Raw genomic sequence first — 56,539 nt, 5'->3', positions numbered from 1 at the left:
GCTGTCTTTATTGCCTTTACTCGATTGTGCTTTTAAGTCGAACGCTTCATAAGCCTCAACGATGCGTGCCACAACGGGGTGACGTACCACATCTTTTGCTTGGAAGAAGTTAAAACTGATCTCTTCCACTTCGCCTAGCACTTCGATTGAATGGCGTAGTCCAGACTTTTGATGCTTAGGTAAGTCTATCTGAGTGATGTCGCCTGTGATCACCGCGCGTGAATTAAAACCAATACGGGTCAGAAACATCTTCATCTGCTCTACCGTGGTATTTTGGCTTTCATCGAGGATAATAAAGGCGTCATTTAACGTGCGGCCACGCATATAAGCCAGTGGCGCGACTTCGATAACGTTACGCTCAATCAGGCGCTCTACCTTTTCGAAGCCCATCATCTCAAATAGCGCATCATAAAGCGGACGCAGATAAGGGTCGACCTTCTGGCTTAAATCGCCAGGTAGGAAGCCCAGTTTCTCACCGGCTTCAACTGCTGGGCGGGTCAGCAAAATACGGCGCACTTCTTGGCGCTCTAGTGCGTCGACAGCAGCGGCTACCGCTAAGTAAGTTTTGCCCGTACCAGCAGGACCAATACCGAAGGTAATATCGTGGGTTACGATATTACGCACATAGTCACTCTGGTTCGGGTTGCGAGGCTTGATGACACCACGCTTAGTCTTTATATATAGCTCTTTCTCGTCACGAGGCGCTTCCATATCGAGGGAAATTGCCTCTTGAATCGCGATATGCACTGCATCAGGCTCAAGATCTGGCGTGCTGCCTTTTACTGGCTGCGTTTCGATATAGAGATCTTTAAGCAAGTTGTTTGCAGTTAAGCAGTTTCGTGGCGCACCAACAATTTGAAAGTGGTTATTACGGTAGCTGATCTCAACGCCAATTCGGCGCTCTAGCTGCTTGATATTGTCATCAAACGGGCCACAAAGCGAAGCCAGTCTACGAGTGTCTGCAGGCTCTAAATACAGGTTGAGCGTTGTTAACTTGTTTGACAAAAAAACACTCCATTTATGGACGTAGGGTTATACGTTAATAGTGCTAGTTTACGAGCCATACTTAATAATTGCGAATGGTATTTTTTCGCGATGATCGAGAAGAAAAAAGCGGCATCTCAGGATGCCGCCTTTAGCGTGTTCAATCTTATAACCGTTTAAGCAGGCGTATACTGAGTCACACCTAAGTCATCACTTTGCTTATATTTAGCAGTGATGTCTGATGGGCGCAGGTCGCGACGTAAGTCCATCTCATCTTCACCACGGATAAATACACCGCGCAGCGAGTTGGTATAAACGTCAACAATCTCAACATCAACAAAACCGCCGATATGCTCAGGCGTGCCTTCAAAGTTCACTACACGGTTGTTTTCCGTGCGGCCGCGTAGTTCCATTGGGTTTTTAACCGATGGACCTTCAACTAAGATGCGTTGAACCGTACCTAACATTTGACGGCTATAACGCATAGCTTGCTGGGTAATACGGTCTTGTAGAATCGCTAGGCGCTCTTTCTTTTCATCTAAGCTCACATCGTCTGGTAGATCTGCCGCTGGCGTACCTGGGCGTGCGCTATAGATAAAGCTAAAGCTATGGTCAAACTGTACATCTTCAATCAACTTCATGGTGTCGGCAAAATCTTGCTTAGACTCACCAGGGAAGCCGATGATGAAATCTGAACTGATCTGAATGTCTGGGCGAGCCTTACGTAGACGACGGATAATCGACTTATACTCGATTGCCATGTGGCCACGTTTCATCTGAGTGAGGATTAAGTCTGAACCAGATTGTACAGGTAGGTGTAGGAAACTCACCAATTCAGGTGTGTCTTCGTACACATCAATAATGTCTTGTGTAAACTCAATTGGGTGGCTGGTGGTAAAGCGTAGACGGTCGATACCATCGATTGCCGCCACGTAACGTAAAAGCTCTGCAAAGGTACAGATCTCGTCATCGTGGGTTGCACCGCGGTAAGCGTTTACGTTTTGTCCAAGCAAGTTAACTTCACGCACGCCTTGCTCTGCCAGTTGTGCGATCTCAAGAATGATATCGTCAAGTGGACGACTCACTTCTTCACCACGGGTATAAGGCACCACACAAAAAGAGCAGTATTTACTGCAGCCTTCCATAATTGATACGAATGCACTTGGGCCTTCGGCGCGAGGCTCTGGTAAGCGGTCAAACTTTTCCACTTCAGGGAAGCTGACATCGATAACGGCTTTCTTACCTGCTCGGATCTGATCGATCATATCAGGTAGGCGGTGTAAGGTTTGTGGTCCAAAAATAAGATCCACACATTGAGCACGCTCTTTGATTGCCTTACCTTCTTGTGAGGCCACGCAACCACCAACGCCAATAATCAGCCCTGGTTTCTTATCTTTTAATGTTTTCCAACGCCCTAGCTGATGAAAAACCTTTTCCTGTGCTTTCTCACGGATAGAACAGGTGTTAAGTAGCAGTACGTCAGCTTCTTCGGCTTCGTCTGTTAGTGTGTAACCTTCGTATTCGTCAAGAAGATCAGCCATCTTTGAAGAGTCATACTCATTCATTTGACAGCCCCAAGTTTTAATATGGAGTTTTTTACTCATCAGTCTGTATCACTCTAGAAGCACCGAAAAAATAGCGCGACATTTTAACGCCTAAGTTAGCCTGTGGCTAGCATTTAGCCGTTATTAAAGTGAAATTATTCAGCCGATTTTAATGTCTTTGAACTTATTAAGGTTTTGTTTGGCTCGCTCGCCTTGGATAGTTCGTTAGTCATCACGCCATGTTCCTTAGCCATTTGCATGCTGCTTAACCGAGCTTGTATTTGAATATCCATTAGAACCTGCTGGTTAAAGGCCTGTAAAGTCTCGGTTGTATATTGATATAGTGCATACTCAAAAGGCGTTCTGAAGGTCACGGTGATGCGTTCCATTTGACTGTCAGCGTCAGCGGTATGGCCAATACTTGGTAGCATCGATGCTATTAATAGCGTGGCACAGGTAAGTGTTTTCATAATTTTCTCACTCATTCCAATAAGGATGTATCCATTTGACAGTTTGAGTGTATGGCATGGTTTGGATCTTGCCTTTGCTGTTTGTAAGCAGGTGTGAGGATATTCGAGTTCAGACACATTTATATACGTTAGAGTCGAATATGACATCAAACGACATACTTTAGCGGAGCTTGGTTTACATATTCTTAGAATAAATCCGGCTTGCTTCAAAATAGTACAAACTTTCTTATATAAAGCCTCAATATCGATACCTTTTAAGTGTAAACTCTGAGCCGAAAAGTGAGCTTAGTTGTCAGGAGACAGGTAACAGTGGAACAGACGAATAGTAAAGACAGTCTATATGATGCGGTTGTTGTTGGCGGTGGTATGGTCGGCGCGGCAACCGCAATAGGTCTTGGCCAACTTGGATTAAAGGTGGCAATTGTTGAAGCGTTTGCTCCAAACCCCTATGACAGTGAACAACCTTTGGATCTGCGTGTTTCCGCCATCAGCGCTGCATCGGAATCTTTGCTTGATCGCCTTGGCGCTTTGGCTGGGCTCGATTCGATGCGTAAAGTTGCCTATAAAGGCCTAGAAACTTGGGAAATGGATGGCTGTATTACCCGTTTTCACAGCGAGCAAATCGGTGCCACGCACTTAGGTCATATTGTTGAAAACCGCCTGATCCAACTCTCTCTTTGGCAGCGGATGGAGCAGTTAGAGAACATTAGGTTGTTTTGCCCGGTAAAAATTGCAGAGATGTCACGCAAACCATTTCAAGACTCAATAGAGGTTACGCTTGATAATGGTGAGGCATTGCAGGCTCGTCTACTTATCGGCGCCGATGGTGCTAACTCTATGGTTCGCCAATGGGCAAACATTGGCATTACAGCGTGGGATTATGCTCAGTCAGCTATGTTGATTAATATCGAAACCGCATGTGGTGAGCAAGATGTCACTTGGCAACAGTTTACACCCAGTGGTCCCCGCTCTTTACTGCCACTACCGGGCAATAATGCTTCATTAGTTTGGTATGATGATGCCAATAGAATTGCGCAACTTAGCCAACTCAATAATTCAGCATTAAAAGCGCAAATTGATCAATATTTCCCGCAGCGATTAGAGCGTGACTTTAGTGTTATCAATAAGGCGAGTTTTAAACTGACTCGCCGCCATGCACAGACTTATTACCAGAATAACTTAGTGATCCTTGGTGATGCTGCCCATACCATCAACCCGTTAGCAGGGCAGGGAGTTAACTTAGGCTTTAAAGATGTCGATGCCTTGATTAGCACGATTGCAGGTCATCTCGAAGATAAAACTGGCTGGTGGCAAAAGCCTGTCTTAGCCGAGTATCAAAAGAGTCGTTACCGAGATAACCTGTTGATGATGTCGACCATGGATCTGTTTTATGCAGGCTTTAGTAATGACATATTGCCGCTAAAACTACTACGTAATGGCGCTCTCAAGCTGGCGAATATCGACACACCAATAAAGAAACAGGTACTGAAGTACGCAATGGGCTTTTAAGTTAGAGTCGTTTCTTAAAGAGAATAACCGAATGCTGAGCATTCGGTTTTTTTTGGGGTATTGATCGACTTGCTGTTTTGCATTGGGGGATGGGAGTAAAGCTAGGGGCGAAAATGGGCTGGTTCAGTACAGTGAAAAGTGTAAATTTGCGTATAATTTGTTGGCAGGCTATTTGAGTGCTAAAATGTCGCGTTTTTAATTTTGCTGCTGGCTGATTGGCTCGGCGACAAAACCTAAGTTAGGTAATAACAGACTGGTACTATGAGCAATATAAAACTGATAGTTGGGCTTGCAAACCCCGGCGCACAGTATGAACGGACTCGCCATAATGCAGGTGCGTGGTACGTTGAGGAACTCGCTAGAGTCTGTGGTGCCACGTTAACATTAGACAGCAAATACTTTGGCATGACGGCAAGAGTGACGCTGCATGGTAAAGATGTTCGTCTATTAATTCCGACGACCTTTATGAATTTAAGTGGTAAGTCGGTTGGTGCGTTAGCGAATTTTTTCCGCATCGCACCAGAAGAGATATTAGTTGCACACGATGAGCTAGATATGCCACCGGGTGTTGCAAAGTTTAAGTTGGGCGGTGGTCATGGTGGTCATAACGGTCTTAAAGATATCATTGCAAAATTAGCTAATGATAAAGGCTTTTATCGACTGCGGATCGGCATAGGCCATCCTGGCGATAAGAGTCAGGTGAGCAATTATGTGCTGAGTAAAGCCTCTCCAACGGATCAAGAGCTGATGGACGCCGCAGTTGATGAAGCGGTACGTTCGACAGAGGTCTTGTTCAACCAAGATATGGCAAAGGCGATGCATAGACTGCATTCTTTTAAAGCTTAAACAAGTGCTTGGAGCGAAGCTCCAAGTCATTCATTGATATAAAGGTAACAATATGGGTTTCAAATGTGGCATCGTAGGCCTGCCAAACGTTGGTAAATCAACACTCTTCAACGCACTAACGAAAGCTGGTATCGAAGCGTCAAACTTCCCGTTCTGTACAATTGAACCTAATACTGGCGTTGTTCCTGTACCGGATCCACGTTTAGACGCATTGGCTGAAATTGTGAAGCCTGAGCGTGTATTGGCTACAACGATGGAGTTTGTGGATATCGCTGGTCTAGTTGCTGGCGCATCTAAAGGTGAAGGTCTAGGTAACAAGTTCCTAGCTAACATCCGTGAAACCGATGCGATTGGCCATGTTGTTCGTTGTTTTGAAGACGATAACATTGTTCACGTAGCGAACAAGGTGTCACCTGCAAGTGATATCGAAGTAATTAACACCGAGCTTGCACTAGCCGACCTAGATTCATGTGAGCGTGCAATTACACGTCAGGCAAAGCGTGCTAAAGGCGGTGACGCTGATGCTAAGTTTGAAGTGAGCGTGCTTGAAAAAATGCGTCCAGTGTTAGACGAAGGCAAAATGCTACGTTCAATGGAGCTAACTAAAGAAGAGCTGGCGGCAGTTGGTTACTTAAACTTCCTAACGTTAAAGCCAACCATGTACATCGCTAACGTATCTGAAGATGGTTTTGAAAATAACCCTCATCTAGATACCGTAAAGGCTATTGCTGCTGAAGAAAACGCAGTAGTTGTTGCAGTATGTGCGGCAATTGAGTCTGAGCTTGCCGAGATGGACGCAGAAGACCGTGAAGAGTTCATGGCCGATCTAGGTTTAGAAGAGCCTGGTCTTGATCGCGTTATTCGTGCTGGTTACGATCTACTAAGCCTACAAACTTACTTTACCGCTGGTGTTAAAGAAGTACGTGCTTGGACTGTTCGTGTTGGAGCGAGTGCCCCACAGGCTGCTGGTGTTATTCATACTGACTTCGAGCGTGGCTTTATCCGTGCACAGGTTATGTCTTATGAAGATTTCATTACTTATAAAGGTGAAGCCGGCGCGAAAGAAGCAGGTAAGCTTCGCGTAGAAGGTAAGACTTATACCGTAAAAGATGGCGATGTAATGCATTTCCTATTTAACGTATAAGCTTGACGCTACCTTGATAATAAACGGCGACTTATTATAGTCGCCGTTTTTGTATCTAGGCCTTGAACAAACACCGGCCTATGACATTGCCTGATAGTGATTGGTATAAGTTGCTTGGTTTTCGTAAGTTAGGCGGATCCAAAGCGGGGGATTTTGACAGAATAAGACGTGGTCTAGGTGTGTAAGGCCACTGTTGCAGGTCAGTTTGTGAGTAAAAACTGCTAAAATTCTCTGACAAAAGGCGCTTTTTTGAATGTCTGTTGCTCAGTTTGGTGAAGTTATCGCCTAACAATGCTTTTTCGGTAAATTTGCGAAAAAAAGCAGTTGACCTGATTACCCCGAATAAGCATAATACGCCCCGTTCCCCAGACTGGGGGGCGAAAAAGAAAGATGGCAATGTAGCTCAGCTGGTTAGAGCACAGCACTCATAATGCTGGGGTCGCAGGTTCAAGTCCCGCCATTGCTACCATCTTCTTTAGTCAACTTAGTTGGCACCATCTTAATCGAGATGTAAAAACAGATGTTGTGCGGGAGTGGTGGAATTGGTAGACACGCCAGATTTAGGTTCTGGTGCCGCAAGGTGTGAGAGTTCAAGTCTCTCTTCCCGTACCATTTAATTTAAGTGATGAGCTTAGGCTTGTTACTGAAAGCAAGATTTTTGGGGTATCGCCAAGCGGTAAGGCACCGGGTTTTGATCTCGGCATTCCCAGGTTCAAATCCTGGTACCCCAGCCATCTTTGGCAATGTAGCTCAGCTGGTTAGAGCACAGCACTCATAATGCTGGGGTCGCAGGTTCAAGTCCCGCCATTGCTACCATCTTTCTAGATGTAAACTAGAGTCATCTTAATCAGGATGTAAAACTTGATCTTGTGTGAGAGTGGTGGCTGTTGAGGTTAGACATGTCACGTTTGAACACCATCTTAATCAAGATGTAAAAAAGGTTTAGTTTGAGAGTGGTGGATGTTGAGGTTAGACATACTACATTTTTGAACGCCATCTTAATCAAGATGTAAAAACAGATGCAGTGCGGGAGTGGTGGAATTGGTAGACACGCCAGATTTAGGTTCTGGTGCCGCAAGGTGTGAGAGTTCAAGTCTCTCTTCCCGTACCATTATTCAACATGACGAGCTAAGGCTTGTTATGTATAAAAAGATCGATTGGGGTATCGCCAAGCGGTAAGGCACCGGGTTTTGATCTCGGCATTCCCAGGTTCAAATCCTGGTACCCCAGCCATCTTTGGCAATGTAGCTCAGCTGGTTAGAGCACAGCACTCATAATGCTGGGGTCGCAGGTTCAAGTCCCGCCATTGCTACCATCTTTTTCTAGATGTAAACTAGAAGCATCTTAATCTAGATGTAAAAATCGATTTTGTGTGAGAGTGGTGGCTGTTGAGGTTAGACTCGCCATGCTAGAACACCATCTTAATCGAGATGTAAAACTAGATGCAGTGCGGGAGTGGTGGAATTGGTAGACACGCCAGATTTAGGTTCTGGTGCCGCAAGGTGTGAGAGTTCAAGTCTCTCTTCCCGTACCATTATTTAGCATGGCTAGCTTAGGCTGGTTATGCGCAAGAAAGATTGATTGGGGTATCGCCAAGCGGTAAGGCACCGGGTTTTGATCTCGGCATTCCCAGGTTCAAATCCTGGTACCCCAGCCATTTTTTAAGGTTGAGTTATTGACCTACCTTGATAGACGATAGACTAATGTCTTAAACTAACAAGGTGAAGCGAGGCGACTTGCAGTAAAATTCGATGCGGGAGTGGTGGAATTGGTAGACACGCCAGATTTAGGTTCTGGTGCCGCAAGGTGTGAGAGTTCAAGTCTCTCCTCCCGTACCATCGAATTAAACAAGATTTATTGGGGTATCGCCAAGCGGTAAGGCACCGGGTTTTGATCTCGGCATTCCCAGGTTCAAATCCTGGTACCCCAGCCATTTTTTGTATCATCTTTTTCTAGATGTAAACTAGAAGCATCTTAATCTAGATGTAAAACTAGATGCAGTGCGGGAGTGGTGGAATTGGTAGACACGCCAGATTTAGGTTCTGGTGCCGCAAGGTGTGAGAGTTCAAGTCTCTCTTCCCGTACCATTTATTTACATGATGAGCCAAGGCTTGTTATGAGTTAGAAAGTTTGATTGGGGTATCGCCAAGCGGTAAGGCACCGGGTTTTGATCTCGGCATTCCCAGGTTCGAATCCTGGTACCCCAGCCATATACCAAAAAGCCCATCTTCGGATGGGCTTTTTGTTTTCTGCATTTCTATTCTTAGCTTCGATGCTGATCTTCTCCTATTTTTCTTTGCACTCTTATAATACCAATCCGCATAAAGATTTGGTCACCATTCTGGAGCGTTTTTGACTGCCTACTTCTGCGTTGAAAAGCTTCACAAGGGAACAAGTATACTTTCAGTTATTCGCCTTGAATGAGTTTGCCAAAAAATGTTATGAGTTGATCAACTTCTTATATTGATTGGTATAAGTTCATCACTGCTGGTTAAAATCTGTGCTAGGATTCTGCTTTATCATTTCAAGGAGTGAATACTATGAGGCCTTTAGTCGCCTTATCTCTAGGGTGTTTGTTGTCAGCGAGTTGTGCCGTTCAAGCCGCACCAACGACACTTGAAATCAACGACAAGATCAAGCCTAAGTCTTCTGATCGTTACATTAGGGCGGTTCATAAAGAAATTGAAACCGGAACTAATGATCTTGATAAAATCCGTTATGGGATCTTAGAGGGGATGTTGACCACCAAAGGTTTCGCTTGGGTTTATCAAGGCGAGGGAGATGGTTACATCTTGGCGCGGTTCGACTACCGTGGCGATACCAATGTGATGCGAATAGAGTATGACCAGTCTTTGGTACAACTTAAATATCATGATGCGCTTGGCGATTATGTGTGTAAGAAGCTGGTAGACGATATCTGCTATAAGAACAGCCGAGGTTATTACAACTACATTAAAAACCTTAGAAATAGCATCAGCAAGCAACTGTCACGGTTTTAAACACGTTAAGGATATCTAGATGAGAAAAATCATAGCAGGTCTGCTAGTAAGCTGTATTGGAGTCATGACTGTTACGGCTAGTGAGCTGAAACTTTATCAAGACCCGATCCCTTACGGTACCTATATAACAGACTTAGATAGTATGCTGACTGATGCGGTTAAACGTAATCATTGGGTATTTAGCAAAGATGAATCTGGTATTAGATACGCAAATTTAGATTATAAGACCTATAAGATAACAACGGAGCTGATGGTAAAGGATAACAGCGTTGCCGTTAAGTTTATCAGTGCAGAGCGTCCAGATTGTGGCAAGAAGAGCTGTAAAGTCGATATGGGCAAGGTTGATGGCTGGCTGGTTAAACTACGCCGTAGTATTGCCTATGACATTACACTAGCGGTAAGAGACGATGCCCTGAAGCGTAGGTTTGTTGAGTAGTAATGACTGAAAACGGTAATTTGTTGGCATAAAAAAAACGCACTCAAAGGAGTGCGTTTTTCATCTCTATCTTGCCGGACTAGCTCTTAGCATTGGCTATGAATTAGTGCTTGAACATTGCAGAGATTGACTCTTCGTTGCTTACACGGCGAATCGCTTCAGCCATAACTGTAGACATAGTCAATTGAGATACTTTGTCTAGAGCCGCAATTTCAGGGCTTAGTGGGATAGTGTCGGTTACGATAACTTCATCGATTACAGACTCAGCGATGTTCTTAGCTGCATTGCCAGAGAAAACTGGGTGAGTTGCGTAAGCGAATACGCGGTTTGCACCGTGCTCTTTCAGTGCTTCAGCTGCTTTACATAGCGTGCCACCAGTATCGATCATGTCATCAACGATGATGCAATCACGCCCTTGAACGTCACCAATGATATGCATTACTTGAGCAACGTTCGCCTGTGGGCGACGCTTATCAATAATTGCTAAGTCTGAATCATCGAGTAACTTAGCGACTGCACGAGCGCGTACAACACCACCGATGTCAGGAGAAACAACTACAGGGTTTTCTAGGTTCTTCGCTAACATGTCTTCTAGCAGTACTGGGCTACCGAATACGTTATCAACTGGAACGTCGAAGAAACCTTGGATTTGCTCAGCGTGTAGATCACATGTCAATACGCGGTCAACACCAACGCTTGATAAGAAATCTGCAACAACTTTAGCAGTGATAGGTACACGAGCACTACGAACACGACGGTCCTGACGCGCGTAACCAAAGTAAGGAATAACTGCTGTAATACGACCAGCTGATGCACGACGAAGCGCGTCAACCATAACGATAAGTTCCATTAGGTTATCGTTAGTAGGAGCGCAAGTAGATTGAATGATGAACACATCCGCACCACGTACATTTTCATTAATTTGGACACTGATTTCGCCGTCACTGAAAACGCCTACTTCCGCGTCTCCAAGTTTACAAAATAGACGATCGGCTATCTTCTTAGCGAGACTAGGTGTAGCGTTACCGGCAAAAAGTTTAATGTCAGGCACTGTAGGAACCTCAGGCGTATGCTTCATGATTGTGGCTGGGATTAATCGTATCCCAGAGAGTGGTTAACACTGAGTTAATCTCAGCATTAACGGCGATTTATTTGCCCCTTTCGCGACAAAGCCTTGTATTGATGCAGGCAATTTCGCCAATACATCTTTAGCTTGTTGCTCCTGTTCGAATTGACCAAAAACACATGCTCCTGTTCCGGTCATTCTGGACGGCGCATATTCTAGCAGCCAGTCTAAGGTTTTGGCAACTTGAGGGTAGCGTTTTGCGACTAATCTTTGACAGTCATTTTGCCAAGGGCTGTTCATTAATGACTCTAGACTTAACTTTGGTGTGCTTCGAGGTAGATCGGGGTCTTGAAATACTTCCGCTGTAGAAACATGCACCTGAGGCACTAACACCAGATACCAAGGCTGGGCTGGCTCAACGTTTTGTAGTTTTTCACCCACACCTTCGGCAAAGGCCGCAAAACCATTAATAAAAACAGGAACATCCGCACCTAGCTTTAATCCTAGTTCGCAAAGTTCCGTTGTGGATAGCCCTGTTTGCCAAAGTTGATTAAGGGCGACCAATGTTGTTGCCGCATCGGAGGAGCCGCCGCCGAGACCGCCGCCCATTGGTAGGCGTTTATCGAGCCAAATTTCAGCGCCAAGTTGACAATTTGTTCGTTGTTGCAGTGATTTTGCGGCTCTGAGAATTAAGTTATCGCTGTCAGCAACAACTGCCGACATATTCGAATGTAATTTCAGGGTTGGCTTATCTAACACTTTAAAATCTAGGTAGTCACAATGCTCAACGAATTGAAACAGAGTTTGCAGCTCGTGATAGCCATCGCTGCGTCGAGCATTGATATGCAGAAACAGGTTGAGTTTAGCCGGTGCGGGCCAGCCTAAAGAAAGTGGCGCTGTCATAAAGAATTCTCGGTTTGTGACGCCAGCTTAATAAGCGTCGTATCTTGTGGAGCTAAAGCCTGCCACTGGTTGAGTTGTAGTTTTAAGCGTACGTCTCCACGTCGTAGATTAAGTAAACGTGGGACTTCGGCACCGCTTTGCACCTGCCAGCTCTTAAAGTCCACTTCCCAGGGAGGGAGTTGCTCAGAGTTAACCAGCTTCGCGGGACGACCTTGGGCGTCTTTAGCCATCAATTTGTCGCCCACTGTTAATTGGCCTGTGATCCAAAGTGGTAGTGAGTCAATCGGTATTGACCAACCCGAGACTCGGGTAAGAAGACGTTGAGGGTCGCTATCTGTGTAGGTCCGGCCATCGACTTCCAGCGTGGCTTCGCCGGCTCGACTCTGTAGCGATAAAACTGTCGTACCCAGCATAGTCGTCAGCTTTAGCTCATCATGCGTAGGGCTATGGAGCCAATATAGATTAGTGCTGAACTTGTCTTGGGGGGTTCTCACCGCAAGCTTACCCTGCATCTCCCATGCGCCAGCCTGCTGCACTTTGTTAACAGAGACGGGAACGAGGTTGTCTGGTATGGTTGTTGAGCAACCACTAACTAAAAGAGTGCCCAGCATCACCCAAAGATAAGTGTTTTTTGTGATACGTCTCAAATTATTCATCTATTACTGATATAAAAGAGCCCTTATGATACGAGGGGTTGGATGATTTACCAATGCCCATATGCAAAAATATAAATTTATACAATGCTCAATGTCGTTAATGCGTGACATAACTATATATGAATAGTTAAAAAAGTGATGCTAATTGAAAAAATGGGTAAGAACAGAGATTATTATTCGGTTTTGTTAAGCGTATTCTGTTTTTAACAATACCAATTCAGTAGAATGGCACCAATAAATGAGATGCCCAAGAGTCCAGAACGAGTCAAATGAGCCTTGTAGCAATCGGAATTAACCATAAAACGGCCACGGTCGATCTGCGAGAAAAAGTCGCATTCGGTCCAGATAAAATTCATGATGCCATGAAGAGTCTAGCTGCTAGTACTCAATCAGGCGAAGCCGTCATCATCTCCACCTGTAATCGTACAGAACTTTACTGTAACAACAGTGAAGCTGCTGACGTTGTTGCCTGGTTGGAGGATTACCATCAACTTTCCCACGAAGACGTTGAGCCTTGTCTATACCAATATAAAGGTCAGGAAGCGGTCAAACATTTGATGCGCGTCTCTGCTGGACTCGATTCACTCATTTTGGGCGAACCGCAAATTCTCGGTCAAGTGAAGCAATCTTTTGTGAAAGCGAAAGAGGCGGGCACCGTTGCGACCACAATGGACAGGTTGTTTCAAAATACCTTTTCTGTGGCTAAAAAGATCCGTACCGAAACCGAGATTGGCGCCGCCGCCGTCTCTGTGGCATTTGCCGCCGTCAGCATGGCTAAGCATATTTTCTCATCACTCAGTACGACTCAGGTATTATTAGTCGGTGCGGGTGAGACTATTGAGCTTGTTGCGCGCCACCTAAAAGACAATGGTGTTAAAACCATGGTGGTTGCAAACCGTACCGTTTCACGTGCGGAAGCTATGTGTGATGAGTTCGGTGCGACAGCAATTACACTAGAACAGATCCCAGATTTTCTCCCTAAGGCCGATATCGTGATATCCTCTACGGCTAGCCCATTACCAATTCTTGGTAAAGGCATGGTAGAAAAAGCGCTTAAGCAGCGTCGTCATCAACCTATGTTATTGGTTGATATAGCAGTTCCTCGAGATATCGAGGCCGAAGTCGCGGATTTAGATGATGCATTCCTCTATACCGTGGATGACCTACAAAGCATTATTGAACAGAATATGGCGTCTCGAAGAGAGGCCGCCGAGCAAGCAGAATTAATTGCAGAAGATCAAGCTTATCAATTTATGGAATGGATCCGCTCCCTAGAGTCGGTAGACAGCATCCGTGAATATCGCACTCAAAGTATGGCGATTAAAGATGAGCTGGTAGAGCGAGCGGTCAACAAGTTGGCCCAAGGCGGTAATAGTGAGCAGGTCTTGCTAGAGCTAGCCAATAAGCTTACCAACAAACTGATCCATGCGCCGACACAAGCGCTTACCGCTGCGAGTCGACAAGGGGACCTGAATTCTCTTGGACAATTAAGAGCTGTGCTTGGACTAGATAAAGACTAAGGTTAGCGTTTTAATGAAGGACAGTGTGATTCGTAAGCTTGAAGGCTTACTTGAACGTAATGAAGAAGTGTTGGCGTTACTGAGCGATGCAAGCATTATTGCCGATCAGGAGCGTTTCCGCGCCTTGTCTAAAGAGTATTCTCAACTTGAAGATGTGGTAAAGGCTTTTAAGTCTTACCAACAAGCCGAAGAAGACTTTGAGTCGGCTAAAGAGATGATGGAAGAGGATGATCCAGATCTAAAAGAGATGGCTCAGGAAGAATATAAAGCGGCTAAAGAAGCTATTGTAACTCTTGAAGCCGAATTGCAGATCTTACTACTTCCGAAAGATCCTAACGATGATAATAACTGCTTTATCGAGATCCGCGCGGGTGCGGGTGGCGATGAGGCAGCGATTTTTGCCGGTGATCTGTTCCGCATGTACAGTAAATATGCTGAAAGTAAGCGCTGGCAAATTGAAGTTATGAACACCAACGAAGGTGAGCATGGCGGCTTTAAAGAAGTGATTGCGAAGATCAGTGGTGACGGTGTTTACGGTAAGTTGAAATTCGAGTCAGGCGGACACCGTGTACAGCGCGTACCTGAAACAGAATCACAAGGCCGCGTGCATACTTCAGCCTGTACTGTGATTGTACTGCCTGAGATCCCAGAAGCCGAAGCGATTGAAATTAACAAAGCCGATCTTAAGGTTGATACTTTCCGCGCATCAGGTGCGGGTGGTCAGCACGTGAACAAAACCGACTCTGCGATTCGTATTACCCATATTCCAACGGGTATCGTTGTTGAGTGTCAGGATCAGCGTTCACAGCATAAGAACCGTGCTCAGGCGATGAGTGTTCTGTCTGCGCGTATTCAAGCGGTAGAAGACGAGAAGCGTCGTAGTGCAGAAGAAAGCACTCGCCGTAACTTAGTTACCAGTGGTGATCGTTCGGAGCGTATTCGTACCTATAACTTCCCACAAGGACGAGTGAGTGAGCACCGAATCAACTTAACTCTGTACCGCTTAGGCGAATTTATGGAAGGTGACATCGATTGCGTTATCGAGCCGCTTATCCAAGAAAACCAGGCGGATATGCTTGCAGCACTAGGTGAAGGTTAAGCCTTCTCTTAAACTATCATTGTGCTACAGATGAATAAGGATATTCCTTGCAATTAACTATCTCAGGGGCGCTTAAGTGGGCCTCTTCTCAGCTTGAAAGCATTTCAGACTCGGCATCACTCGATGCTGAGGTGATGTTGCTTCATGTGATTAACAAGCCGCGCAGCTATTTGTACACTTGGCCAGACAGAAGCTTAGAACCCGAGCAAGTGTTTGAGTTTAAACAGATGTTAGCTAAGCGTTTGCGGGGTAACCCGATTGCGCATATTGTGGGCGAGAGGGAGTTTTGGTCGTTACCATTTAGGGTAAACCCGACCACGCTTATTCCACGTCCCGATACTGAAATTCTGGTTGAAACTGCGCTAAACCTGCCTTTGGCTGAAAATGCCAAGGTGCTCGACTTGGGGACTGGTACTGGAGCTATCGCTCTGTCACTGGCCCATGAGCGTAGTGAGTGGCAAGTGTGTGCGATTGATAAAGTTGAAGATGCGGTGGCGTTAGCCAAAGAAAACCGTACCAATTTAAAGCTTGATCAAGTTGATGTGTTTCAAAGTGACTGGTTTGACGCTGTCGAGTGCTATGATTTTAACTTGATCGTGTCTAATCCACCCTATATCGATGAGGAAGATGAACACCTTTCTCAAGGTGATGTGAGATTTGAACCCGCCAGCGCATTAACCGCACCTCAGAGAGGTTTTGCCGATCTGTTTTACATTGCAGAGTCGGCGCGTGATTATTTAGCTCCTGGTGGTTACTTATTACTTGAGCACGGTTATCAGCAAGCTATCGAGTTAAGAGAGAAGTTAATTGAGCTAGGCTATGAAAATGTGGCCACGGTTCGTGACTTTGGCAGTAATGACCGCTGTACATTAGGTCGCTGGCCTAGGTAGTACTCTGATGCAGGTTTAAAAAGGCACTATTGTTAGTGCCTTTTTTCATTTTAGCCCAAAAGGGGACTCTGTCGTTGGGGACACATTATTAGGCCGAGTTTGTTAGGTGAGTTGTTTTACCATAAAATATTTACAGCCTGTTTTAGGGTAGGCCTGTTGGGTCCACTTTAATTGATAACCTCTCGCTTCATAAAATGGTTTAGCCTGAAAGTTTAGCGTATCCAAGATTGCAGATTGGCAACCGCGGGCCTTGGCGATGGTTTCAGCCTCGGTAAGCAGTTGGTGACCGATTTTTTGTCCTCGTAGACTTTCAGTGACCCATAGATTGTCTATCATAAGCCAGTTGCCAAAGGTTCTACCGGCAAGTCCCGCAACAAGTTGGCCATTATCGTCTTCAAGCTTAAGTCCTAGAGGCAGTCTTTTTGACACTTCCCAATGTTGCCAGTTAAACTCTGCAATTTTCTGCTTAATGGTATCGGCAAACTCATCGCTATCGTCTTGGGTAAACAGCGTATCTCGGCTCATTATTTGTATCTCTTTTTTATTATCAGGCTCAAGCAATGGCATAACACCATAAGGCAAAAGCTGTCAGGGCAGCAAGTTTGCAATTAATCTCTGGAACACCGGCTTTGGTTAAACTTTGTGCGCTTCTTCCTGTTGCCGTGGCGGGATATTGGTTATGGATTAATGTATGGGGTACACTAGCCGCCTTTATCGGCTAATAGATTTTTATCATGGAAACTTTTTACGGTTTATACCCAGCGTTTAAGCACATGCATATGACGCTTATCGCAGCTAGCGTATTGTTTTTCTTAGTGCGTTTTGTACTGCATCTACGCAAGTCGCCAGTTATGGAAAAGAAAGTCATTAAGATTGCCCCACATGTTATCGATACTTTCTTGCTGATCTCAGGATTAATCCTGTGCTTCTCTATTAAGCAGTATCCATTTGTCGATCCTTGGATGACTGAAAAGCTTGGTGCGGTTGTGGCTTATATTCTATTGGCAACTATAGCGCTGAAAGCAAACCGTAATACGCTATTTAAGGTATTTGCTGCTTTTGGCGCAATTGGTTGGGTTGTTTATGCAGCTAAACTTGCGATCCTTAAGCAAGGGGTGTTACTCGGTTAATGGCTGACTTAACACAAAAAGACTCGATCCGACTACCCGAGACAGCCTTTGAAATTGCTGAACACTTAGGCTTTTCTAAGCAGAAAAATGCCAACTGGGCTTGGCTCGAGTTAGCTGGTTCAGTGTTAAGCTTTTATGTGGTTGATAGGCACGAACGTCTAAATGGATTACTTAGGTGGTTCTATAACGATTTAGGCTTTTGTCCGCGAGAGGCGTATTACAGTGCAGAAGCTGCTGACTTAGGTAAATGCTTAACATCTAAACAAGGTAATAGCACCACGTTAGCGACCGTATTGATGCTGCTTGCTAAGCAGTTGGATCTAAAGCTAGAGCTGTTACTGTTGCCCGGCCATACCGTACTTTGTAGTCGAATTGATGATGAAGTTCGCTACATAGACCCACTAACAGGTGCGGAGTTGACTAAGCACCAGTTGCATGTGTTTGTGCGTGGAGAGCTGGGTAATGGGGCTAAGTTTAAGCCTAGTTACTTAAAGCCTGCGAGCATCAAACGCATTATTTCTCGCATGCTACATGAGATGAAAGCGGGCTGTATTGTTGGCCATAGCTTCGAGCCTGCAATGGAGTGTTGCAACTTATTGCTTCAATGGCATAGCGATGATTTAAACCTCAATCGAGAACGTGCGTTTATTGCCCAACAGCTTGGCTGCATTAGCGTCGCCACAGCAGATTTAACCCACTTTGTGGAAAATAGCCCGCATGATCCGGTGATAGAACTGGTGAAAATGCAATTAAAAGAACTTAAAGAGGAAGTTGAAACTTTCCACTAAGTAAAGCAATAGGGCCTTAGCGGCCCTTTTGTGTTGATATAGCCGCGAGTATATAGGGCTAGTTTAAAATAGAGCGCCACTTTCAAAATGAAGTGACAGACGCGCCAAAATAAAACAAAAAATAAGATCTAAAAGTAACACCAACAAATTGAAGTAAAAAAATAATAAGTAGGCAAATGATTGCCAATACCAAGGGGATAGAGTTCATGAGTAGTACGGATTCAGTGACTAGTGCATTGGTGACAAATGACGCCACCGCATTAGGTATTCTAGCTGTAGTGCTAGGTTTTGTGTTTTACACCAGTAATAGTAGCCATCCATTTTGGAAGAAGTTTTACACTTTCGTTCCGGCCTTGTTGATGTGCTATTTCTTACCGTCACTGTTAAACACATTTGATATTATTGATGGTAATGCATCGCAACTTTATTTTGTCGCATCGCGTTACCTGTTACCCGCATGTTTAGTGTTACTGATTTTGAGTGTCGACCTGAAGGCCATTCTATCGCTAGGCCCCAAGGCGATTGTGATGTTTCTGACGGGAACGGTGGGGATTGTGATCGGTGGGCCGATTGCATTGCTTATTGTGTCAGCGGTGAATCCCGAGGTACTCGGTGTTGCAGGTCCCGATGCTGTATGGCGCGGTATGACTACTCTTGCCGGTAGTTGGATTGGTGGCGGTGCAAACCAGGCTGCCATGAAAGAGATTTATGATGTAGGCGGTGATATTTTCTCAATCATGGTAACGGTGGATGTTATCGTGGCGAATATCTGGATGGCAGTGCTGCTGTTTATGGCATCAAAGGCGAAGCAAATAGACGCTAAAACCGGGGCTGACACGACTGCACTTGAGGCGCTAAAAGATAAAGTAGAGAAGTATCACGCCGAAAATGCGCGTATTCCGAGCTTGAGCGACTTGATGATGATTGTTGCCATAGGCTTTGGTGTGACTGGCTTTGCTCATATCGTCGCCGACTTATTAGGGCCGTTTTTTGAAACTAACTACCCATGGACTCGAGACTACAGCCTAACCTCTAAGTTCTTCTGGTTAATCGTCACGGTCACGACAATAGGCTTACTCTTATCCTTTACACGAGTACGACACATTGAAGCGGCGGGGGCATCGAAAGTTGCATCGGCATTTTTATATATCCTAGTGGCAACGATTGGTTTGCACATGGATGTCTCGAAGTTAGCCGATCCCGACAACCTTTGGTACTTTGCCATTGGTATGATCTGGATGCTAGTGCACGCAAGCTTTATGCTGATCGTTGCTAAAATAATTAAGGCGCCACTATTCTATATGGCTGTGGGCAGTCAAGCCAACGTCGGTGGTGCCGCATCTGCGCCAGTGGTCGCTGCAGCATTCCACCCAGCATTAGCACCAGTGGGTGTGTTACTCGCGGTATTAGGCTATGCTTTAGGCACCTATATGGCGTGGATTTGTGGCCAAATTTTACAAGCTGTAGCCAGTTAAGGCTGCAGCGCAAGCCTATTTGATAAATGCCAAGACATAGGTCTTGGCTCACGAAGAGAGAAGAGATTGATGAGCAATAAAATCATTAGTTTAGGTTCGATTGAGATCGCAAACGATAAGCCTTTTGTGTTGTTTGGCGGTATGAACGTACTTGAGTCACGTGACTTAGCAATGAAAATTGCAGAAACCTATGCTGAAGTGACCCAAAAGCTAGGGATCCCTTATGTGTTTAAGGCCTCTTTTGATAAGGCAAACCGCTCATCAGTTAATTCGTACCGTGGTCCGGGTATGGAAGAAGGCTTGAAGATCTTCGAAGAGATCAAGTCGACTTTTAACCTGCCTTTGATCACCGATGTACACGAGGTTCACCAGTGTGCTCCCGTTGCCGAGGTGGTTGATGTGATTCAATTACCTGCATTCTTGGCGCGTCAAACTGACCTAGTTGTCGCTATGGCAAAAACTGGCGCCATCATTAACGTGAAGAAGCCGCAGTTCCTTGCACCACATGAAATGCGTCATATCATCACTAAGTTTAACGAAGCAGGTAACGATGAAATTATGCTATGTGAGCGTGGTTCAAGCTTCGGTTACAACAATTTAGTTGTTGATATGCTAGGCATGGATGAGATGAAGCAAACGGGTTACCCAGTGATCTTCGATGCCACCCACGCTCTACAACGTCCTGGTGGACGTGCGGATAGTGCAGGTGGTCGCCGTGCTCAAGCAACTGAACTTGCTCGTAGCGGTATGGCACTCGGCTTGGCAGGCTTGTTTATTGAGGCTCATCCAGATCCTGATAACGCTAAGTGTGACGGCCCATGTGCGTTACCTCTACACCAGTTAGAGAACTACTTAACACAGATGAAGGCGATTGACGATTTGGTCAAATCTTTTGAACCAATCGACACTAGTAAGTAGTCTTTTTAGAGCAGGCATCACGATTTTGTGATGAAGCTAGATAAAGCCCTGTATTTTTACAGGGCTTTTTTATTACATTGCTTAGCTTAGTGCATATTTTAAGTTTAAATACAGGCTTGAGCGATATGCTACTTTGCTATAAAAATGTTCGGTGTGAATTAGCCCCTATCGACTTATCCGAGTTGCTAGGGGGTAATTAATCAGGATTATCAAAAATAATAGGTTGAATGATGAAGGAAGATAAACAGGTGTTGGGCGATGAGCGCGCACAAGGCTTTTTAGGCAAGGCGCTCGATGGCATCGAGCGAGTGGGTAATAAGTTACCCGATCCTGCGATGCTGTTTTTAATTTTGATGTTTGCAGTGTGGGCGCTATCGGCATTGCTATCTGGTGTCAGCTTCGACTCTATCGATCCTCGAACCAATACGCCGATTGTCGTTAATAACCTATTGAGTGCGGAGGCGCTTACTCACTTTCTCACCTCTATGGTTACCACCTTTACTGCTTTCGCTCCGCTTGGTGTCGTGCTTGTAGCCATGTTAGGTGTCGGGGTTGCCGAGCACTCAGGCTTTATTAATACCGCGCTTAAGCAGATGCTTAAAGTCACGCCAATGAAGTTTTTAACGCCTGCGGTAGTACTCGTTGGTATTATTTCTCATACCGCAACTGACGCTGGTTACGTGGTGGTGATTCCACTGGCCGGTGTGATTTTCTTTACCGTTGGACGCCATCCGTTAGCGGGGATCGCAGCAGCATTTGCTGGCGTGTCTGGCGGCTTCTGTGCCAACTTTATTCCATCGGGTATCGACCCTCTACTGCAGAGCTTTACCCAAGCTGCTGCACAAATTGTTGATCCTAATATTGAAGTTAACCCGTTAAATAACTGGTTCTTTGCGGCTTCATCTTGTATCCCTATCACATTGATTATCTGGTACCTCACCGATAAAGTGTTAGAGCCGCGTTTAAACCGCACCCATAAGGTTAATCATGAGGAAGTGGATCTGCCTGCTATGGAAGAGGTGAGCGCTACTGAGCTTAAAGCTTTCCGTGTCGCATCGGCGATAATGCTAGCGGCAATTGTGGGTTTCTTCTCACTAACCATTCCAGAGACCTCAACCTTGCGAGATGGGAACGGTTCTCTCACTAGCTTTAATGCTCCTTTGATGCAGTCAATCGTGCCGCTGATTTTCATCTTCTTTTTGTTGCCTGGTCTTGTCTATGGTTATATGACTGGCGCCTTTAAAACATCGGGTGATGTGGTGCAGGCGATGTCGAAGTCGATGACCGGCATGTCTCATTACATCGTGATGGCATTTTTCTGTGCTCAGTTTGTTGCCGCATTCTCAGCTTCAAACCTTGGTGCACTCATTGCTGTTGAAGGTGCTGGTGGTCTTAAAGCACTTAATCTTCCTGCCGAGATTACCGTTATTGGTATGATTATTCTGGTGGGTTTTGTGAACCTGTTTGTCGGTTCATCTTCGGCTAAGTGGGCTTTGATTGGGCCGGTATTGGTACCTATGTTGATGCAGCTTAATATCAGCCCCGATCTATCGCAGGCGGCTTATCGTGTAGGCGATTCAAGCTCTAACATTATTACGCCTTTGATGCCGTACTTCCCATTAGTGGTGGTTTACTGTCAGCGTTATGTGAAGAACATCGGTATCGGTACGCTGATCTCAATGATGTTGCCATTTAGCTTAGCACTACTGTCGATATGGAGTGTTTGGTTGCTGGCCTATTGGGCACTAGGCTTCCCGCTTGGCTTAGGCGCTAGCTACACCTACGGGCTATAGAGCTATAGCGTTTAACGAGTTAAGTTACCGTGATAAATAAGGGCAACGTATCGACGTTGCCCTTTTTTTAGCTTGTTGTCTTAGCTCGGAATGTGTTTCTAGCGCTTTTATTAGATTATCACCAAGAGTTATTTTCAGTATCTAATACTAATCCCCCTTTGGCTTGCATCTACAGGCATAATAGCGTTTTTGATTTTAGGCGCTCACGCTATATGGCTTGGATTTTATTTACTCTTTTAGCAGCCTCGATGCAGGCATGGCGCAATGCCTTTCAGAGCCAGCTTAGTAGAGAGGTGAATATTGCAGGCGTCACCTTGGCGCGGTTTATCTGGGCAACGCCAATCGCGATTATCTACGTGTTAGGCCTCTATGCATGGCAACCCGTAGGCCTGCCGTATATCACTCTTCAATTTAGCGCTTATGTGCTCGGCGCGGCGGCGATGCAGATCTTGGCAACCGCTCTGATGGTGAAGCTTTTTAAGATGAAAAACTTTGCGGTCGGTGCGGGGCTTGCCAAGAGCGAAGCCTTGGTTGCCGCGATTTTAGGTGTCGTGTTTTTTGGTACTCACTTGTCGCTGCTTGGCTGGATAGGTGTGCTCATTGGCGGTATTGCGGTGTTTATGATGAGCAGCAAGCAAGGTTTTAAACAGCTCTCTTTATCAACCGTTTTACTTGGGCTCGCTTGTGGCACCGCCTTTGCCTTGACGTCGCTTTGGGTTAGGGAGGCAAGCCTTAACCTAGATCTGCCTTTTCCCCATCGCGCCGCTTGGGTACTGCTGTTGGTGATTTCGATACAGACAACGATGCTGTTGATTTACGCTTATGCCATAGACAAGAACACCATAGAGGGATTACTGCAAAGGCCAAAGTTGACACTGCTTACCAGTAGCGCGAGTTGTCTAGGGTCAATCGGTTGGTTTAGTGCCATGTCGTTGCAAGCCGTGCCCTATGTTAAGACCCTTGGTCAGGTGGAGGTGTTCTTCACCTTGCTTATCGCCACGTTTTGGCTCAAAGACAAGGTGAAAATCAAAGATATGTTGGGACTGGTTCTGATTGCTGTTGCCGCTATCTTGGTGATGTGGAGCTAGCCTAAGGTGTTAATGCTGCCTTTTAGAGCCTCAGCATGAAGGCATCCATTTTAGGGCGTTGCCATAGCGAACTTGTTACTAAAGCAGATCGCTATCTGAGCGCATAAGACGCCTAAGATTGCTCCGGCGAGTAGGTCGCCAAGGAAGTGATAGTTCTGACCTAATTGGCCGGCAATAGCTCCGAGCATCGCCAGTAGCCACACAGGATAAAGTTTGGGAAAGCGCCACCAGAAAACACTAATCAGGGCGAAAGTGAATAGGGCGTGCCCAGAGGGAAAGGAGTTATAAGCCGCGCCAATTGCGAAAGGATGGAACCCCTCTACGCCGTTGTGGATCCAGGATAGATTGCTGCCCGTCTCGGTGTGGATCCAGGTTTCAGGCCAGGTGCGGCCAAATACAAATTTGGCGCCGACTCTGGCGATGCTGGCAATAATCAGGGTTAATACCAGTGTTAGCGCCATGGAGCCAAGTTTGTTACGCCAGGCGGGATAAAAGCAAGCAAGAATAATGATGGCTGCGAGACTCTCGAATAGCAAAGGCATCTGGCTGAGGGGCTTAAAGATGACACTCACATCAACATTGTGATGCAGCCAAGTTGATATCGGCCGGTCTAAAAACAGCACGCTAAAAATTGTGCAGCTAATTGCGGTTAGGTATAACCATACACAACTGCGCAGCGAATATACCTGGCGTTGGCTTGAGGCTGGGCTGTGTGTCGATGCCGATTGATTATCTGCTTGATTCATTGAAATGGTGACTCTAATAGGATTGCTTGAAGTGTATTGCCACCTCGGCTTAACTACAAGTTTATCAAAAACAGCATATTAAAACTGATTAGTCATCTGGCTAATACCGATAAAGGAGCCCTTAGGCTCCCTTATCGCTTTCATCAACGGTTCACTCAAGTGAGTCAGCCTCTTCTTGATGCCTTCATCGCTATGGAGATGCAGACTGCTGCGCCTCCCCAGGTGATGAGTAAAGCGAATATCATCATAATAATGGCTCCGGTACTCATGCTTTGGGCTCCTGTGAGTTATTGCTAGAGATGACACTGATAAAGATGGCGACAAATAGCATGCTAGCCACTAATCCCCAGCCGAGAAATAGCTGATCGACTATGGGGTAATCACCGTAGCCATGGGTCAGTGTATTGATAAGGTTCTTAACGAGAATGATTGCCAGCATGATGGGACCGATAAAACGCAAGCAGATCTCAGCCCACTTGCCGATACTAAACTCACTACAACGGTTGGCGTAGTCGCGGATATCGGCAATCTTAAATAGCCAGGCAAGGATAATCAGCTCGACAAGACAACTAGAGAGTAGGGCGATGTTATTAATAAAGTAGTCGACTAGGTCGAGTAATAACAATCCACCGTTGCTCGAAAAAGCCATGGAGAGCATAAACCCCGTTCCGCAAACCAGCAGTGCGGCTTTTTTTCGTGATATAGACAGTTTATCTATGACTGCTGAGACCACTGCCTCGATAATTGAGATATGTGAGCTAATACCTGCCACGACCAAGGCTAAGAAGAATAGCGGGCCCAATATATAGGGAGCGGGTAATAAATTGATCGCGGCAGGTATGGTGACAAAGGCCAGCCCCACACCTGAGGAGACCACATCTGTGATCGGTTTTGCTTGCTCTTCGGACATATAGCCGAGAACAGAGAAGATCATGATACCGCCTAGAATAGAGAAGCCGCAGTTGATCAGTACCGTCATGAAGGCATTGTTATTAATGTCTGACTTCTCAGGCAGGTAGCTAGAGTACGCCAGCATAATGGCGAAGCCGACACTTAAAGTGAAAAATATTTGGCCATAGGCTGCGGACCAAACTCTAGCATCTAAAATCATGCTGAAATCTGGGCGAAATAGGTAGTTAAGCCCCTCTAAAGCCCCAGGCAGAAAAATAATCCGCGCAATAAAGAGCAGCACCATAATGAACAGCAGTGGCATCATTATCTTGCTGGCACGTTCAATCCCGCCTTTTACACCGCTATAAACTGCCAAAGTGGTAATGCTCCAGGCAATCGCCATCGGAATGGCAATGTGGAACTGTATTGAGCCTAGTTTTGTCGGGGAGTTATCGCCTAATTGCAAGTATTCGTTAAAGAAGAAGGCATTGGTATCGGTTCCCCAGCTTTGGGATATAGAGAAAGTCAAGTAGGAGATAGCCCAGCCAATAACGGCTATGTAATAGATAGCGATTACCGCAGCGATAAACACTTGAAACCAGCCTAACCACTCGAGCCTAAAGCCAAGTGATTTACCGAGCTGGGCAAAGATCTTTGGCGCCGCGCCGCGATACTTATGGCCAAGGCTAAACTCCATTATCATAAAGGGGATGCCTGCCGTGAGCATGGCAAACAGGTAGGGAATAAAGAAGGCGCCGCCGCCATTTTCGTAGGCCATATAGGGGAAGCGCCATATATTGCCAAGGCCGATTGCCGAGCCTACAGCCGCTAGAATAAAGCCAGTCCTGGAGTTCCATTGCTCTCTTTGCATTGAATGCGCCTGTCTTTTCTCCTATTACACCATTGTAAATAGGGCCAACAGGATTAATTTTAGTCACAATTAAAGAACTTGCTTGAGGTTTTTACTTTATGAAATGCTTAATTTTTTAATGATAAATACCAGAGGTTCACTCGGCATGGACTGTAATGCTATCCATGCCATGAGGCTAAGCAGTGTATTTAGCTTCTAGCTGCTTTATCTGCTGGGCTAGCGCCCGATTAACAGGCGTTGGGATGTGGTGGGCTTTGGCTCGTTTGAGAACGAAACCATTAATCGCATCTATCTCTGTTTGCCTTTGATGATAGACATCTTGATGCATAGAGGAGAAGTTCTGTGCGGTTAGTCCTATGACCTGATATACACGTTCCATTAAAACGGTTTTGTCGAGCGTGAGACCATCGGCGCTGGCGACCTCGACTAGCTCACTGACGGCTCTGTTTATCGTATCGCGATACTCGCTCTTGGCGAGTTCACCATTAGGGCAATCATGAATAGCCGTTAAGGGGTTTATTGCTACATTGATTGCCAGTTTTTGCCAAAGCAGCGGTAAGATATCGGTATGCCAGGTACTTTGGTCAATATTGCTCAGCAATAATGCTTTCAGCTCCTCATTTAGCTCGGCGCCAATAAATGGCCCAAGTTGCGTCAGACCCGCTCCCGTCTGTTTAACATGGTACCTGTCTACTCTTAGCGCGCCTTGTGAGGTCGTACCTAGACTTAAGCTACGATTTACAATGTCTGCCTGAACATCTAGATGCGGCCCCATACCATTATGCAGCAGCAGAATGTGAGTATCGGCGGACAGGTAAGGCAATACCGAGTTAAGTGCCGCTTTGACTTGATACGCTTTAACGCAGACGAGCAGGAGCTCGGTATGGGCAAGCTGCAAGGCATAATCTTCAAGGCCTATAAACTTGGCGTGACGAATGAATTGTTTACCATCAAGCGCGCTGAATGTAAGCGGGATAACGGCGGAATGAGCCTCTTTGCCGATAAAGTTAAGTCGCTCCCCAGTTTGCTGGTAAGCTTTAGCAAGCTGGTGGTAGATGAGCTGACCAATGGCTCCTGCGCCTAATATGGTTATCTGTCTAGGGGTTGTCTGTGGCGATGATATTGAAGGCATGTTTGGTTACTGAGGGTCGGGTTCGGTGAGCTTAGCCGTTTTAAAGTAGCGGCAATAAAGCCAATGGGTAAAGTAGAACAGTGAAATACCGACCATGTCGGCAATAAAGTCGGCGAAAGAGGCGCTGCGATAAGAGAGCTGGGATTGTACTACTTCGATAAATACTGCGTAGCCTGCCAAAATAACAGCCAGAATGTACCACTTAGGCTTAAAGGCTAAGTAGGTCAGGTAGGACAAAATGAAGAAGCTGCCAACGTGACCAATTTTATCAAAGTTAGGGATCCCTGTGGGGTAGCTAGGTTTTGAAAAAACCAAGTAACTCACCAGAATAAGCATTATCGCCAGTGCCCATTTAAAAATTGTTTGTCTGTTTATCACGTCGTATTCATCTGGGTTATTTGTTTCAATCATAAGAAAACCCGTTAGCAAAGTCATCAATAACCCACAATTTCCTTTGCTTTAATGGTTTATTTGCTTCAAGTTCACAGGCTCTGTGCGTAAAATACAGCTACAGCAAATTTTTAAGGACCAAACTTATGCCTTCAATGGATATTGTTTCAGAAGTAAATGAAGTTGAACTGCGTAATGCGGTTGATAATTCAGTTCGTGAATTGAAAGGTCGCTTTGACTTTCGCGGCAAAGAAGCCAGCATCGAGTATAAAGACCATGTCGTAACCTTAACGGCCGAGGATGACTTTCAATGTCGTCAGTTAGTCGATATTTTGCGTATGCAGATGAGTAAGCGCGATGTCGATCCTAAGTCTATGGATGTCGATGAGAAAGCAGTTCACAGCGGCAAGACCTTCTCTTTAAAAGTGAAGTTTAAAGAGGGTATTGAAACCCTAGTCGCTAAGAAATTGGTTAAGATCATTAAAGACAGCAAGCTTAAGGTGCAGTCTTCGATTCAAGGTGATTCGGTTCGTGTTACGGGTAAGAAACGTGATGACCTGCAAGCCGTGATGGCATTGGCTCGTGAATCTGAGCTTGGACAGCCATTTCAGTTTAATAACTTCCGTGATTAGCTTGCACACTTAAGTTTTCGATGAAGAAATTATTAAAGACGCTTAAAAACTAAATTTTAAGCGTCTTTTTTTATCCTGTTGTTTTTAATCTTAAACCATCAATTGGAGGGCAAAGGTTCTTTCCGGTTCGATAGTTAGCCATTAGGGCGTGCTCATAACTGTGTAACTTAACTGAGTACAAGGTTAACGCATGCTTCTTAGGCGCTGGTCTCTTTGCTTACATCACTGGGCTCACTTTCGCTTTGTTCATTGAGGCTTGGATTGGGCGCATATTTCTGCACCAGCATAACGAGCCCAAGTACAGGAAAACCAATCAAGCTGGCAGCGATAAAGAAGCTGACATAATCATAGGCATCGATATAGGCACCGGAGAAGCCCGCAACAAACTTAGGGAAAAGCAGCATAATCGATGACAACAGGGCATATTGCGTCGCACTGTAACCACTACTAGTTAAGCTCGATAGGTAGGCAATAAAGGCCGCGGTGGCGATACCTGCACTGAAATTATCCACCGAAATGGCGAAAGTTAAGAAGCTGAGGTTATAGCCAATCATGGCTTGATAGGCAAAAAGTAGGTTCGTCACGGCCACTAAGAGCGCACCTAAGAACAATATCTTCATCGTGCCATAGCGAGCGATTAGCAGCCCGCCAGCCCCAGCACCGACCAAGGTCATTATCAGGCCATAGATCTTACTCAAGGTGGCAATTTCAGTTTTCGAAAAGCCCATATCCACATAAAACACGTTAGCCATAATTCCCATTACGATATCAGAGATGCGGTAACAGGAGATCAGTAATAGGATAAGGATCGCGCTGCGACCATAACGTTTAAAGAAGTCGATAAAAGGCAGTACGCTGGCGGTATAGAGCCAAGATAAACTCGCGGCAACGGCTTTAGGGTAACGTGCGGCAAATTTGACTTTTAGTTCGGCCTCTTTTTCATCGACCTCTTTGGTTTCAACGGCAGGTTCAGTGCTAAACAGGGTGGTAAAAATACCGATAGACATGAGTGCCGCCATGACTAAATAAGCCGTTTGCCATGACATCAAGCTATAGCTGTCGCTGTTAGGCTCTATCCATGCTGCAATAGTCAGTGCGCCAGCGGTCGCGACAATCATTGCGCTGCGATAGCCCACCTGATAGGCAGCAGCCAGTGCGGCTTGCATTTTGACTGGTGCGGACTCGATTCGAAATGCATCGATAACGATATCTTGTGTGGCGGAGGCAAAGGCAACCATTAAGGCAAACAGCGCAAGCCTTTCCAGATCGGCAAGGGGATCACTTTGACTCATGCCGACAATCGCAGCGACCAGCAGGAGTTGCGCGAACATCATCCAGCCGCGCCGGCGCCCTAAAAGCCGAGTGAATATCGGCAGTGACATTCGATCCACAAGAGGGGACCAAGCCCACTTAAACCCATAAGCGAGCGCTATCCAGCTAAAATACCCTATGGCGGTACGGTCTACTCCAGCTTCTCTTAACCAAAATGACAGGGTGGAGAAAACTAGCATTAGCGGCAAGCCAGCTGAAAAACCCAGCAGAAGTAAGATCAATACCCTTTTGTGGCAATAGATTGATGCGGCGTCTTTAAAGCGCTGAAAGAAAGAGGGCGAGGATGCAGAAGACATAAACAAGCTTTGCTGGAGTTAGTTGCTTAAATCTTACGGTTCAGCGCAGTTAGGTTCAAGGTATTAATCTAGATAGAGCTAGATTTTAGTATGTGGTGGCGTTTTGTTAGTAAAAAGCCCAAACCAAAATAGTGGTCTGGGCTTTGGTCGAGCGAGATTGCTCTTTAGGTGGATATTTTAACTATGGATACAAATGTGTCAGTTGCTAAGGTCTAATCCCGATACAGCCTTGAGGAATTTGACCGCCTATGCTGAGATAATCACAGCAATCGTCTACTTGCTTTCGCAAAAACTGATTGCCACGAATCGCCCAACTTGGCCACCTGTCAAAGGCGTGCAATAAATGCCAAAACACACGTTCCATATCTGTTTGCGCATCACCCTGATGATTGTACATTTGCCATTCTTCTAGGGTGTCCCATAGATATAACTGGATCTCTTTGAAATCGAGTTTGTCACTCAAAAACGCTTTTCCATAGAAAGCCAGCTGGGGCGCTTTATCGTCAATGAACTCGTTAGGTGTCACTGAGCCGCCTCCTTTTGGTTAACGCAATAAGTATAGGCAGAAGATTAGGGCTTTTGCTCAAAATTTTTCAAAATATTTCAAAACAATTCAAAGTCTGTATTTACTAAAGTTAGTTGGATTAGTTTCGCGGTAGCAGGGTTGCCTTTTTTAAAACAATATCTTGCACTGGAAAGTCAGGCCACTCTAGTTGATTATTAAACTCAGTGGGCACCAGTGACATGGCTTGTAGCACTTCCATGCCCGAAGTGACTTCACCGAAAACCGTATAGCCCCAACGGCGAGAAGAGGGGTCTAACTTCTCGTTATCGACCACGTTAAAGTAAAACTGGCTGGTGGCCGTGTGTGGCTCAGATTCTCGAGCCATGGCGATGGTGCCCGTGAGGTTAGACAGGCCATTGCCCGATTCATTGACGATAGGCTTATCGGTGGGCCTCTCTTCCTTTTTCAAGTCGAGGCCTCCACCTTGCACTACAAAGTCAGGGATCACTCGGTGGAACAGGGTGTTGTCATAATGCCCCTTAACCACATAGGTTAGAAAGTTATCAACCGTGATTGGTGAGCGGGTTCTGTCTAACTCCACCACGATTTTGCCCATGCTCGTATCGAGTTCGACTTGTGGATAGAGGGTGTTGGGCTGAATGTCCACAGCATAGGAGAATTGACTCACAGCTAACAGGGCCAAGGAGGCGAATACCTTGGTTATCTTAGCGGTTTTTCGTGTCATGTTAGTTATGTTTGTTATCCAAGTTTTCATAGTGTCCCTTTAAATGGCAAATTGAATACTGCAAGCCTAGCCTGCTCTGCTATTGCTGAATGAAGTGATTAAGCTCAGGATCATTGATAATATCGCGAGTCAGTTCACCCAAGAGTTTATTCATCTCAAGCTCGAGAGTCGCAAAGTCAGCGCTGAATGGTCCTTTTAGTACCCCTTTTGCACGGTAGCGCTTAGTAAGCTCTTGATTAGTGTTTTTAGCAATGACATTGATAATAATCTGGCTATTTGCTTCGAAGCCAAAGGTGCCTTCATCGACATCGGTCAATAGCTGCTCCAATTGGATCTGCATATGATTGACAGAACTTGGATCGATGCGATAGCCAGCCTGAGCAAACCCCTCTCTAAAGACTTGATTCATCTGTACTCGTGGCGCCTCACTTGGGCTTACTAAGCGTGCCGCTTTATCGCCGTCATTAAAGCGGACAATAAAGTTGGCTGGGCGGGTATCAATGGTTTCAAGTGCGACAGGAAGTTCTATTTCAGTTTGTTGAGTGATACTGGGCACCTCAGGGTTTAAGGCGATATGAGATGGACCTTGGCTAGCGCAGCCTACAAGTGAGATTGCGGCGGTAATGAGTAAAAGTAAACGTTTCATTGTCACTATAGTTTATCTAATTTTAAGTGGCATCAGCATACCAGAAGATGTTTGTGATTCCAGAGTCTGTATTAACTTTTACTGATTGGCAGTTTATTTGGTTTGTTAAAGGTAGCGTACGTTGGCAAAGCTGCTGTAGTATTTCCTTGTTGTGCGTTTTAACTATTATTTGTCGGCTAAGCAGTGTAATAAACTGCTTGGTAGTTGGTGCATTAAGGGATGTATATGCGTATTTTTACAATGCTTTTTATGGGTTTCATAAGTTGTAATGCTGTTGCTGCAGAGTCTCCTCATATTTTAGGCGGAAGTGTTGGCTATGGTTTTCAAGATTTAGAAAAGTCTGAAAATCACAACAGTAGCGGTGGTGATAACTTTGTCGCAGACATTTATTATCGTTATATGTGGCACGATAACTTTGGTGTAGAGGCTGGATACTTCAACGGTAGTGGCGGGGTTGCAAGTATTTTTACGGGGATCATTAGTCGTATTACTAATATTGAGTATTCCGGTTATAGAGCGGCTCTATATGGTGAATATAAGCTTTCTGCAAGTAATCGTTTGTATGCCAAGTTAGGCGCTAGTGCAAATGAGCTTTCTTATAACGTTGGCCGCTGGGGAAGTGATGAAGTCAATCATGTAGAAACGAATGGCACTGATCTTTATGCGGCAGCTGGCTGGGGGCTTAGATTTAGTTCAGGAATAGGGATTAATATTGAGTACCAGTATGTACCGATTCAATCATTAGAGGTGCAGAGTTTCAATATTGGTATGAGCTATCGCTTTTAATTGCAGCGTATTGGTTTACTAGCGATAAGATATTTTGATAAAAGCGCCATTTTAGGCGCTTTTATTGTTTTAGCTGAGCTCACTTTTTCATAAGCGATTAAGATATCTCAGTTAGATTTTGCGCTTTTTTACACGGTAAGAAAAAGTTGAACGGCTTTTAACCTTGGTGAGTTCCAGATAGAGTAAAGTGGAAAATGCTTAAGGGAACTTGAACTATGCCAAATAATAATCCCCTGTGGACGCCAAAACAGTTGACCAGTGTTGCAGCGCCTAAAAAGCTGATAGATGAGACTGGTTGCCCGGTTTATGGTCACTTTGACGGTCCCGTTGAGCAACTAGCCGTCGATAAGTTTGCTTATTTTAATGAGATGGATAAGCCTGCATCTTCCTGGTCAAAGCATTTTGACTATAAACAGTTTCAATTTGTCAGCATAGTCACGCCTCACTTCGTTATAGGCATGGCGATAGCCGATATTCGCTATCTCGGTAGCGCCTTTTGCTATCTGTACGACATTCATAGAAACAGGCTTATTGAGACCAGCTGGCTAAGACCACTTGGAATGGGCTATCAGATGTCGTCATCTCCTATGCAGGGGGGGGCCAAGATAAAGGGGGCTAAAGGGGGGCTTGAGTTTGCTATCGAGCAGGGAGTGTGGCGAGTTAAATTAGATGCTCTGGGAATAGAAGCTGATTTAACCCTGCACCCTACAGCGCTGAGTTTACCCATGGCGATGTGTAACCCAACCGGTTATAGCGGCTGGACCTATACCCAAAAGCACAATGCCTTAAATGTTAAAGGCACTCTACTGATCAACCATGAGCCGCAGCCCCTGCAGCGTGTGACTGCTGGATATGATTTTAGTGCTGGCTACATGCGCCGTGAAACCAGTTGGCGCTGGGCGAGTATTAACAGTTTAACGGAGCAGGGGAGCATTGGACTTAACTTAGCCGCAGGGGTTAACGAGACGGGCTGTCATGAGAACGTGTTCTGGCATGATGGTGAACGCCATCTGCTCGGTCCGGTTCATTTTGAGTTTGTTCGTCAACGAGACAGAACCGAGCCTGTGGGGCACTGGCGGGTCTACTCCGATAACGGTCAGGTTGAGCTGATTTTTACAGCGCAAAATTGTCGCCAAGAAAAGCTAAATCTTTGGCTATTAAAGAGTAACTTCAGGCAATACCTAGGTTTCTTTGACGGCTATATTATCGATAACTTTGGACATAAGCATCTGCTACAAGCCGTACAAGGCTTAACCGAAGATCACTTTGCACGCTGGTAGCCTTTGAATGTGAAGCGTAAAGCTGATTAGCCTTGCAGCTAAGCTAGCGCCAATAACAAAAAGCCACCTAAGAATAAGGTGGCTTTTTAAGGCTGCAGCAGACTAGGCTTTAGGCTTGCCATATAGCGCACTCTGAGGATGAGGCACATCGGTTTCATTGCTGGAGTCTGAGCCGTTCTCCGGCTCTTGTGCCTTCTTACTGATTTTTTGAGCCTGCAAAATCACAAACTTGCCGTTCGAGGCAACAGTGGTACAGTTCTTAAAAATACGCTGTAACTTCACATGATAGGCTAGGTGACGGTTACCCACTACATGTAATATGCCGCCGTTTTTTAAGCGTCTAAAGGCATCTAAAAACATCTGCCATGCGATATGATCGGTAATGGCCTCGCCTTGATGGAAAGGTGGGTTACACAAGACCAGATCTGGGCGGAAGCCTTCGCTCATATTGGTTAAGCAGTCATCCCAAGCGAAGGTTGCTTGCTCACCAACTAATGCCGGATTATCCAATTGGTTCAGTGCCCAGTTTTCTCTAGCCGATGCCACAGCCATCTCTGAGTCATCGATAAAGTGAATATAAGCCTCAGGGAAAACCTGCTTAGCGTGTAGCCCTAAGATACCGTTACCACAACCTAAGTCGACAATCGACTTGAAGTTCCCCTTAGGCATATTGTCGAGCATGATGCGAGCACCAATATCGAGTTTGTTGGCGGCAAACACATTACTTAAATTGCTGATCTGCAACTTAAACTCTGGTACCGACCAGGTGGTGGCTTTAGGCAGTGTACGAGCCTTGCCATCGCTAATACAGGTGATGACGCGGGTTTTCTTCCAAGTTAGGCTGGCACTAGCTGGGCCTAAGTTTTTCTCAATCGTTTCAAGTAGCGACTTATTGATCGACTTTGCTTTAGCCCCAATTAACACTCGAGTGCCAGCGGGTAACGAATGGGAAAGCCTATTTAACTGGTGGCTAAAGTAGTTGAGGTTCTTTGGCAGCTTCATCAACACCAACTCAAGCCCCTGGGGTAATTCGTCACGGCTATTAACCCAAGTTATCGACTCTTGCGATAAGTGGTTGCCAGTGAGGTTTTGGCAGGCGCCCAATAAGCTGGTCTTGGCGTCAGTCTCAAATGTGATCGGCCAGCTTGGGTCGATAGACAATAGCGCCGCAGACAATGCGCCAAAACCGTCGTTAACAACGGCAGTGTTAACCCTGGCTTGCTCGTTATCGAGTAAGTGCTTTATAAGGTGCTCATCGGCGGCGTCCCACGCCTGCAGGTTAGACTCTTGTCTGCTAGGGTAACGGAAGAGTTCGAGTTCAATACCCGATACTGAAAACTGTGTCGTCATATGCCAATAAGTACCAAATAAATTAGGGCGCATATTATCGCAGATTTCTTATAGCAGGTATATGATGAAGTAATGATATGTTAAAGGGATAATGTTGAGGCTAATCTGGGGCTAAAATGACTGTGGTGGTTAAATTCGTGAAGGGCTAAAAGATGCAACAAGAGGACTTTGATTTTGATACCAACACTAACACCAGCACCAATACTGGCTCTGATTTTGACGATCGAGCGCCATTAAATACAGCTACTCCTGTAGAGTCTAGCCCTGCAAAGCTCGGTTCAATATCAAACGGTCCGGTTCCGCTAGATAAGCTGCCTTACACTCTTATCAAAGGTTATCTTAATCTGCAGCAACAACAGGCGCTGTTAAATGAATCGTTGCATTATGAGTTTACGCGGCCGCAAGTCAGTTTATTTGGTAAGAGCCACCCCATTCCCCGTAGTCAGGTTTGGTTTGCCGATAAGGGATGTGATTACCTCTATTCCGGCCTATTTATTCAGGCGTCTCCTTGGCCTAGGTACGCGTATAAACTGCGTTTAAAGTTAGCGCGAGACTTTGGTCTTATTGCCAACGGTGTATTGGTTAATCGATATGCAGACGGTAACGAATCTATGGGGTGGCACAGTGATGATGAGCCAGAGATTGAGTCAGGGTCAGATATCGCCTCGGTGACACTCGGTGCGAGTCGAGACTTTTTTATTCGCCATAAGACCACTCGGCAAAAGGTCTGCTTAAAGCTTGATAGTGGGGACTTACTTATTATGCACTGGCCGATGCAGTCGCTGTGGGAGCACTCACTGCCGAGGCGTCTCAAAGAGAGGCAGGCACGGCTGAACTACACCTTTAGGCGTTTAATCCTTGGTTTTCATCAGGTGGAGAATCGTTGACTAAGGTAAGCACTTTGGCCTTAGTTTTGTGAGAGTCTCTATGGCTGGGTCCCATAAGTTGATCTTTGTAGGCTATCGCAGTACTCTGCCGCAGTCGCATTTATGCTTTATTGAGAACATCGTTATGTCAGTTGAACAGATCATTACCGAAAAACTCACCGCCGCACTGTCACCGTCACACCTTGAGGTGATCAACGAGAGTCAGAATCATCACGTACCACCAAACTCTGAGACCCACTTTAAAGTGATTATCACTAGCAGTGAATTTGAGGGTAAACGTCTTATTGGTCGTCATCGAGCGGTAAATGAAGCGTTAGCTGAAGAGTTTGCTAAGGGACTACATGCGCTTTCAATGCACACCTACACCCCAGAAGAGTGGGCTGTTGAGGTTGATGTGCCTGTTTCACCTAAGTGTAAGGGCTAAGCCGCCTAGACTCTTTTCCTCGGCTTGCACTTCATCTCTTCCTTTGCAGGCCGTTGTTCCCATCAGGGGAAGTATTAAAGCCATGGCATCAATCGCTGTGGCTTTTTAGTATCTGCTCCGAGCACCAGTTTCATTTCTTGAGTCGTGTATCATTATTGTTATATTTCTGTTATCAATGGGTTGTGTTTGGTTCTGGCTGTACTTGTTGATGATAAAGCTGCTTGAAAATTTTACTGAAACCCTAGGGCGTTGGATAAGTTGGTTTACCCTGTTTATGGTGGTCATTACCTTATTGGTAGTGATTTTAAGGTATGCATTTAATATTGGCGCGACAGCACTTCAAGAAACTGCGCTTTACCTGCATGGTGCGCTGTTTACCTTAGCCGCTGGATACACACTTAAGCATGACGCCCACGTTCGCGTGGATATTTTTTATCGTCGCTTTTCTGAAAAAGGCCGACATTGGGTCGATTTTCTCGGCACGTTAGTGTTGCTATTTCCCGTTTCTCTGTTTATCGCCTATATGAGCTTTGACTACGTGATAGCCTCTTGGCGCTACGGCGAAACGTCGGTCGAGGCGGGGGGACTTGCCTTCGTTTACTTGCAAAAATCCCTATTACTAATGCTACCTATGAGTCTCATATTGCAAGGCGTTGTCGACTTGGCTCGTTATGGTAAGGCGCTATTTTTATCACCCCGAGAGGTGAGTTAGTGGCGATCTTACTTTTTATCACCGTTTGTGCTGTCTTGATGCTTGGCTATCCGGTGGCACTCACCTTAGCCGGTGTTGCACTAATGTTTGCGGGTATAGGTCAGTTCATCGGGGTATTCGATGCCACGCTGCTTGGCGCGCTACCGAACCGACTGTTTGGGATCATTAATAACTCGATTCTAATGGCGGTGCCGCTGTTTGTATTTATGGGCGTGGTACTCGAAAAGTCAAAGGTGGCCGAGCAGCTATTAACCAGTATGGCAGAGCTGTTTGGCCGCTTTCGTGGTGGCCTTATCTTTAGCGTATTCTTTGTCGGTATGTTACTGGCGGCGAGTACAGGGATTGTTGGGGCAACGGTAGTGACCATGGGGCTGATGTCGCTGCCTACCCTATTAAAGCGGGGTTATGATCCAGCTTTTAGCGCTGGGGCAATATGCGCGACCGGTACCTTAGGGCAGATTATTCCGCCATCGATAGCCCTCGTCTTGCTAGGTGATGTGCTATCTAATGCCTATCAGCAAGCGCAGTTAACGATGGGGATCTTTAGTCCAAAGTCGGTATCGGTCGGCGATCTGTTTGCTGGCGCCATCGTGCCAGGATTACTGCTGTTGGGTATGTACTGTGTATATACCCTCATCTTAATCAAGTTAAAGCCCGATAGCTTTCCAAAGCCCACACAGATCCAGCCTGTAAATCTCAGCTTTATCATGCGGATCATTAACGCCTTAATGCCGCCACTTGTTCTTATTTTCTTGGTACTCGGCTCAATTCTGTTTGGTGTCGCAACGCCGACAGAGGCCGCATCGGTGGGCGCATTTGGTGCGTTAGTGATCGCGTTGAGTAAAAGGCAATTGCAGTTAGCCGTGCTTAAAGAGGTAATGATAAGCACAGTTAAAGTGACCTCTATGGTGTTTTTGATCTTGATTGGCGCGTCTATATTCTCTCTGGTGTTTCGAGGCTTAGGCGGCGAAGCGCTAATCCATCAGCTGTTTACCAGTATGCCTGGAGGAGTCATTGGTGCCACTCTATTAGTGATGTTGGTGATCTTTTTGCTGGGTTTCATTCTCGACTTTATCGAAATTACCTTCGTGGTCGTGCCTCTGGTAGCCCCCATTTTGCTTGCGATGGGCTTAGACCCCATCTGGCTTGGGATAATGATAGCCGTCAATCTACAGACCTCATTTTTAACCCCGCCCTTCGGCTTTGCTCTATTTTATCTGCGTGGCGTGACCAAAGAGTTGATCAGTAGCGCTCAGATCTATCGTGGCGTTTTGCCCTTTGTATTGATGCAACTCTTGCTGCTGTTGGTGTTGAGTATATGGCCTGCATTAATAACCTGGCTACCAGCGCAGATTTATGGCTAAGGTGTAATGATTTAGAAAAGGATAATATTGACTGATGAAAGTAATGGAGATACTGCTATGAGATTTTTACTAGGAACGCTGTTCGCCCTCTCGGCCTTATTGTTAGGCGGTTGCCAGCAGGAGTCCGGCGATGCCCATAAAGGTGTTGTGAATGCTACAGACGCTAAACCGATAGAGTGGAAGCTGGTGACCTCATGGCCGAAGAACTTTCCTGGACTCGGCATGGCTCCCGAGCGTTTTGCCGAGTTGGTCACCCAGATGTCAAACGGCCGACTCGTAGTAAAAGTCTACGGTGCAGGAGAGCTCATGCCCGCATTTGAAGTCTTCGATGCAGTCAGCCAAGGCACGGTGCAGATGGGCCATAGTGCGGCCTATTACTGGAAAGGTAAGGTACCCGCAGCGCAATTTTTTACTTCGATTCCATTTGGGTTAAATGCTCAGGAGATGAATGGCTGGCTGACCTACGGTGGTGGCATGGAGCTGTGGCAGGAGGTGTATCAGCCCTTTGGGATCATGCCACTTGCTGGTGGCAACACTGGCGTGCAGATGGGCGGCTGGTTTAATAAAGAGATCAACTCCATGGCGGATCTGCAAGGCTTGAAGATGCGTCTTCCTGGACTCGGTGGTGAAGTGCTTAGAAAAGCCGGTGGCGTGCCAGTCACCTTGCCCGGGCGTGAACTCTATACCGCGCTACAAACCGGAGCAATTGACGCGACAGAGTGGGTGGGTCCCTTTAACGATTTAGCCTTTGGCTTACATAAGGCGGCCAAGTTTTACTATTACCCTGGCTGGCATGAGCCTGGAACGACCTTAGAGTTTCTTGTTAATCAACAGGCGTTTGACGCTTTGCCGGCGGATCTGCAAGCGATAGTGAAAGTGGCAGCGAAAGCGATCAATCAAGATATGTTAGATGAGTACACCACCCGTCATATTGCAGCTCTGGAATCTTTAGTCAATGAACACGGTGTGGTTATCAAGCAATTTCCCGATGAAGTGATGGCTCAGCTCGCCGTGTTATCTAAGCAAGTAATAGCAGAGCAGTCCACGCAGGATGCCACTATGAAAAAAGTTTATGATGCTTATATTGACTACGAAGCGGGGGTGCGTAAGTATCACTTAATCTCAGAAGATGCTTACAGTCGATTTAGGCAGTAGCTTAACCTATGTTTATCAGCAAGTTAGAGCGAATTTGGAGAAATGAATATGCCGTTATTAGATAGTTTTACCGTTGACCATACTCGAATGAATGCGCCAGCGGTCCGCGTGGCTAAAACCATGATGACGCCTAAAGGCGATACGATAACGGTATTTGATCTGCGTTTTTGCGCGCCTAACAAGGAGATCTTAAGTGAGCGGGGTATTCACACTTTAGAGCATCTGTTTGCTGGCTTTATGCGTGATCACCTAAACGGTGACAGTGTTGAGATCATCGATATTTCCCCCATGGGGTGTCGCACAGGCTTCTATATGAGCCTTATTGGTACGCCTAGTGAGTCTGTTGTTGCCGATGCTTGGCTTGCTGCGATGCAGGACGTACTTAAGGTCGCTTTGCAATCAGATATTCCTGAACTTAACGAGTATCAGTGTGGCACCTATGAGATGCACTCGCTTGAGCAAGCAAAAGAGATAGCTCGAAACATCATCTCTGCGGGAGTTAATGTAAATCGTAACGATGACTTAGCGTTAAGTGCTGAGATTTTAGACGGCCTATAGACGCGCGCATATCGGCAATGATTGTTGACTAGTAAACGGCTACGGCCGTTTTCTATTATGTTGGGGCGTTATTTTTACGACTTTTAGCGATAAATCTCAATGAGATGCCTATTTGTGGCGCTCTGAGTTGCTGGTAGTCGGCGATAGCTGCTTGGGTTGTTAATGAATTGTTGTTGCTTGATTTGGCAGCTAAATCGCTTTTTTAACAGATGAAAACGTTTGTGATAGAGAACTCGTTAGCTTAAATAATGTGCAGTTAGAAAAAAATGGAATTTTTTATTATTTGATGTAATCTTTATGCTGTTATGATGAGGGTGAAGTTAATTAACCCCTTTAATTGTATGGAGAATGTGGCCTGTAGCTACATTCGTAAAGTCTTAATCTCCTCCTATACCTTGCTAGTTTGTAACCAAAACGTACGCAAGCTTTCAAAACAGACACATTTTTCATGGCTACCTTGTGATATTTGCGGTAAAATGCGCGCGACTAGCGTGATTGCTGTCGCATTTCCGTGATAAATCTGCGCTAGCTCAACACGTTAATAGTTTGTTTTAAACTTGTGTGTTTAGCAGGAACGCGGCGCATTGTCTTTCCTTCATAACGTAGTGCTTGTGGATATGATTACAATAAAGAAAGGATTGGACCTGCCTATAGTAGGTGGGCCAGAGCAAGTTATCCATGATGGCCCTGCCATCAAACACGTAGCTACTTTGGGTGAAGAGTATATTGGCTTACGTCCTACCATGAAAATTAAGGTGGGAGACAAAGTTAAGAAAGGTCAGGTTCTTTTTGAAGATAAGAAGAACCCTGGCGTAATATATACTGCTTTAGCCAGTGGCATAATTTCCGAAGTTAACCGGGGCGCTCAACGTGTTCTGCAGTCTGTTGTTATTGATGTAGAAGGGGATGAATCTATCTCTTTCGCTAAATATGACACCACTGCAATCGACACAGTTGATTCGCAGCAAGTGCGTGACAACCTGATCCAATCAGGTTTGTGGACAGCCTTGCGTACGCGCCCTTTCAGCCGAGTACCAGCAGTAGACTCTGTCGCCGCCGGTATTTTTGTCACCGCGATTGATACGCAGCCGCTAGCAGCCGATCCTGCTATCGTGATTGCAGAGCACAAAGCAGATTTTGAGAATGGCTTAAAACTTCTTTCTAAGCTAACAGAAGGTAAAGTTTACCTTTGTAAGGCACCTGGTGCTGATATTCCTGCTGCGAATGCTCAAGTTGAAGAGTTTGCCGGTATGCATCCTGCTGGATTGCCTGGCACGCACATTCACTACCTATTGCCAGCTTCTGCTAACAGAACAGTGTGGCACATCAACTATCAAGACGTCATTGCTATCGGTCAGCTATTTGTGACTGGTGAGCTAAATACGCAACGTGTAGTGGCTATCGGTGGCCCTAAAGCGCTTAAGCCTCGTCTAGTTCGTACTCAAGTGGGTGCGTCTATGGCGCAGTTGACTGACGGCGAAGTGGCACAGGGCAATGTTCGTTGTATTTCAGGTTCGGTTTTAAATGGCCGCAACGCAACGGGCCCACATGCTTATCTTGGTCGTTACCATAATCAAGTGAGCTTGTTGGAAGAGGGCACTGAGAAAGAACTATTTGGCTGGGCCATGCCTGGTGTTCAAAAGTTCTCTATCACTCGTGCATTCTTAGGTCACCTTTCACCTTCTCGCATGTTTAACATGACGACGAGCACAGGTGGTTCAGATCGCGCCATGGTACCAATCGGTAACTATGAGCGTGTTATGCCGCTAGATATTCTTCCTACCATGCTACTTCGTGACCTAGTTTCTGGCGACTATGATGGCGCTGCGACTTTAGGTGCACTGGAGTTAGATGAAGAGGATTTAGCACTGTGTACTTTCGTATGTCCTGGTAAATATGACTATGCATCATATCTACGTGACTGCTTAGATACGATAGTGAGGGAAGGCTAATGGGCTTAAAACAGTTTTTCGAGAATATTGAACCGCAATTTGAAAAAGGCGGAAAATACGAGAAGTTTTATGCGCTTTTTGAAGCTGCATACACTGTCTTTTACACGCCAGGTCTAGTGAACAAGGGGCGTACCCACGTTCGTGATAACTTAGATCTAAAACGTATGATGATTATGGTCTGGGCTTGTGCATTCCCTGCGATGTTTGTAGGTATGTATAACGTTGGCCTTCAGGCGCAAGAAGCACTTGCTGCAGGTTTTCCAACTCCTGATACATGGCAAGTCGCCCTGTTTGGAATGTTTGGTACGGAATTGACTGCAAGCTCAGGTATTGCAGCATTGATGTGGTACGGTGCCTGTTGGTTCCTACCCATCTACGCGGTGACATTTGCCGTGGGTGGCATATGGGAAGTCTTGTTTGCCTCTGTCCGTGGTCATGAAGTTAACGAAGGTTTCTTCGTAACCTCGATTCTTTTTGCCTTGACGCTGCCAGCAACAATTCCATTATGGATGGTTGCACTAGGTATCACCTTTGGTGTGGTCGTTGCGAAAGAGATCTTCGGTGGTACAGGCCGTAACTTCCTTAACCCTGCATTGGCTGGCCGAGCATTCCTGTTCTTCGCTTATCCACTGAATATGTCTGGTGACACCACTTGGGTTGTTGCTGACGGCTTCTCTGGTGCAACGGCACTGAGCCAAGCGGCGCAAGGCACACTGGAATATGGTCTAACGGCAGACTGGTGGGACGCCTTCTTCGGCTTCATCCCAGGTTCTGTTGGTGAAGTATCGACTCTAGCTATCTTGATTGGTGGCGCGGTTATCATCTATACCCGTATCGCTTCATGGCGCATCGTCGGTGGTGTGATGGTGGGCATGATTGCCGTTTCTTACCTACTTAACTTTATCGGTAGCGATACTAACCCTATGTTTGCCATGCCTTGGTACTGGCACCTTGTATTGGGTGGTTTCGCATTCGGTATGATGTTTATGGCGACAGACCCTGTTTCGGCGTCTTTCACTAATAATGCAAAGTGGGCTTACGGTATTCTTATCGGTGCTATGGCGATATTCATTCGCGTTATCAACCCAGCCTTCCCTGAAGGTATGATGTTGGCTATCTTGTTCGCGAATCTATTTGCTCCATTATTTGACCATTTCGTGGTTCAGTCGAATATTAAGCGGAGGATTGCTCGTGGCTAGTAATAAAGATTCTTTCGGTAGAACACTGTTTGTTGTTGTTGGCTTATGTTTCATCTGCTCTATGTTCGTTTCGACTGCGGCAGTATTGCTGAAGCCGACTCAGCAGGAAAACAAGCTACTCGATAAGCAAAAGTACATTCTTGAAGCGGCTGGTTTAATCAACCCTCGAGAAGGCAAGATTGACAAATCGCAAGTGCTTGCGACATACGACAAGTATGTAGAAGCAAGATTAGTCGACCTTAAAACAGGTGACTTTGTTGAAGGTGATGCAAACGCATTCGATGCTGATAAAGCGGCGCGTACACCTGCAACGTCTTTTGTGCCTAAAAACGATATTGCATCGGTTAAGCGTGTTGCTAATGAAGCGGTTGTTTACCTAGTTCATGACGATAACCAAAAACTACAGACTGTGATTATTCCAGTTAAAGGTTATGGCCTATGGTCGACTATGTACGCTTTCTTAGCCGTTGAACCGGATCTAAACACCATTCGTAGCTTGGTTTACTACAGCTTTACGGGTTCTGGTGAAACTCCTGGTCTAGGTGGCGAAGTTCAAAATCCTCAGTGGATTGCAAAGTGGACGGGTAAGAAGCTTTACAATGACAAGGGTGAACTTGCAATTAGCGTCACTAAGAACCCTGCTGTTGCAGCATCACCATACGGTGTTGATGCGCTGTCAGGTGCAACGCTAACGGGTAACGGTGTTCAGAACTCACTTGAATTTTGGTTAGGTGAAGAAGGTTTTGCGCGCTTTATCGAGAAGGCTCGCAATGGAGGGCTTAGCTAATGGCTGATGCTAAAGAACTTAAACAGGTTCTAACCGGACCTATCCTCAGCAATAACCCGATTGCTCTGCAAATCTTGGGTGTATGTAGTGCTTTGGCTGTAACCAGTAAAATGGAAACGGCCTTGGTTATGACAATCGCACTCACAGCAGTATGTGCGTTATCGAATCTATTTATCTCTTTGATTCGTAATCATATTCCAAGCAGCGTTCGTATTATCGTACAGATGACCATTATTGCATCTTTGGTAATCGTGGTTGACCAAGTACTACAGGCTTACGCTTACGATGTTGCTAAGCAGCTATCGGTATTCGTTGGTTTGATTATTACTAACTGTATCGTTATGGGCCGTGCAGAAGCCTATGCGATGAAGACGCCTCCTATGATGAGTTTCATGGATGGTATTGGTAATGGTCTAGGCTACGGTGCGATCTTGCTGTCAGTTGGCTTCGTACGTGAGTTATTTGGTAATGGTTCATTATTCGGCGTAGAAATCTTAAGCAAGATTTCAGACGGCGGCTGGTATCAGCCTAACGGCCTATTACTTCTGCCTCCTAGTGCGTTCTTCCTGATTGGTGCACTGATCTGGATTATTCGTACTATTAAGCCAGAGCAAGTAGAAGCAAAAGGATAAGCATAATGGAACATTATATTAGTCTATTGATTCGTTCTGTTTTCATTGAAAACATGGCGTTATCCTTTTTCCTTGGTATGTGTACTTTCCTAGCTGTTTCTAAGAAAGTAACCACCGCCATGGGTCTAGGTGTAGCAGTTATCGTGGTACTGGCTATCTCAGTTCCTGTTAACCAAATTATTTATCAAGGGTTACTGGCTCCAGGTGCATTAGCTTGGGCTGGCGTGCCAGATGCTGACTTGAGCTTCTTGAAGTTCATTACCTTTATCGGTGTGATTGCAGCTTTGGTTCAGATCCTTGAGATGACATTAGATAAGTACTTCCCACCACTATACAATGCGTTGGGGATTTTCTTACCGCTAATCACTGTAAACTGTGCAATTTTTGGTGCGGTATCTTTCATGGTTGAGCGTGACTACAACCTAGGTGAAAGTTTGGTGTTTGGCATAGGTTCTGGTATCGGTTGGGCATTAGCACTTGTGCTACTGGCTGGTATTCGTGAAAAGTTAAAATATGCTGATGTTCCTGATGGGCTGCGCGGCTTAGGTATTACCTTTGTGACCGCTGGTTTGATGGCTCTAGGTTTCATGTCGTTCTCTGGTGTGTCTCTGTAATAGAGGCACCATAACGACGTCTTAATTTGAACCTTTAAGGATAAGTTAATGGGTATTCTTGAATCTACACCAATCGATGTATATCTCGGTGTGAGTATGTTTACCGCGATTGTATTGATTTTGGTTTTGGTCATCTTGTTTGCCAAATCTAAGTTAGTACCAAGTGGTGATATTACGATTGGCATCAATGAAGATGCAGATAAAGCAATTAAAACTGCAGCAGGTGGCAAGCTGTTGGGGGCACTTGCTGATAACGGTATTTTCGTATCGTCAGCTTGTGGTGGCGGTGGCTCATGTGGCCAGTGTAAGGTTATCGTAAAGTCAGGTGGTGGTGATATTCTGCCAACTGAACTAGACCATATCACCAAGGGTGAAGCCCGTGGCGGTTGTCGTTTATCTTGTCAGGTAAACGTTAAATCTGACATGGAAATCGAGCTTGAAGAAGAGATCTTTGGCATCAAGAAGTGGGAGTGTGAAGTTATCTCTAACGATAACAAAGCGACTTTCATTAAAGAGCTTAAGCTTGGGATCCCTGACGGTGAGTCAGTGCCTTTCCGTGCAGGTGGCTATATTCAGATTGAAGCACCGGCTCATCATGTTAAGTATGCTGATTTTGACGTACCAGCAGAATACCGTGGTGACTGGGAACACTTTGGCTTCTTCAAGCTAGAGTCTAAGGTTGACGAAGAAACAATCCGTGCATATTCAATGGCGAACTATCCTGAAGAGGAAGGGATCATCATGTTGAATGTACGTATTGCGACTCCGCCACCACGCAATCTTTCTTTACCTTGTGGTAAGATGTCATCGTATATCTGGAGCCTAAAGGCGGGTGATAAGGTGACTATTTCTGGTCCATTTGGTGAATTCTTCGCTAAAGATACCGATGCTGAAATGGTATTCATCGGTGGTGGTGCGGGTATGGCGCCAATGCGTTCTCATATCTTCGACCAACTTAAGCGTCTTAAGTCTAAGCGTAAGATGAGCTTCTGGTACGGTGCACGTTCGAGCCGAGAAATGTTCTATGTTGAAGATTTCGATGGCCTAGCGGCAGATAATGACAACTTCCAATGGCATGTTGCACTGTCTGATCCTCAGCCTGAAGATAACTGGACCGGATACACTGGCTTTATTCATAACGTATTGTACGAGAATTACTTACGTGATCATGAAGCGCCAGAAGATTGTGAGTATTACATGTGTGGCCCACCAATGATGAACGCAGCTGTAATCGGTATGCTTAAAGATCTTGGTGTCGAAGATGAAAACATCCTATTGGATGACTTCGGTGGCTAACCTCTCTCTTATTGGAGATTTAGGTCAAAATGGTTAAGACCTTAGTAAATTGGCTGGCCCTTATCGGGTTAGCCTTTTTTATTTCAGGTTGTTCTAAACAAGCTGAAGTGATTTCACTGTCGGGTAACACGATGGGCACAACTTATCATATTAAGGTTGTGCCTAACGATAAGATGCCCGATCCACAGTTACTGCAAGCCGAGATTGATTTAGCCCTTGAAAAGGTTAACGATCAGATGTCGACTTATCGTCCTGATTCAGAGTTATCTCAGTTTAATCAGATGACCCGCCGCGAACGGATGCAAGTATCGGCCGATACCGCGACCGTCATTGAGACAGGTATTGAGCTATACAAAAATACCGATGGGGCGCTCGATATTACATTAGGTCCTATAGTGAACTTGTGGGGCTTTGGGCCCGATAAGCGCCCGACTCAGATCCCATCGCAACAGCAGATCGATGCCGCAATGGAGCGCACGGGGATCGAAGCAATAGAGATCGATGGCAATAGGATCAGTAAGAATAATCCAGACATCTATGTGGATCTCTCGTCTATCGCCAAAGGTTTTGGTGTCGATAAAATCGCGGCGCTATTAGATAAGTATCATCCAACCGGATATCTGGTTGAGATTGGCGGTGAAATTAGCCTTAGAGGCACGAAAGCCGATGGCTCATTGTGGCGTATCGCAATAGAGCAGCCATCAGATTCAGGCACTGCGGTACAGCAGGTGATTTCGCCAAAGAACATGGCAATGGCGACATCCGGTGATTACCGTAATTATTACGAAGAAGACGGACAACGTTTCTCTCACTTGATTGACCCACGCACCGGATACCCGATAAATCATCGGCTGGCTTCGGTTACCGTATTGCATGAACAGTCTATGATCGCTGATGGCTACGCCACGGCTATGATGGTTTTGGGCACAAAAGCATCATTAGAACTTGCTAAACGTGAGCATCTAGCGATAATGCTAATTGAAAAGCAAGATGATGGCTTTAAGGTTTTCTATAGCGAAGCCTTCAAACCTTTCGTTACTCAGTAGTTGGAGTCGAATATGAGCACATTTATTGCGGCATTTGTCGTATTACTAGCATTCTTTTTCTTAATGTCGATCGGTTATTTGCTAAAGAAGAAAGCGGTTGCCGGAAGCTGTGGCGGCCTAGGTGCACTCGGGATCGAGAAAGCCTGTGATTGTGACGATCCTTGCGATAAGCGTAAAGCCAGAATGGCTGAACAAGAGCGCCGTGAAAAATTAGCGCAGAACCGTATTATCTAGCTCGATAACGCTACGTAGATTAAGGCTCCTTTTAGGGGCCTTTTTTATATCATTTTTCACTTAATCCCGTCTTTGTTACTGCTTGAGCTAATATCTGCGCAGCTCCAGTGTTTTAAATCTGTCTGCTTCAGCCACTCTTTTTAGTGCTAATTACTTAGTTTCCCAAGATAAATGACTCATTAGGTATCGTTTCATAACAATTGGGAATTGTAGTGTTAATGATAACTATTTTCTTTAATAACATGTTGAAATATAAACTTTATTTGTATTTGTGTGTTTTTTGTTCTAGGTTGTAAATATTGATATAGATCAATTTTTAATAAGGATGAACAGATGAAAGGACAACCTAAGGTCATTAGTCAGCTCAATAAGGTGTTGACCAGCGAGTTGACTGCTATTAATCAGTATTTTCTTCATGCACGCATGTATAAGAACTGGGGATTAGGTGAGCTAGATGAGAAGGCTTACAAGAAGTCCATTCAGGACATGAAGCATGCCGACAAACTGATTGAGCGAGTGTTGTTTCTTGAAGGGCTACCGAATCTACAACAGCTAGATAAAATTCGAATTGGCGAGCACAGTCAAGAGATGCTTGAGTGTGACAAAGTCATGTTGGAAGAAGAGCTGGTTCTCCTTAGAGAGGCGATCGCCTTGTGCGAGGTTGAGGCCGATTATGTGAGCCGCGATATTCTCGAAGACTTGTTAGAAGATGAAGAGGAGCACTTAGATTGGCTCGAGGCTCAGTTAGAGCTTATATCGCTAACGGGTATTCAAAATTACTTGCAGTCAAAGATGAGCTAACTGGAGCCAGTTATGAAAGGTAATCAAGAAGTCATAGACACATTAAATAAACTGCTCACCGGCGAGCTCTCAGCTATGGATCAATACTTTGTCCATGGTTTGATGTATGAAGACTGGGGGCTTAATGAGCTACATGAGCGGATCTCTCATGAGTCAGATGATGAAAGGGAGCACGCGAAGAAGTTAGTGCAGCGTATCTTGTTCCTTGAAGGCACGCCTGATGTGGCGAGCAGAGAACCGCTTAATATTGGTAAAGATACAGAGCAGATGCTCAGAAATGACTTAGCTTATGAGTATCATGTTGCGGATAACTTACGCAGTGCGATAGCGCTTTGTGAGCAAAAGAGTGACTATGAGACCCGAGAGATCTTAGAGGTTCTGCTAGAGGAAACCGAGTCTGATCACATGTATTGGCTTGAGAAGCAAATTGGCTTGATTGACAAGGTAGGCTTACAAAATTATCTACAGAGTAAAATGTAGAGTAAGACTTGAACTAAAAAGGCGTTAATAGCGCCTTTTTATTTGCCTCAATAAAACGGCCAATTGTTACCAATCCTCTGCCAATAAACAGCCATTTTATATATTGCTTATACAGCTAATATTCAGCTGCCTTGCTTTAATCTATAGCCTGATAATGCCAACATCGATTTCATTGCGCCCGAATCGCCAAGCGATCGAGGCATTCAGTATCAATACTTTATATTAGGCTGTTGAGGAGTAAGCGATGTTAGTTGTTAATGCAGAAGAAACTCATCTTGATGCCAATAACCAATTTCAGGTTGATTACCTCGTAGAGTATATTGAGCGCCTCGAAGCACAAGCCAATGATGAACAGCTACAGCAAAGTTTAAATCAAACAGTACCGAGCCACGTAAAGCTGAGTTCCATCTTATCTGCAGACGAGCTAACTATGTTAACCCAGCTATTTTACCCCCAGCCTAAAATGTAATACCGAGGTAGCGATCATAGCGCAAGCGCGCCTTGAGGATTAGCATCGTTGGCATTAGATCTGTGTGCTTTATATTGAATACTGTTTTTATATACAGTAATATTCTTTTCGGAGGATATTGGCTTGCAAAAAATTATTCATGTAGACATGGATTGCTTCTACGCAGCAGTGGAAATGCGTGATTTTCCCGAATTAAGAGGCAAACCGATTGCCGTCGGTGGACGCAGTGATCGTCGGGGGGTGATCAGTACCTGTAACTACGAGGCGCGCCAGTTTGGTGTGCGCTCGGCGATGGCATCAGGTTATGCATTAAAGCTGTGCCCCGACTTGATTTTGGTTCCAGGGCGTATGCAGGTCTATAAAGAAGTATCCAGCCAGATAAGAGCAGTATTTGAGCGTTACACCGACTTAATCGAGCCACTATCGCTAGATGAAGCCTATCTTGATGTGACCGACAGCCCGCATTGCAAAGGCTCTGCAACTTTAATCGCCGAGGCTATTCGAGCCGATATCCTAGCCGAGACGGGTCTCACCGCATCTGCTGGTATCGCACCGGTGAAGTTTTTGGCCAAGATAGCTTCCGATCTTAATAAACCCAATGGACAGTATGTGATTCGACCGGACATGATTGATGAGTTTGTTAAAACTCTGCCCTTGATTAAAATACCAGGTGTGGGCAAGGTTACCGCTAAAAAGCTTGCAGAGCTTGGGCTGCATACTTGCAGTGATATTCAGGCTTACCCTGAGCCTAAGTTGATTGAGCGTTTTGGAAAGTTTGGCAGTGTGTTGATTGAAAGGGCCAAAGGTATCGACAGGCGAAGTATTTCTCCCAATAGAGAGAGGAAGTCGGTTGGGGTGGAAACCACCTTGGCAAAAGATATTCACACGTTAGAGCAGTGTAGGGCCGTGATGCCGCAACTTATTCAGGAGTTGGGCGCGCGCGTGAGTCGCAGCGCGAAAGATAGAAGGATTCATAAGCAGGTGGTCAAAATAAAGTTTGAGGATTTTAAACAGACAACCATAGAGCACCGCAGCGACGAGATTTCGGTAAACCTGTTTTACCAGTTACTCGAGCAAGCAATGGAGAGGCAGCATGAGCGGGGGATTCGCTTACTTGGGGTTTCAGTGGGGCTGGCATCGAACAGTGCAACAATAGAAGATAACGATGTGGATAGCTCGCAGATGGATTTAGGCTTTTAGGCGTACAGTTAGAAATCGTTCGTTAGATATAAAAAAGGCCACTTATTGCTAAGTGGCCTTTATAGCTTATCAGTACTGTCAGTTAAAAGCGCTTATCGATTAGCCTTTAACGGGTGTACGTTCCAGTACCGCTAACAACAGCTTCCAGTATTGACCGATAGTCGTGATATTGACCTTTTCATCTGGGCTGTGAAGGTAACGAATGGCTAGGGATAAAGCGGCAATTGTTCCCCTATCTTCTGTTAGAAATAATAAAGGCCACTTATTGCTAAGTGGCCTTTATAACTGACAGTACTGTCAGTTAAAAGTGCTTATCGATTAGCCTTTAACGGGTGTACGTTCCAGTACGGCTAATAAGAGCTTCCAGTATTGACCAACGGTCGTAATGTTAACCTTTTCGTCTGGGCTGTGAGGATAACGAATCGTTGGGCCGATAGACACCATATCCATCTCAGGATAAGGCTTCTTAAATAATCCACATTCAAGGCCTGCATGGATCACCATGATAGTTGGCTCTTTGTTGTAAATCGCTTCGTAGGTTTCACGCACGCTTGCCATCACTGGAGAACTGTTATCGGGCTTCCAGCCTGGGTAGGCACCGCTGAACTCAACGTTTGCACCTGCAAGGTTTGCCAGCGAGCTTAATACGCCTTCAATCTCTTCACGACCTGAGTCGATCAGTGAGCGGATCAGGCAAAGAACCTGTACGCTGTTGTCATCGGTACTGATAACACCCACGTTAAGGGAGGTTTCTGTTACGCCTTCCACTTCGTCGCTCATGCGAATAACGCCGTTAGGGCAAGCATTAAGCAGATCAATTAAGATCTGTTGTGACTCTTCACTCATCACTTGCTTTTGCGCAGGGATCTCTTCCAGCGTGAGTACTGGGTCTGGGTCGGCAATCGCTAACTCTTCTCGGACTAATGCTTGGAACTGTTTAGCTCGTTGTTGTAATAAAGGTAGATTTTCTGCTGGTAGCATAAAGCTAACTTCAGCTTCCCGTGGGATCGCATTACGCAGTGAGCCGCCAGTAAATTGCGTTAGCTCAATCGCAAGTTCATCGGCGTTAGCAAACAGGAAACGAGCCAAAAGCTTGTTAGCGTTACCACGGCCGAGGTGAATGTTTACGCCTGAGTGGCCACCTTTAAGGCCTGAGATAGACAGTTTATAGCTGGCATTAGCCGGTTCAGGTGATTGCCAAACCATAGGCAGGCTAAACTGCGCATCGACGCCGCCAGCACAGCCCATGTAGATCTCACCTTCCTGCTCAGAGTCGGTATTGATTAGGATCTCGGCATCTAGCATGCCAGCTTCTAATCCGAATGCACCTGTCATGCCCGCTTCTTCGTCAATTGTCAGTAGCACTTCTAGTGGGCCATGAGGAATATCGTCGGCGCCCAGTATCGCTAGGGCTGAAGCCATACCAATACCGTTATCGGCACCTAGAGTCGTACCTCTGGCTTTAACCCAGTCGCCATCGACATAGGCTTCGATTGGATCTTTCTCAAAGTCATGCTCTTTATCTGCGTTCTTCTGCGGCACCATGTCGATATGCGCTTGCAGCACGACGGTCTTACGGTTTTCCATGCCCGCAGTCGCTGGCTTCTTAATGATAAGGTTACCGACTTTGTCTTCAATGACACTAAGTTGTTTGTCTTTAGCCCAAGCTTGAATATGAGCACTCAATGCTTGCTCGTGTTTAGATGGATGCGGAATGGCACAGATCTGTTCGAACCATTGCCAAAGTGCTTGTGGTTGTAACTGACTAAGAGTGGTCACTTAAAAATCCCCTATTCGAGTAATATCTATAGCGCGCGGCTGCCAGTGAGGCAGAAATTGCAGACAGTCTAGCATAGTCTTAATGGGCTGCAGAGTCGTTTGCCGTCGCTTTTATTTAAGCTTGTCAGGCTAAGTTTCCACAATAGTTTTCATAGGCGGTAAAGTCGTTGGTATTCTCAGCACAATAGGGGAATAATGCTGGAACAAAAAATAAAAGAGTAAGAAGGATAAGGTTATGGGGTCGGTAAAATTTGTTGATGTGATCGAACAAGATGCCATTTTCGAAGGCAGTGGTTGGGATGCGCTGGTGGTGGTTACGCCAGATCTCGGCTCAATAAAACTCGATGAAGTTTCACTGCTGGCGAATCATGGTCAAAAAGTTGATAAACGCGTAGGGCAATCAGTGACTTTACTGTTTGCTCCAGGGCTCGCGGGGGGGCGCTTGATCATCGCGCCAGTTAAAAAGGCGGATGATGACTACCAAGATGTGCGGGTGTTTGCCGATGCGGCGAGAGAGGGCATCAAGCTAGCGAAAGAGGCGGGAGCGAAGCGGCCTTTGCTGTTAGTAAACACGCTCGCTGAACAGCGTTATCAACATGCGCCCGAGGTTGCCGCACTCGCTTGTGGACAGGAACTTTGGCAAGCACTGGAGCTTAGAGAAGCAGGTGGTGGCGATGAACCTTTAGAGGCAATAGGACTATTGGCTGATACTAAAGAGGCTGCAACCTGTGCCATGACATTAACCGCAATAGAGTCGGGGCGTAATCTTGCTCGTGACTTATGCGGTACAGAGCCTGAGCGTATGTCTGCGCCGGCTTTTGCTGATTACTGCGTGGAGGCACTCACAAATTCCGGCTTATCAATGAGTGTGGTCGAAGACAGAGACATTTTAGAGCGAGACTACCCATTATTAAGTGCAGTCGGTCGCTCCTCTTTTGGCGTATTAAGACATCAACCTAGAGTGGTAAAGCTCGAGTATGTCGGCGAAGGGGAGATTGAGCGTACCTACTTGTTTGCCGGTAAGGGCGTTGTTTACGACACGGGTGGTGCCGATCTGAAAATTGCTGGTGGTATGGCGGGGATGAGCCGAGATAAAGGTGGCGCCGCCGCGGTTGCTGGCCTGATGAAAACCATCAGTGTGCTAAAACCTAAAGGGATCCGTGTTGTGGCCGAGCTTGGTTTAGTGCGTAACAGTATCGGTAGTGAAGCGTTTGTCACCGATGAGATCATCACCAGCCATGCGGGTAAACGCGTCCGTATTGGTAATACTGACGCAGAGGGGCGTTTGGTGCTGGCCGATCTGCTATCGCATCTGCGTTTAAAGGCTGTTCATGCTGTTAACCCGCAGATGTTCTCTGTGGCGACATTAACGGGTCATGTGGTGCGATGCTTTGGTGGATACACAGCGGCGGTTGAAAACAGTGTTGCCAAGCAGGCAAGTGTCGCATCAAACATGCAAGAGCAAGCGTTGCTTTGGGGGGAGCCGATTGAAGTGACGCAATTGCGTCGTGATGACTTTAGTAAAATTGTCGATCCTTCAGAGGCTGCAGATATGTTGTCGTCAAATAATGCCCCCTCATCAGTGACGGTGCGCGGTCATCAGTATCCGGCTGCATTCTTGATTGAAGCGTCGGGTCTTAGTGGCCATGGCTTAAATGCTGATAAGCCGATTGCTTATACACATTTAGATATTGCAGGTAGCGCAACCGAGGGGCACCCTCAATATGGTACGCCAACAGCAACACCCTTAGTGGGCTTATTTACTTATATGACCTGTCGTAGCAATTAGGTCATCCAGTCGCTTTTAAAAGCCGGCTTCTTTCGCCGGCTTTCTTACTTTCATTGCGTACAAACATGATGTTTCTGGCCGACAAAAGGGCTCTAGAAGCAGCTTGCTTTAGTAAAAGCTGTAATAAAATTACCAAAATAGGCTTTTTTTAGCTTTTTTAAATAAAAAGCTTGTAATAAAACTACATTTATCTATAATAGCTTTCGTCGGGTAAGCAATGGTGCTTAGCGACACTTAGTCTATCCAGGAAGGATAATTCTCCAAGGAATCGAGCGACAAGTTGACTCTACAAGCCAGCGAACGGCTTTTACGAAAGTAGAGTATTTGGAATTCAACTTTGTTAGGAGTATTAATTATGTTTTTTAGTAACACTATTTATTCGCAGAGCTTTTGGTTAAACACAGATGTTTTGCGCGGCGGTTTATACGCCATGACTTTCAAGGGCTAACCCTCCTTTTTAGTTAATCAGTTTCCATCAACCTTTAATGTATCTTTTAGATACTTGTAGACCAAGTCGCAATTAGCCTGAGTTAGTATACTCCCGCTATTTGCCATTGATTACCGCTGGCGCGTTAACCAATTTCCGTTAGGAACACTTGAAATGTCTTGCCCACTCATTGAGTGGGCTTTTTTTTATCTAATTTTTATCGATGAGCTAGATCTGGTTCATCGGGAATCTTTTTGTTTGTTTATTACCATGGTGTTCGGCGTTAAAATGTAGTTTTTTTGATCGGATTAGGTGTCCAACTGTGAATAACCCCGTTTATACGGTTATTTGTGTGATCTAGATCGCTTTACCGTGTTGTAAAATTACCCCTTATGCACTGTTTGAGTATTTTTTAACGGAAAGTCTTGTAATAAAATTACACGGGTATATAATTGCTTTCACTGGTTAAGCAGAGTCTTTCCAGTTTTAGGTCTATCTAGGAAGGATAATTCTCCAAGGAATCGAGCGACAAGTTGACTCATTAAATTAGTTTGGCTCAACCCCATTGACTGATTTAATTTGAGTATATGTCTACAACTTTGTTAGGAGTATTGACTGTGTCTTATACAGGGCAAACTACGATTTACTGGCAAAACACTTGGTTGGATTCAACTGTTTTGCGTGGCGGTTTATACGCCATGACTTTTAAGGGCTAACCCTCCTTAAAGGTAGTTCCATCATCCATCAACCTTATAACACCCTTTGGGTGTGTTTAGACTCAAGTTGTATATTGACCTTGTCGATATGCCATTGATTAACGCTAGCGCGCTAACCGATTTCCTTTTGGAACACTTGAAACATGTCTTGCCAGCTCTTTGAGCTGGTTTTTTTTTGCCTAAATTCCAATGATGTTGAAGGTAAGTTGATATCAATAGAGATATTGCTATGAATTAACGCTAGCAACATTATGCCGATCTCCTTTTTGGAACACTTGAAACATGTCTTGCCAGCTCTTTGAGCTGGTTTTTTTTGCCTTGAATTTTAATAGATGCTTCATGGTGGGGGCATTAATACAGGTATTGCTATGAACTAACGCTAGCAACATTATGCCGATCTCCTTTTTGGAACACTTGAAACATGTCTTGCCAGCTCTTTGAGCTGGTTTTTTTGCCTTGAATTTAAGGCTGGAAATCAGGCTGCGCCTGAGCTTTGAAGTTAGACTCCGTCTAACAAACTTGCGTTTGAAGCAATCAAGCTACGCTTGATAAAGGTCGTGGCGCTTCGCCCACATTGGTAATCCATCAGGCTGACGCCTGACCAAAGTCGTGAGCTTCCAGCTCACACTCGGGCAAAAGGGGGACAACAGCTTCCCCTCTTGCATCACCCGAGCCGCCCCGACGAAGTTGTTGACCCTCACTCATTTTCGAAAATCTCTATCGCCTCAGAATCGCCATCCATGGCTCTACTAAGGCTATCTCGGCATCCTGCCTCAATCACGAGATTATTCTTCAATGACCTCGGCAACTCCGATGGGGAATGGGTGTTTCCCGTAAGTGTCGTAACTCAGTTTTGCCCCAAAGTTGGTTAGCCTTCGAATGAAGGCTGAATACATTTCTATCGGTTGTGTTGCTACATGGAGGCAAGTTCTGTGTTGTAGCTTAATCGTTATCAATCGCCTGCAGCGGGCGCATGTGCAGACACTGCCGTGACACGCTATGAATACATCCTTGTAAGCTCGGCCATGACGTCCATGTCATGGACGGTCATGGCCGTATCTACACGGGGTAATTGGTGTACTCATTTAGGTTAGTGTTGCTTGATGTCTAACGCGGAAATGCCCCTTTGTGACTTATAGGCGATAAGTTGCACCGTTC

The 56,539-nt window shown here is 45.6% G+C and carries 54 protein-coding genes and 13 tRNA genes (1 of these 67 only partly in view); 49 read left to right on the top strand and 18 right to left on the bottom strand.

The window, feature by feature from the left end; genetic code table 11:
• The 3 genes from L1D44_RS03465 to L1D44_RS03455 all read right to left on the bottom strand — a co-directional run.
• A protein-coding gene (locus L1D44_RS03465; RefSeq protein WP_239888822.1) for a PhoH family protein crosses the window boundary here: on the bottom strand, positions 1-1,005 show its 5' portion. The gene continues 36 nt to the left of window position 1, outside the view; the window shows 1,005 of its 1,041 coding nt (coding positions 1-1,005); its start codon is at positions 1,003-1,005; its stop codon lies off the left edge, out of view.
• Positions 1,006-1,160: 155 nt separating this feature from the next.
• Positions 1,161-2,588, bottom strand: a complete 1,428-nt coding sequence (gene miaB / locus L1D44_RS03460; RefSeq protein ID WP_239888821.1) for a tRNA (N6-isopentenyl adenosine(37)-C2)-methylthiotransferase MiaB — start codon at positions 2,586-2,588, stop codon at positions 1,161-1,163.
• A 95-nt stretch (positions 2,589-2,683) separates the two neighbouring features.
• Complete coding sequence (locus L1D44_RS03455) at positions 2,684-2,998, bottom strand: hypothetical protein (protein WP_239888820.1); 315 nt, start codon at positions 2,996-2,998, stop codon at positions 2,684-2,686.
• 309 nt (positions 2,999-3,307) lie between these two features.
• On the opposite strand from L1D44_RS03455, the gene L1D44_RS03450 reads away from it, so the two are divergent.
• The 18 genes from L1D44_RS03450 to L1D44_RS03365 all read left to right on the top strand — a co-directional run bounded on the left by L1D44_RS03450 (position 3,308) and on the right by L1D44_RS03365 (position 9,932).
• A complete protein-coding gene (locus L1D44_RS03450; RefSeq protein ID WP_239888819.1) occupies positions 3,308-4,507 on the top strand; it encodes an FAD-dependent monooxygenase in 1,200 nt (399 codons plus the stop codon).
• A gap of 261 nt (positions 4,508-4,768) precedes the next feature.
• The gene (gene pth / locus L1D44_RS03445) at positions 4,769-5,353 is read left to right on the top strand and encodes an aminoacyl-tRNA hydrolase (protein ID WP_012278289.1); all 585 of its coding nucleotides are present in this window, start codon (positions 4,769-4,771) and stop codon (positions 5,351-5,353) included.
• Positions 5,354-5,405: 52 nt separating this feature from the next.
• Positions 5,406-6,497 (top strand): redox-regulated ATPase YchF, encoded by a 1,092-nt coding sequence (ychF, locus tag L1D44_RS03440; protein WP_220770613.1) that lies wholly within the window; start codon positions 5,406-5,408, stop codon positions 6,495-6,497.
• A gap of 392 nt (positions 6,498-6,889) precedes the next feature.
• A tRNA-Met gene (locus L1D44_RS03435) sits at positions 6,890-6,966 on the top strand.
• Positions 6,967-7,024: 58 nt separating this feature from the next.
• A tRNA-Leu gene (locus L1D44_RS03430) sits at positions 7,025-7,109 on the top strand.
• Positions 7,110-7,156: 47 nt separating this feature from the next.
• Positions 7,157-7,231: transfer RNA gene (locus L1D44_RS03425), tRNA-Gln, on the top strand.
• Positions 7,232-7,236: 5 nt separating this feature from the next.
• Positions 7,237-7,313, top strand: a tRNA-Met gene (locus tag L1D44_RS03420).
• A 210-nt stretch (positions 7,314-7,523) separates the two neighbouring features.
• Positions 7,524-7,608, top strand: a tRNA-Leu gene (locus tag L1D44_RS03415).
• Positions 7,609-7,655: 47 nt separating this feature from the next.
• Positions 7,656-7,730 (top strand) — tRNA-Gln (locus L1D44_RS03410).
• 5 nt (positions 7,731-7,735) lie between these two features.
• Positions 7,736-7,812 (top strand) — tRNA-Met (locus tag L1D44_RS03405).
• Between the two features lie 134 nt (positions 7,813-7,946).
• Positions 7,947-8,031: transfer RNA gene (locus tag L1D44_RS03400), tRNA-Leu, on the top strand.
• 48 nt (positions 8,032-8,079) lie between these two features.
• Positions 8,080-8,154: transfer RNA gene (locus tag L1D44_RS03395), tRNA-Gln, on the top strand.
• Positions 8,155-8,250: 96 nt separating this feature from the next.
• Positions 8,251-8,335 (top strand) — tRNA-Leu (locus L1D44_RS03390).
• A gap of 20 nt (positions 8,336-8,355) precedes the next feature.
• Positions 8,356-8,430: transfer RNA gene (locus L1D44_RS03385), tRNA-Gln, on the top strand.
• 69 nt (positions 8,431-8,499) lie between these two features.
• Positions 8,500-8,584: transfer RNA gene (locus L1D44_RS03380), tRNA-Leu, on the top strand.
• A 48-nt stretch (positions 8,585-8,632) separates the two neighbouring features.
• Positions 8,633-8,707: transfer RNA gene (locus tag L1D44_RS03375), tRNA-Gln, on the top strand.
• A gap of 330 nt (positions 8,708-9,037) precedes the next feature.
• A complete protein-coding gene (locus L1D44_RS03370; RefSeq protein WP_239888818.1) occupies positions 9,038-9,496 on the top strand; it encodes a hypothetical protein in 459 nt (152 codons plus the stop codon).
• Between the two features lie 19 nt (positions 9,497-9,515).
• Complete coding sequence (locus L1D44_RS03365; protein WP_239888817.1) at positions 9,516-9,932, top strand: hypothetical protein; 417 nt, start codon at positions 9,516-9,518, stop codon at positions 9,930-9,932.
• A gap of 103 nt (positions 9,933-10,035) precedes the next feature.
• On the opposite strand, the gene L1D44_RS03360 is transcribed toward L1D44_RS03365, so the two are convergent.
• The 3 genes from L1D44_RS03360 to lolB all read right to left on the bottom strand — a co-directional run bounded on the left by L1D44_RS03360 (position 10,036) and on the right by lolB (position 12,557).
• Complete coding sequence (locus tag L1D44_RS03360) at positions 10,036-10,983, bottom strand: ribose-phosphate pyrophosphokinase (RefSeq protein WP_028769213.1); 948 nt, start codon at positions 10,981-10,983, stop codon at positions 10,036-10,038.
• Positions 10,984-11,046: 63 nt separating this feature from the next.
• Positions 11,047-11,901: a 4-(cytidine 5'-diphospho)-2-C-methyl-D-erythritol kinase gene (gene ispE, locus L1D44_RS03355; protein ID WP_239888816.1), complete on the bottom strand. Its 855-nt coding sequence runs from the start codon at positions 11,899-11,901 to the stop codon at positions 11,047-11,049.
• Positions 11,898-12,557, bottom strand: coding sequence for a lipoprotein insertase outer membrane protein LolB (gene lolB, locus L1D44_RS03350; protein ID WP_239888815.1), 660 nt, complete (start codon positions 12,555-12,557; stop codon positions 11,898-11,900). The genes ispE and lolB overlap by 4 nt, the downstream gene beginning before the upstream one ends.
• Positions 12,558-12,826: 269 nt before the next feature.
• Here lolB and hemA point away from each other — a divergent pair, with 269 nt between their 5' ends.
• The 3 genes from hemA to prmC are packed head-to-tail and all read left to right on the top strand — an operon-like array spanning position 12,827 to position 16,066.
• On the top strand, positions 12,827-14,077 hold the full coding sequence (hemA, locus tag L1D44_RS03345) for a glutamyl-tRNA reductase (protein ID WP_220770618.1): 1,251 nt from the start codon (positions 12,827-12,829) through the stop codon (positions 14,075-14,077).
• 13 nt (positions 14,078-14,090) lie between these two features.
• Positions 14,091-15,176, top strand: coding sequence for a peptide chain release factor 1 (gene prfA, locus L1D44_RS03340; RefSeq protein ID WP_220770619.1), 1,086 nt, complete (start codon positions 14,091-14,093; stop codon positions 15,174-15,176).
• A 47-nt stretch (positions 15,177-15,223) separates the two neighbouring features.
• Positions 15,224-16,066 carry a peptide chain release factor N(5)-glutamine methyltransferase gene (gene prmC, locus L1D44_RS03335; RefSeq protein ID WP_220770620.1) on the top strand — a complete coding sequence of 281 codons (843 nt, stop codon included), beginning with the start codon at positions 15,224-15,226 and terminating at the stop codon, positions 16,064-16,066.
• A gap of 102 nt (positions 16,067-16,168) precedes the next feature.
• Here the strand turns inward: prmC and L1D44_RS03330 are convergent, their stop codons facing one another.
• Positions 16,169-16,591 carry a GNAT family N-acetyltransferase gene (locus L1D44_RS03330; RefSeq protein WP_239888814.1) on the bottom strand — a complete coding sequence of 141 codons (423 nt, stop codon included), beginning with the start codon at positions 16,589-16,591 and terminating at the stop codon, positions 16,169-16,171.
• A 209-nt stretch (positions 16,592-16,800) separates the two neighbouring features.
• On the opposite strand from L1D44_RS03330, the gene L1D44_RS03325 reads away from it, so the two are divergent.
• The 6 genes from L1D44_RS03325 (at position 16,801) to L1D44_RS03300 (ending at position 23,258) form a co-directional block, all read left to right on the top strand.
• Entirely contained in the window at positions 16,801-17,196 is a 396-nt protein-coding gene (locus tag L1D44_RS03325) for a SirB2 family protein (protein WP_239888813.1), read from the top strand.
• Positions 17,196-17,984: a tetratricopeptide repeat protein gene (locus L1D44_RS03320; RefSeq protein ID WP_239888812.1), complete on the top strand. Its 789-nt coding sequence runs from the start codon at positions 17,196-17,198 to the stop codon at positions 17,982-17,984. Before L1D44_RS03325 ends, L1D44_RS03320 begins: the two co-directional genes overlap by 1 nt.
• Before the next feature lie 206 nt (positions 17,985-18,190).
• Positions 18,191-19,459 (top strand): DUF819 family protein, encoded by a 1,269-nt coding sequence (locus tag L1D44_RS03315; protein WP_239888811.1) that lies wholly within the window; start codon positions 18,191-18,193, stop codon positions 19,457-19,459.
• A 69-nt stretch (positions 19,460-19,528) separates the two neighbouring features.
• Positions 19,529-20,377 carry a 3-deoxy-8-phosphooctulonate synthase gene (gene kdsA / locus L1D44_RS03310; protein ID WP_239888810.1) on the top strand — a complete coding sequence of 283 codons (849 nt, stop codon included), beginning with the start codon at positions 19,529-19,531 and terminating at the stop codon, positions 20,375-20,377.
• A gap of 230 nt (positions 20,378-20,607) precedes the next feature.
• Positions 20,608-22,170, top strand: coding sequence for an AbgT family transporter (locus L1D44_RS03305; RefSeq protein ID WP_239888848.1), 1,563 nt, complete (start codon positions 20,608-20,610; stop codon positions 22,168-22,170).
• A gap of 212 nt (positions 22,171-22,382) precedes the next feature.
• Positions 22,383-23,258 (top strand): DMT family transporter, encoded by an 876-nt coding sequence (locus L1D44_RS03300; protein WP_239888809.1) that lies wholly within the window; start codon positions 22,383-22,385, stop codon positions 23,256-23,258.
• A 50-nt stretch (positions 23,259-23,308) separates the two neighbouring features.
• On the opposite strand, the gene L1D44_RS03295 is transcribed toward L1D44_RS03300, so the two are convergent.
• The 5 genes from L1D44_RS03295 to L1D44_RS03275 form a co-directional block, all read right to left on the bottom strand.
• Positions 23,309-24,004 (bottom strand): phosphatase PAP2 family protein, encoded by a 696-nt coding sequence (locus tag L1D44_RS03295; RefSeq protein WP_239888808.1) that lies wholly within the window; start codon positions 24,002-24,004, stop codon positions 23,309-23,311.
• Between the two features lie 164 nt (positions 24,005-24,168).
• The gene (locus L1D44_RS03290) at positions 24,169-24,249 is read right to left on the bottom strand and encodes a MetS family NSS transporter small subunit (RefSeq protein WP_239888847.1); all 81 of its coding nucleotides are present in this window, start codon (positions 24,247-24,249) and stop codon (positions 24,169-24,171) included.
• A gap of 20 nt (positions 24,250-24,269) precedes the next feature.
• On the bottom strand, positions 24,270-25,766 hold the full coding sequence (locus tag L1D44_RS03285; protein WP_239888807.1) for a sodium-dependent transporter: 1,497 nt from the start codon (positions 25,764-25,766) through the stop codon (positions 24,270-24,272).
• Between the two features lie 175 nt (positions 25,767-25,941).
• The gene (locus tag L1D44_RS03280; protein ID WP_239888806.1) at positions 25,942-26,898 is read right to left on the bottom strand and encodes a 2-dehydropantoate 2-reductase; all 957 of its coding nucleotides are present in this window, start codon (positions 26,896-26,898) and stop codon (positions 25,942-25,944) included.
• A 6-nt stretch (positions 26,899-26,904) separates the two neighbouring features.
• Positions 26,905-27,276, bottom strand: a complete 372-nt coding sequence (locus L1D44_RS03275) for a VanZ family protein (protein WP_239888846.1) — start codon at positions 27,274-27,276, stop codon at positions 26,905-26,907.
• A 158-nt stretch (positions 27,277-27,434) separates the two neighbouring features.
• On the opposite strand from L1D44_RS03275, the gene L1D44_RS03270 reads away from it, so the two are divergent.
• Positions 27,435-27,920: a YajQ family cyclic di-GMP-binding protein gene (locus L1D44_RS03270; RefSeq protein WP_239888805.1), complete on the top strand. Its 486-nt coding sequence runs from the start codon at positions 27,435-27,437 to the stop codon at positions 27,918-27,920.
• Between the two features lie 197 nt (positions 27,921-28,117).
• On the opposite strand, the gene L1D44_RS03265 is transcribed toward L1D44_RS03270, so the two are convergent.
• The 4 genes from L1D44_RS03265 to L1D44_RS03250 all read right to left on the bottom strand — a co-directional run bounded on the left by L1D44_RS03265 (position 28,118) and on the right by L1D44_RS03250 (position 31,444).
• Entirely contained in the window at positions 28,118-29,548 is a 1,431-nt protein-coding gene (locus tag L1D44_RS03265; RefSeq protein ID WP_239888804.1) for an MFS transporter, read from the bottom strand.
• Positions 29,549-29,753: 205 nt separating this feature from the next.
• Positions 29,754-30,074: a hypothetical protein gene (locus L1D44_RS03260; protein ID WP_202721903.1), complete on the bottom strand. Its 321-nt coding sequence runs from the start codon at positions 30,072-30,074 to the stop codon at positions 29,754-29,756.
• Positions 30,075-30,192: 118 nt separating this feature from the next.
• Positions 30,193-30,798: a peptidylprolyl isomerase gene (locus tag L1D44_RS03255; RefSeq protein WP_239888845.1), complete on the bottom strand. Its 606-nt coding sequence runs from the start codon at positions 30,796-30,798 to the stop codon at positions 30,193-30,195.
• Positions 30,799-30,877: 79 nt separating this feature from the next.
• Positions 30,878-31,444, bottom strand: coding sequence for a YajG family lipoprotein (locus L1D44_RS03250; protein WP_239888803.1), 567 nt, complete (start codon positions 31,442-31,444; stop codon positions 30,878-30,880).
• 225 nt (positions 31,445-31,669) lie between these two features.
• Here L1D44_RS03250 and L1D44_RS03245 point away from each other — a divergent pair, with 225 nt between their 5' ends.
• Together L1D44_RS03245 and L1D44_RS03240 are read left to right on the top strand one after the other, a co-directional pair.
• The gene (locus tag L1D44_RS03245) at positions 31,670-32,230 is read left to right on the top strand and encodes a porin family protein (protein ID WP_239888802.1); all 561 of its coding nucleotides are present in this window, start codon (positions 31,670-31,672) and stop codon (positions 32,228-32,230) included.
• A 215-nt stretch (positions 32,231-32,445) separates the two neighbouring features.
• On the top strand, positions 32,446-33,510 hold the full coding sequence (locus L1D44_RS03240; protein ID WP_239888801.1) for a DUF2804 domain-containing protein: 1,065 nt from the start codon (positions 32,446-32,448) through the stop codon (positions 33,508-33,510).
• A 102-nt stretch (positions 33,511-33,612) separates the two neighbouring features.
• Here the strand turns inward: L1D44_RS03240 and L1D44_RS03235 are convergent, their stop codons facing one another.
• A complete protein-coding gene (locus L1D44_RS03235; protein ID WP_239888844.1) occupies positions 33,613-34,860 on the bottom strand; it encodes a methyltransferase in 1,248 nt (415 codons plus the stop codon).
• A 152-nt stretch (positions 34,861-35,012) separates the two neighbouring features.
• On the opposite strand from L1D44_RS03235, the gene L1D44_RS03230 reads away from it, so the two are divergent.
• The 18 genes from L1D44_RS03230 (at position 35,013) to dinB (ending at position 50,670) form a co-directional block, all read left to right on the top strand.
• Positions 35,013-35,747: an alpha-ketoglutarate-dependent dioxygenase AlkB gene (locus L1D44_RS03230; protein WP_239888800.1), complete on the top strand. Its 735-nt coding sequence runs from the start codon at positions 35,013-35,015 to the stop codon at positions 35,745-35,747.
• A gap of 124 nt (positions 35,748-35,871) precedes the next feature.
• Complete coding sequence (locus L1D44_RS03225; RefSeq protein WP_220770521.1) at positions 35,872-36,171, top strand: BolA family protein; 300 nt, start codon at positions 35,872-35,874, stop codon at positions 36,169-36,171.
• A 208-nt stretch (positions 36,172-36,379) separates the two neighbouring features.
• Complete coding sequence (locus L1D44_RS03220) at positions 36,380-36,883, top strand: TRAP transporter small permease subunit (protein ID WP_239888799.1); 504 nt, start codon at positions 36,380-36,382, stop codon at positions 36,881-36,883.
• On the top strand, positions 36,883-38,247 hold the full coding sequence (locus tag L1D44_RS03215; protein WP_239888798.1) for a TRAP transporter large permease subunit: 1,365 nt from the start codon (positions 36,883-36,885) through the stop codon (positions 38,245-38,247). Before L1D44_RS03220 ends, L1D44_RS03215 begins: the two co-directional genes overlap by 1 nt.
• Positions 38,248-38,304: 57 nt before the next feature.
• A complete protein-coding gene (locus L1D44_RS03210) occupies positions 38,305-39,402 on the top strand; it encodes a TRAP transporter substrate-binding protein (RefSeq protein WP_239888797.1) in 1,098 nt (365 codons plus the stop codon).
• A gap of 48 nt (positions 39,403-39,450) precedes the next feature.
• Positions 39,451-39,960, top strand: coding sequence for an S-ribosylhomocysteine lyase (gene luxS / locus L1D44_RS03205; RefSeq protein WP_220770502.1), 510 nt, complete (start codon positions 39,451-39,453; stop codon positions 39,958-39,960).
• Positions 39,961-40,577: 617 nt separating this feature from the next.
• A complete protein-coding gene (locus tag L1D44_RS03200; protein ID WP_239888796.1) occupies positions 40,578-41,912 on the top strand; it encodes a Na(+)-translocating NADH-quinone reductase subunit A in 1,335 nt (444 codons plus the stop codon).
• Positions 41,912-43,111 (top strand): NADH:ubiquinone reductase (Na(+)-transporting) subunit B, encoded by a 1,200-nt coding sequence (locus L1D44_RS03195; protein ID WP_220770500.1) that lies wholly within the window; start codon positions 41,912-41,914, stop codon positions 43,109-43,111. Before L1D44_RS03200 ends, L1D44_RS03195 begins: the two co-directional genes overlap by 1 nt.
• A complete protein-coding gene (locus tag L1D44_RS03190) occupies positions 43,104-43,898 on the top strand; it encodes a Na(+)-translocating NADH-quinone reductase subunit C (protein WP_239888795.1) in 795 nt (264 codons plus the stop codon). The genes L1D44_RS03195 and L1D44_RS03190 overlap by 8 nt, the downstream gene beginning before the upstream one ends.
• Positions 43,898-44,530, top strand: a complete 633-nt coding sequence (locus L1D44_RS03185; RefSeq protein ID WP_220770498.1) for an NADH:ubiquinone reductase (Na(+)-transporting) subunit D — start codon at positions 43,898-43,900, stop codon at positions 44,528-44,530. The genes L1D44_RS03190 and L1D44_RS03185 overlap by 1 nt, the downstream gene beginning before the upstream one ends.
• Before the next feature lie 5 nt (positions 44,531-44,535).
• Positions 44,536-45,144: an NADH:ubiquinone reductase (Na(+)-transporting) subunit E gene (gene nqrE, locus L1D44_RS03180; RefSeq protein WP_220770497.1), complete on the top strand. Its 609-nt coding sequence runs from the start codon at positions 44,536-44,538 to the stop codon at positions 45,142-45,144.
• A 48-nt stretch (positions 45,145-45,192) separates the two neighbouring features.
• Positions 45,193-46,440, top strand: coding sequence for an NADH:ubiquinone reductase (Na(+)-transporting) subunit F (gene nqrF / locus L1D44_RS03175; protein ID WP_220770496.1), 1,248 nt, complete (start codon positions 45,193-45,195; stop codon positions 46,438-46,440).
• 29 nt (positions 46,441-46,469) lie between these two features.
• On the top strand, positions 46,470-47,486 hold the full coding sequence (locus tag L1D44_RS03170; RefSeq protein ID WP_239888794.1) for an FAD:protein FMN transferase: 1,017 nt from the start codon (positions 46,470-46,472) through the stop codon (positions 47,484-47,486).
• Positions 47,487-47,498: 12 nt separating this feature from the next.
• Positions 47,499-47,720 carry a (Na+)-NQR maturation NqrM gene (gene nqrM / locus L1D44_RS03165; RefSeq protein WP_220770494.1) on the top strand — a complete coding sequence of 74 codons (222 nt, stop codon included), beginning with the start codon at positions 47,499-47,501 and terminating at the stop codon, positions 47,718-47,720.
• Between the two features lie 333 nt (positions 47,721-48,053).
• Entirely contained in the window at positions 48,054-48,521 is a 468-nt protein-coding gene (gene bfr, locus L1D44_RS03160; RefSeq protein WP_220770493.1) for a bacterioferritin, read from the top strand.
• 12 nt (positions 48,522-48,533) lie between these two features.
• Positions 48,534-49,001 carry a bacterioferritin gene (gene bfr / locus L1D44_RS03155; protein WP_239888793.1) on the top strand — a complete coding sequence of 156 codons (468 nt, stop codon included), beginning with the start codon at positions 48,534-48,536 and terminating at the stop codon, positions 48,999-49,001.
• Between the two features lie 244 nt (positions 49,002-49,245).
• A complete protein-coding gene (locus tag L1D44_RS03150; protein WP_239888792.1) occupies positions 49,246-49,470 on the top strand; it encodes a hypothetical protein in 225 nt (74 codons plus the stop codon).
• A 123-nt stretch (positions 49,471-49,593) separates the two neighbouring features.
• Entirely contained in the window at positions 49,594-50,670 is a 1,077-nt protein-coding gene (dinB, locus tag L1D44_RS03145; protein WP_239888791.1) for a DNA polymerase IV, read from the top strand.
• Positions 50,671-50,988: 318 nt separating this feature from the next.
• Here the strand turns inward: dinB and L1D44_RS03140 are convergent, their stop codons facing one another.
• Positions 50,989-52,449, bottom strand: a complete 1,461-nt coding sequence (locus tag L1D44_RS03140) for an aminoacyl-histidine dipeptidase (RefSeq protein ID WP_239888790.1) — start codon at positions 52,447-52,449, stop codon at positions 50,989-50,991.
• A gap of 235 nt (positions 52,450-52,684) precedes the next feature.
• On the opposite strand from L1D44_RS03140, the gene L1D44_RS03135 reads away from it, so the two are divergent.
• Positions 52,685-54,238, top strand: a complete 1,554-nt coding sequence (locus tag L1D44_RS03135; protein WP_239888789.1) for a leucyl aminopeptidase family protein — start codon at positions 52,685-52,687, stop codon at positions 54,236-54,238.
• Positions 54,239-56,539: the final 2,301 nt, after the last annotated feature.

This window comes from Shewanella sp. Isolate13 (genome assembly GCF_022398325.1).
In the GTDB taxonomy this organism is placed as follows: Bacteria; Pseudomonadota; Gammaproteobacteria; order Enterobacterales; family Shewanellaceae; genus Shewanella.
The sequence above is the reverse complement of the archived record's forward strand: the minus strand, read 5'-3'. Positions and strand labels throughout refer to the sequence as shown.

What these genes read in the sequence shown, in the direction of transcription:
- miaB (WP_239888821.1), bottom strand. Translation starts at nt 2,588, where the DNA reads ATGAGTAAAAAACTCCATATTAAAACTTGGGGCTGTCAAATGAATGAG.
- L1D44_RS03455 (WP_239888820.1), bottom strand. Translation starts at nt 2,998, where the DNA reads ATGAAAACACTTACCTGTGCCACGCTATTAATAGCATCGATGCTACCA.
- pth (WP_012278289.1), top strand. Translation starts at nt 4,769, where the DNA reads ATGAGCAATATAAAACTGATAGTTGGGCTTGCAAACCCCGGCGCACAG.
- ychF (WP_220770613.1), top strand. Translation starts at nt 5,406, where the DNA reads ATGGGTTTCAAATGTGGCATCGTAGGCCTGCCAAACGTTGGTAAATCA.
- L1D44_RS03370 (WP_239888818.1), top strand. Translation starts at nt 9,038, where the DNA reads ATGAGGCCTTTAGTCGCCTTATCTCTAGGGTGTTTGTTGTCAGCGAGT.
- L1D44_RS03365 (WP_239888817.1), top strand. Translation starts at nt 9,516, where the DNA reads ATGAGAAAAATCATAGCAGGTCTGCTAGTAAGCTGTATTGGAGTCATG.
- ispE (WP_239888816.1), bottom strand. Translation starts at nt 11,901, where the DNA reads ATGACAGCGCCACTTTCTTTAGGCTGGCCCGCACCGGCTAAACTCAAC.
- lolB (WP_239888815.1), bottom strand. Translation starts at nt 12,557, where the DNA reads ATGAATAATTTGAGACGTATCACAAAAAACACTTATCTTTGGGTGATG.
- hemA (WP_220770618.1), top strand. Translation starts at nt 12,827, where the DNA reads ATGAGCCTTGTAGCAATCGGAATTAACCATAAAACGGCCACGGTCGAT.
- prfA (WP_220770619.1), top strand. Translation starts at nt 14,091, where the DNA reads ATGAAGGACAGTGTGATTCGTAAGCTTGAAGGCTTACTTGAACGTAAT.
- L1D44_RS03330 (WP_239888814.1), bottom strand. Translation starts at nt 16,591, where the DNA reads ATGAGCCGAGATACGCTGTTTACCCAAGACGATAGCGATGAGTTTGCC.
- L1D44_RS03325 (WP_239888813.1), top strand. Translation starts at nt 16,801, where the DNA reads ATGGAAACTTTTTACGGTTTATACCCAGCGTTTAAGCACATGCATATG.
- L1D44_RS03320 (WP_239888812.1), top strand. Translation starts at nt 17,196, where the DNA reads ATGGCTGACTTAACACAAAAAGACTCGATCCGACTACCCGAGACAGCC.
- L1D44_RS03315 (WP_239888811.1), top strand. Translation starts at nt 18,191, where the DNA reads ATGAGTAGTACGGATTCAGTGACTAGTGCATTGGTGACAAATGACGCC.
- kdsA (WP_239888810.1), top strand. Translation starts at nt 19,529, where the DNA reads ATGAGCAATAAAATCATTAGTTTAGGTTCGATTGAGATCGCAAACGAT.
- L1D44_RS03305 (WP_239888848.1), top strand. Translation starts at nt 20,608, where the DNA reads ATGAAGGAAGATAAACAGGTGTTGGGCGATGAGCGCGCACAAGGCTTT.
- L1D44_RS03300 (WP_239888809.1), top strand. Translation starts at nt 22,383, where the DNA reads ATGGCTTGGATTTTATTTACTCTTTTAGCAGCCTCGATGCAGGCATGG.
- L1D44_RS03295 (WP_239888808.1), bottom strand. Translation starts at nt 24,004, where the DNA reads ATGAATCAAGCAGATAATCAATCGGCATCGACACACAGCCCAGCCTCA.
- L1D44_RS03290 (WP_239888847.1), bottom strand. Translation starts at nt 24,249, where the DNA reads ATGATATTCGCTTTACTCATCACCTGGGGAGGCGCAGCAGTCTGCATC.
- L1D44_RS03285 (WP_239888807.1), bottom strand. Translation starts at nt 25,766, where the DNA reads ATGCAAAGAGAGCAATGGAACTCCAGGACTGGCTTTATTCTAGCGGCT.
- L1D44_RS03280 (WP_239888806.1), bottom strand. Translation starts at nt 26,898, where the DNA reads ATGCCTTCAATATCATCGCCACAGACAACCCCTAGACAGATAACCATA.
- L1D44_RS03270 (WP_239888805.1), top strand. Translation starts at nt 27,435, where the DNA reads ATGCCTTCAATGGATATTGTTTCAGAAGTAAATGAAGTTGAACTGCGT.
- L1D44_RS03265 (WP_239888804.1), bottom strand. Translation starts at nt 29,548, where the DNA reads ATGTCTTCTGCATCCTCGCCCTCTTTCTTTCAGCGCTTTAAAGACGCC.
- L1D44_RS03255 (WP_239888845.1), bottom strand. Translation starts at nt 30,798, where the DNA reads ATGACACGAAAAACCGCTAAGATAACCAAGGTATTCGCCTCCTTGGCC.
- L1D44_RS03250 (WP_239888803.1), bottom strand. Translation starts at nt 31,444, where the DNA reads ATGAAACGTTTACTTTTACTCATTACCGCCGCAATCTCACTTGTAGGC.
- L1D44_RS03245 (WP_239888802.1), top strand. Translation starts at nt 31,670, where the DNA reads ATGCGTATTTTTACAATGCTTTTTATGGGTTTCATAAGTTGTAATGCT.
- L1D44_RS03240 (WP_239888801.1), top strand. Translation starts at nt 32,446, where the DNA reads ATGCCAAATAATAATCCCCTGTGGACGCCAAAACAGTTGACCAGTGTT.
- L1D44_RS03235 (WP_239888844.1), bottom strand. Translation starts at nt 34,860, where the DNA reads ATGACGACACAGTTTTCAGTATCGGGTATTGAACTCGAACTCTTCCGT.
- L1D44_RS03230 (WP_239888800.1), top strand. Translation starts at nt 35,013, where the DNA reads ATGCAACAAGAGGACTTTGATTTTGATACCAACACTAACACCAGCACC.
- L1D44_RS03225 (WP_220770521.1), top strand. Translation starts at nt 35,872, where the DNA reads ATGTCAGTTGAACAGATCATTACCGAAAAACTCACCGCCGCACTGTCA.
- L1D44_RS03220 (WP_239888799.1), top strand. Translation starts at nt 36,380, where the DNA reads ATGATAAAGCTGCTTGAAAATTTTACTGAAACCCTAGGGCGTTGGATA.
- L1D44_RS03210 (WP_239888797.1), top strand. Translation starts at nt 38,305, where the DNA reads ATGAGATTTTTACTAGGAACGCTGTTCGCCCTCTCGGCCTTATTGTTA.
- luxS (WP_220770502.1), top strand. Translation starts at nt 39,451, where the DNA reads ATGCCGTTATTAGATAGTTTTACCGTTGACCATACTCGAATGAATGCG.
- L1D44_RS03200 (WP_239888796.1), top strand. Translation starts at nt 40,578, where the DNA reads ATGATTACAATAAAGAAAGGATTGGACCTGCCTATAGTAGGTGGGCCA.
- L1D44_RS03195 (WP_220770500.1), top strand. Translation starts at nt 41,912, where the DNA reads ATGGGCTTAAAACAGTTTTTCGAGAATATTGAACCGCAATTTGAAAAA.
- L1D44_RS03185 (WP_220770498.1), top strand. Translation starts at nt 43,898, where the DNA reads ATGGCTGATGCTAAAGAACTTAAACAGGTTCTAACCGGACCTATCCTC.
- nqrE (WP_220770497.1), top strand. Translation starts at nt 44,536, where the DNA reads ATGGAACATTATATTAGTCTATTGATTCGTTCTGTTTTCATTGAAAAC.
- nqrF (WP_220770496.1), top strand. Translation starts at nt 45,193, where the DNA reads ATGGGTATTCTTGAATCTACACCAATCGATGTATATCTCGGTGTGAGT.
- L1D44_RS03170 (WP_239888794.1), top strand. Translation starts at nt 46,470, where the DNA reads ATGGTTAAGACCTTAGTAAATTGGCTGGCCCTTATCGGGTTAGCCTTT.
- nqrM (WP_220770494.1), top strand. Translation starts at nt 47,499, where the DNA reads ATGAGCACATTTATTGCGGCATTTGTCGTATTACTAGCATTCTTTTTC.
- bfr (WP_220770493.1), top strand. Translation starts at nt 48,054, where the DNA reads ATGAAAGGACAACCTAAGGTCATTAGTCAGCTCAATAAGGTGTTGACC.
- bfr (WP_239888793.1), top strand. Translation starts at nt 48,534, where the DNA reads ATGAAAGGTAATCAAGAAGTCATAGACACATTAAATAAACTGCTCACC.
- L1D44_RS03150 (WP_239888792.1), top strand. Translation starts at nt 49,246, where the DNA reads ATGTTAGTTGTTAATGCAGAAGAAACTCATCTTGATGCCAATAACCAA.
- L1D44_RS03135 (WP_239888789.1), top strand. Translation starts at nt 52,685, where the DNA reads ATGGGGTCGGTAAAATTTGTTGATGTGATCGAACAAGATGCCATTTTC.